Origin of the sequence: Magnetospirillum sulfuroxidans, from assembly GCF_018224925.1 — a bacterium.
Taxonomy (GTDB): domain Bacteria; phylum Pseudomonadota; class Alphaproteobacteria; order Rhodospirillales; family Magnetospirillaceae; genus Magnetospirillum; species Magnetospirillum sulfuroxidans.
Window position 1 is genome coordinate 1 of the sequence record NZ_JAGTUF010000012.1, and the last position, 55,326, is coordinate 55,326.

Sequence of the window (55,326 nt, forward strand, 5' to 3'; positions counted from 1 at the left end):
CCCTCGTCGACGCCGCTGAACGCTTCGGACCGACGGGGAAAGGGGGCGCGAACACGCCTTTTTCCGCACCCTGTTAACGCTCGGCGCTCTAGGAGCTGTGGACTCTTAGGGATTCCAGATTTCTGAGAAATGTGATTCAAGACTGCTTTTGGGGAGGCAGTCATGGGTGTGATGGATCGCTTGGTGCTCACCGATGCTCAGTGGGAGCGAATTTCCGGTCTGATCATCGGTCGGCCTGACCAGAAAGGTTCGACGGGGCGCGACAATCGAATGTTTCTCGAAGGCGTGCTTTGGATCGTGCGAACGGGGTCGCCTTGGCGGGACCTGCCCGAAGTCTTTGGCGATTGGAACAGCGTCTTCCGCCGTTTCAGCCGATGGAGCCAGAAGAAGGTCTGGTGGCGGATCTTCGAGGCAATGTCTGAGGACCCCGACTTCGAATACTTGATCGTCGATTCCACCGTCGTTCGCGCCCACCAGCACGCCAGTGGCGCAAAAGGGGGCCTCAAAATCAGGCCATTGGCCGGTCACGCGGCGGTCTGAGCACAAAAATCCATATGACGGTTCGCGGACTGGGATGCCCTGTGCGCTTCACGCTCACAGCGGGCCAAATGGGCGATGCGCCTCAGGCTGGGCCCTTGATTGAAGATCTTCCCGCCGAGATCGTCATGGCCGATACGGCCTATGACGCCGACCACTTCCGCCAAGTGATCGCTGACAAAGGCGCACTCGCGGTCATCCCAAACAATCCGTCGCGCGCCTGCAAACACCCACTCGATAAGCACCTTTACGCCCAGCGGCACCTCGTCGAATGCTGCTTCAGCAAGCTCAAACAGTTCCGGCGCGTCGCAACGCGATATGAAAAAACTGCCAGAAACTACCGTGCCGTTGTCACCATCGCCGCCACCATCCTATGGATGCGCTAAGTGTCCACAGCTCCTAATACCAAGTCCCCGCGAGTGACACTCATGGGGATTTGGTTCGGCCCAAGGGGCTGCGGAACAACCCGGCCGGCGAGTGAGGGTCTGGTGATCAAAACCGATCAGCGAGCGATGAAAACTGCCGGTGCTCCGCCCGCGCCGTGGGAAAATCCAGGCCGATGGGCAAAAGCGACGTCATATGCGGATCAGCTTCATCAGCCGGTCAGGGGCTTTCATCCGCCTTCAAGGCGACATCCAGCTCGTGCTGATTGATCGTGAAGATTTGTTGGTTGCCGTCTTCCATCCCCACCGCCGGGGTGATCAGCATGGTTGCCAGCCGCCGCCAGGCTGAAAATGACAATCCGTCGATTTCTTCTTCGTCGATGATCAGTCGATAGGTCCCCGCCGGCAGGCGCGTATCGATCGAGCGCAGGCTGAACGGCTTGCGGAACGTCACCAGCGTCTCGGTGGTTTTGACCATGGTCGAGATTCCCCTGCCGAAAAACAAATGCCCCGCGGCCTGGTTAGGCCGGCGGGGCATTCGTTCAAACTTGAAAGCTTAAGCGTCTTGCGACGCTATTAGCCAACCAGCTTGAGATTGTCGGCGGACAACTTGCCGCTGCGACGATCAGCGACGAGCTCGTAGCCCACCTTCTGACCTTCGCGCAGATCACCGATGCCCGAGCGTTCGACGGCGCTGATATGAACGAACGCGTCATTGCTGCCGTCGTCCGGAGCGATAAAACCAAAGCCCTTTTGGGCATTAAACCACTTAACGGTTCCCGTAGCCATGGGAAGACCCTTTACAAACAGGTGTAGGCTGCCAACCGAAGCCGGCATTCGAAGTTGTAATTTTGTGGAAGATTTTTTTAGAGTGATGCCGGCGAACCGACACAAGACCAAATAGTTCTGGCCATCAAATTACTGGAACACCATGCACCCGATCGTTCAATAAAGCAAGATTAAAGCGGGCTGGCTGCGAAAGACCCGACAGAATCAGTGAATCCCGCCCGCTTCGAACCCATTGGCTTGCTCGGAAATAATCGCATGAATCCTGGGCTACGCGTCGATAAATGGCTGTTTTTCACCCGCCTGTTCAAGACACGCGGCCAGGCCGTCGCTTTGATCGAGGCGGGCGCGGTCTGGCTGAACGGCCGTCCTGTCGCCAAGCCGGCGCAAGTGGTCAAAATCGGCGATGCACTGATCTTTCCCACCGGCAAGCGTCTGCGCCGGGTCACCGTGCTGGCCCTTGGCTTGCGGCGCGGACCGGCGCCGGAGGCTCAAGGACTTTACCGGGACGAACAACCGCCAAGGCCGGATTAATCAGCCGGCCTTGGTCACATGCAACGGCGCCACGGTGCCGGCATCGACGGTGCCGCGATTGGCTTCGGGCTCACTCAGCGGCGCACAAGCCTGCATGGTGGTCAGGCTGCGTGCGGCCAAGCGCTGGTATTCGGCGGTGCCAGCCGATTTCCAGGTGATTTCCTCGTCTTTCAAATCACGCATCACCTTGGCCGGGGTGCCGGCGATCAGCGAGCGCGCCGGCAAGATCGCCCCAGCCTTGACGAAGGATTGGGCGGCGACGATGGAGTTTTCACCCACCACCGCGCCATCCATCACCACGCTGTTCATGCCGACCAGGGCATTCTTGCCGATGACGCAGCCATGCAAGATGGCCCCGTGGCCGATATGGCCATCTTCCTCGATCACGGCGTCCTGGCCGGGAAAGGCATGCATGACGCAGCAATCTTGCACGTTGGCGCCATCGGCAATGCGGATCGCGCCGAAATCACCGCGCAAACTGGCCAGCGGCCCGATATAGCAGCGGGCGCCGACAATGACGTCGCCAATCAGCACGGCGGTGGGGTGAACGAAGGCGGTGGGGTGAACCACCGGAATAATTCCGTCGATGGCGTAAACGGTGGGCCGCATGGACCAATCCTTTCCGAGGACACGAAAGTGGAACGGGGATGAACACGGATTTTCATCGGTGTTCATCCCTGTCGGTGATCCTTACGCCGAATGGCGGCGCACCTGCACGACGCGGAAACGTTCGGCGACAAAGGCCGAATCGCACAGCGCCGCATTGGCGGCGGGGTTGGCGCCGGTGCCGTGATAATCCGAGAATGCCGCCGACTGGTTGACGAAAACGCCGCCATCCAGGTTTTCCGACAAGGCGACGCCCGCATCGATGCACAGATCCTCTGCCGCCGCCAGGAAAGCCGGATCGGTGGAATAGACGCCCGCGGTCAGCGCCCCATGTTCCTTGGCGCTGCGGGTGGCCTGCTCAATCGCCGACCGCCCCGATTCGGCGGCGATGACAAACGAGATGGGGCCAAACAATTCCTTGGTGAACACCGCCGCGTCCTTGGCCTCGACCGCCAGGATCAAGGGCGTGCGCACGCGGGCGTTGGCAAAGGCCGGGTGCGTGATCGACCGGCTTTCCAACAAGACCTTCCCCAAGGACCGAGCCTGCTCGAGACGATCACAGGTGGCTTGCGCCTGCACCGCGCCCAACACCTCGACGGCGCGTTCGGGATCGGCATTGAACTTGCCCACCGCTCCGGCGATGGCCGCGGCCACCTCGTCAAAGCTGAGATGGCCGTCGCCGGCCTTGATGCCGGCCTTGGGCACAAAGATATTTTGCGGCGTCGTGCACATCTGGCCGGAATACAGCGACAGCGAGAATGCCAGATTGCGGGTCACCGCCTTGATGTCGGCCACCGATTCGATGACGATGAAGTTGATTCCGGCCTTTTCCGCATAGGTGCGGGCTTGGCGGGCATTGGCTTCCAGCCAGGAACCAAAAGCCGAAGAACCGGTGAAATCGATGATCTTGACCTCGGGGCGCAGGGCCAGTTCCTTGGTCAGCGGCGCTTCGGCGCTATCCGTGGCCAACAGCACCACGTCTTCGGGCAGGCCGGCTTCGGCCAGCACGTCGCGGGCGATTTCCGCCGTGATGGCCAAGGGCAAAATGGCGCCGGGATGCGGCTTGAGCACGACAGCATTGCCGGTAACCAGGCTGGCGAACAGGCCGGGATAGCCGTTCCAGGTGGGGAAGGTCGAACAGCCGACCATCAACGCCACCCCTTGACCGACGATGTGATAATCCTTGTCCATGCGCAACGGATCGGCCTTGCCCTGGGGCTTTTGCCAATGGCTGTGCGCCGGCACCTCGGCCATGGCGCGATAGCCATAGGCCACGGCTTCCAGACCGCGATCCTGGGCATGGGGGCCACCGGCCTGAAAGGCCATGACGAAGGCTTGACCGGTGGTGTGCTGGACCGCGTGGGCGATCTCGAACGAGCGACGATTGAGACGATGCAGGATTTCCAGGCACACCCCGGCCCGCGCCTGGGGGCCGGCCTTGCGCCAAGCCGGCAAGGCGGCCTGGGCCGCCTGCATCAGCCCGTCGATATCCGGGCTGGGATAGGTGATGCCCAGGGCAAAGCCGAAAGGCGACATTTCCGCCCCGATCATCGCCTTGGTTGCCGGCTGATTAAGACCAAAGGGCTTGTCCAAGCGGGCCTTGAAGGCCGCTTCGCCATCGACGGCGGCGGTTTCGCCATAAAGGCGACCGCTGGGCGCTTCTGGGTAAGCCGACCAGAAACCACGGGTGGCGATGGCGTCCAACGCGCCTTTCAGCGTCGCTTCGTGTTTGGCAAAGAAATCCTGGCTCATGTTTTTCCGTCCCTGAATTCAATGTTTTTTTGCCTTGAAAGCCCGATGGCCTCCATGGCGCTTGATTTTTGATACCAGATTTGGAGAATGAAGTCCAATTTTGTATCTCTTCCAAATCTTGAAAGCCGGCCAAGCCCCTTTGGTACTTGGCGTATTTTTCAGGCAGGCGGCAAGGGCAAGGGGCCACAAAGGTCTCGGAATATAACTCAATAATACCTTTGCAATGGCGATATATCGTATCGCTTTTGCCCAGGCAGGGACAGGAAGGCGACCAGCCTATGAGCGAGTTTTCGGACATCCGGGCCGAAAGGGTAAGCGCGCATGTATTGCGAATCACCCTCAACCGCCCGCAATTGCGTAACGCTTTGCGGACCCAGACATTGGCGGAAATCGCCACTGCGCTGGAAACAGCCGAGGCGGATTCCACCTTGCGCGTCGTCGTGCTGACCGGCGGACCGACGGTTTTCGCCGCCGGGGCCGATATTGGCGAATTGGCCGCCCATGACGCCGTCAGCATTCAAACCGATTCCCGCCCCAAACACTGGGCGGTTCTCCGCCGCTTCGCCAAGCCGATCGTCGCCGCCGTCAATGGCTTTTGCCTGGGCGGCGGCTGTGAACTGGCCATGCATGCCGACATCATCGTCGCCGGCGAGGATGCCAAATTCGGCCAGCCGGAAATCAATCTGGGCATCATCCCCGGCGCCGGCGGCACCCAACGCCTGACCTGGGCGGTGGGCAAGGCGCTGGCCATGCGCATGGTGCTGACCGGCGAAATGATTGACGCCCGCACCGCCGTCGCCCATGGGCTGGCAACCGAAATCTGTCATCCCGAGTTGACGCTGGAGCGTGCCCAGGCCATCGCCGAAATTATCGCCGCCAAACCGCCGCTGGCGGTGCGGGCCGCCAAGGAAGCGGTGCTGAAAAGCTTCGAGGCCGGGCTTGAGGCGGGTCTTGCCCATGAACGCAAATGTTTCAGCGCCCTGTTCGCCACCGCTGACTTCCGCGAGGGCGTCGCCGCCTTTCGCGACAAGCGCCGCGCTCAATTCCAAGGATTATAACGCCATGAACGACACCATCTTGTTCGCCATCACCAACGGCGTCGCCACCTTGACGCTCAACCGTCCCGACCGGCTGAACAGCTTCAATACCGACATGCATGCCGAACTCAAGCAGGCTTTGAAGCAGGTGCAAGACCCGGCCCAGGGTGTGCGCTGCCTGCTGATCACCGGGGCCGGTCGCGGCTTTTGCGCCGGCCAGGACCTGTCCGACCGTGCCGTCGCCCCCGGCAGCGAAGCTCCCGATCTGGGCGAATCCATCGAGCAACGCTATAACCCGCTGATCCGCACCTTGCGCGCGCTGGACATGCCGGTGATCTGCGCGGTCAACGGCGTCGCCGCCGGCGCGGGCGCCAATCTGGCCTTTGCCTGCGACATTGTTTTGGCCGCCCGTTCGGCCAGTTTCATTCAGGCCTTTTGCAAAATCGGGCTGGTCCCTGATTCCGGCGGCACCTGGACCTTGCCGCGTCTGGTCGGCCAGGCCCGCGCCACCGCCTTGGCCATGCTGGGCGATAAGGTCAGCGCCGAACAGGCCGAAGCCTGGGGCATGATCTGGAAATGCGTCGATGACGACCAATTGGCGGCGGAAGCCGGCAAATTGGCCAGCCATCTGGCCAACCAGCCGACCAAGGGACTGGCGTTGATCAAGCGGGCCCTGGCCGCCAGCTCCACCAACACGCTGGACCAGCAATTGGATCTGGAACGCGATCTGCAACGTCTGGCCGGTCGCACCCGGGATTACCAGGAAGGTGTCGCCGCCTTCATGGCCAAGCGTCTTCCCGATTTTCAGGGGATGTGAGATGGCCGCTCTCTCCTCCTCCGCCATCATCGGCATCGTCGGCGCCGGGGCCATGGGCGCCGGTATCGCCCAAGTGGCGGCCCAGGCCGGCCACCCGGTGCTTTTGTTCGACGCTTTCGACGGCGCCGGCGCCAAGGGAAAGGCCGGCATTGTCGCCGCCTTGGCCAAACTGGCCGCCAAGGGCAAGCTGACAAGCGAAGCGGCCGAGACCATCGCCGGGCGCATCAGCGTCTGCGCCGATCTCAGCGACCTTGCCCCCGCCGCCCTGGTGATCGAAGCCATCGTCGAAAAGCTGGAGATCAAGCACGATCTGTTCCGCCGGCTGCAAACCATCGTCGGCCCCGATTGCATCTTGTCGTCCAACACCTCGTCTTTGTCGCTGACGGCGCTGGGCGCGGCGCTGGACAACCCTGGACGCATGGTCGGCATGCATTTCTTCAATCCGGCCCCGGTGATGGCCTTGGTCGAAGTGGTCAAGGGGCTGGCCACCCTCGACGCCGTGGCCCAGACCATCGTCGAGACCGCCCGCGCCTGGGGCAAGGCTCCGGTCTTGTGCAAATCCACCCCCGGCTTCATCGTCAACCGCGTCGCCCGCCCGTTTTATGCCGAGGGCATGCGGCTGGCCCAGGAAGGCGCCGCCGACATGGCCACCATCGACGCGGTTCTGCGCGATGCCGGTCAGTTCCGCATGGGACCGTTCGAGCTGACCGACATGATCGGCCATGACGTCAATTTCGCCGTCACCCGTTCCGTCCACGCCGCCACCTTCAACGATCCGCGCTTCCTGCCCAGCTTGTTGCAGCAAGACCTGATCGAAGCCGGCTGGCTGGGACGCAAATCCGGGCGCGGCTTTTACGATTACGCCGACACCGCCGCCAAGCCGGAACCGATCGAGGCCGCGCCCCGCCCCGCCCCCAAGGCGTTGGACGTGCTGGGCGATCTGGGGCCAGCCTCGGCCTTGGCCGATCTGGCCGCCAAGGCCGGAATGGTCCTGGCCCGCCTGGGCGGTCCCGGCATGATCGACCTGCACGGCGTCACCTTGGCCCTGACCGATGGACGTTCCGCCAGCGAAATGGCCTCGGCGTGCGGTATCGGCAATCTGGTGGTGTTCGATCTGGCGCTGGATTGGTGCGCCGCCAAGCGCATCGCCATCGCCGCCGCCGGCCAATGTTCGGCCGATGCCTTGGATCGCGCCATCGGCTTTTTCCAGGCCTTGGGCCTGGCGGTGTCGGTGTTCGCCGACGTTCCGGGTCTGGCGGTGATGCGGACGGTGGCCATGTTGGCCAACGAAGCCGCCGATACCGTCTATTTGGGCGTGGCCAGCGCGGCGGATGTGGATTTGGCCATGACCAAGGGGGTCAATTATCCGTTGGGGCCGCTGGCCTGGGCCGAACGGATCGGCCTTTGCCGGATTTTGACTGTTTTGGATAATTTGGCCCGCACCTATGGCGAGGATCGCTATCGCGCCTCGGCCCATCTGCGCCGCCTGGTTTTTGCGAAAGGACGTTTCCATGACTGATGCCGCCAAGCGCGCCAAGGTCGCCCAATTGGTGCTCGACACCATGTACCCCAAAGACAACAACGCCCATGCCATGGGCATCGTCATCGAAGCCATCCGCCCCGGCTATGCCCGCGCGATCATGACCGTGCGCACCGATATGCTGAATGGGCACGGGTCTTTGCACGGCGGCATTTCCTATGCCCTGGCCGATACCGCCTTTGCCTATGCCTGCAATTCCTACAACACCAACGCGGTGGCCGCCGGCTGCTCCATCGTCTATCCCGCCGCCGGCCGTGACGGCGACACCCTGACGGCGGAAGCGGTGGAAACCCATCTCGCCGGCCGCAACGGCGTCTATGACGTCACCGTCAGTAATCAAAATGGCGACGTCATCGCCCTGTTCCGCGGTCAGTCGCGGATGGTGTCGGGTACCGTCGTCCCGGAACAGGAGATCGCCAAGCATGTCTGAAGTCTTCATCTGCGACGCCATCCGCACCCCCATCGGTCGTTACGGCGGCGTACTGTCATCGGTGCGCGCCGACGATCTGGCCGCCATTCCGCTCAAGGCCCTGATGGATCGCAACCCCAAGGTCGATTGGCAAGCCATCGACGATTGCATCTTGGGCTGCGCCAATCAAGCGGGCGAAGACAACCGCGACGTCGCCCGCATGGCGGTCTTGCTGGCCGGGCTGCCCATCTCCATCGGCGGCACCACCATCAACCGTCTGTGCGGGTCGGGCATGGATGCGGTGCTGACCGCCGCCCGCGCCATCAAGGCCGGCGAATCCGATATCCTGATCGCCGGCGGCGTCGAAAGCATGAGCCGCGCCCCCTTCGTCATGCCGAAAGCGGTGTCGGCCTTTTCCCGCGATAATGCGGTCTACGACACCACGATCGGCTGGCGCTTCATCAATCCGCTGCTGCAAAAGGCTTTCGGCACCGATTCCATGCCGGAAACCGCCGAAAACGTCGCCGCCGATTTCGCCATCAGCCGCGCCGACCAAGACGCTTTTGCCGTCCGCAGCCAATTACGCGCCGTCGCCGCCCAACAATCAGGGCGTTTCGATACCGAAATAGTCCCGGTGCCGGTGGCCCAGAAAAAAGGCCCGCCGCTGCTGGTGACCCAAGATGAACACCCGCGCGGCGATACTTCGCTTGAGACCCTGGCCAAGCTGAAAGCGCCGTTCCGGGCGGGCGGATCGGTGACGGCGGGCAATTCGTCCGGCGTCAATGACGGCGCCTGCGCCCTGATCATCGCCAATGCCGATGCCGCCCGCCGCCATGGTCTGACCCCCATCGCCCGTATCGTCGGCGGTGCGGTGGCCGGGGTGCCGCCGCGCATCATGGGCATCGGCCCGGCCCCGGCCTCGAAGAAATTGCTGGCCCGGCTTGGCCTTAGCTTGGACGAAATCGGCATCATCGAGCTGAACGAAGCCTTTGCCGCCCAGGCTTTGGCGGTATTGCGCGATCTTGGCCTGCCCGACGATTCCGAACACGTCAATCCCAATGGCGGCGCCATCGCCCTGGGCCATCCGCTGGGCATGAGCGGGGCGCGATTGCTGACCACCGCCGCTTATGAATTGCAGCGCAACGGCCGCAACCGGGCGCTGTGCGCCATGTGCATCGGCGTCGGTCAAGGTATTGCCAGCGTCATCGAACGCGTCTGATAAAAACAAACGAACAAAATAAACGGGAGGAATTACGTCCATGAGCAACCGCCTGATCCCACCAACCCGCGACATGCTGGAACCCATCGAAATAGCCAGCCGCGACGAAATCACCGCCCTGCAACTGCAACGGCTGAAATGGTCGGTGCGTCACACCTATGACAATGTCGCTCATTACCGGGCCAAGTGCGACGCCAAGGGCATCCACCCCGACGATCTGAAATCCTTGGCCGATCTGGCCAAATTCCCCTTCACCACCAAGGAGGATTTGCGCCAGACCTATCCGTTTGGGCTGTTCGCCACGCCGATGGAAAAAATCGTCCGCATCCATGCCAGTTCCGGCACCACCGGCAAGCCCACCGTGGTCGGCTATACGCAAAACGACATCGACACCTGGGCCAATGTGGTGGCGCGCTCGATCCGCGCCTCGGGCGGACGGCCACAGCATAAGATTCAGATCGCCTATGGCTATGGCCTGTTCACCGGAGGTCTGGGCGCCCATTACGGGGCCGAGCGCCTGGGCTGCGCCGTGATCCCCATGTCGGGCGGACAAACGGAAAAGCAGGTGCAGCTGATCCGCGACTTCCAGCCCGAAATCATCATGGTCACCCCCAGCTACATGCTGGTGGTGCTTGATGAAATGGAACGCCAAGGCCTGAACCCGCGCGAAAGTTCGCTGAAAGTCGGCATTTTCGGGGCCGAGCCATGGACCGGCGCCATGCGCGAGGAAATCGAGAATCGCGCCGGCATCGACGCCGTCGACATCTATGGCCTGTCCGAGGTGATGGGGCCGGGCGTCGCCAATGAATGCCTTGAAACCAAGGACGGCCCGCACATCTGGGAAGACCATTTCTATCCCGAAATCATCAACCCGGAAACCGGCGAACCGGTTCCCGACGGCACGCCGGGCGAATTGGTGTTCACCACCCTGACCAAGGAAGGTTTGCCGGTCATCCGCTATCGCACTCGCGATTTGACTCGTCTGTTGCCGGGAACCGCACGGTCGTTCCGCCGCATGGACAAGATCACCGGCCGTTCCGACGACATGTTGATCATTCGCGGCGTCAACGTCTTCCCCACCCAGATCGAAGAACAGATGCTGAAAGACGCGCGACTCTCGCCGCATTACCAGATCGAAGTCTATCGCGACGGCCATATGGATGGGCTGATCGTCAATGTCGAGCCGCGGCCTGAACTGTTCTTGGACGACGCCGCCAGCGCCGATATCGCCAAGACCTTGTCTGGGCACATTAAAAGTCTGGTCGGGATCAGCACCAAGGTGCGGGTGCTCGACCCCAACACCATCCCCCGCTCCATGGGCAAGGCCAAGCGGGTCATCGATAATCGACCGAAACAATAGTCATGTCTTGACCGCCCCCGCCTCACGCGCGGGGGCGGCATTGATCAAAATCATTGCGCTGACAAGTTTAGCCTTGCCGCAACGCAGCAAAATCACCATGCTCCGGTTCATTCATGACAGCGGGGATTTCTGATGCGTTCGGCGGCGATTCTGGCGGCGTTAGCAATGGCGGCGGCTTTCCTATGCGACCTTTCCCCCGCCCAAGCCCTGCCGCCTTCCCCCGATAGCGGGGCTGAGTTGGCGGCACGCTGGTGCGCCGATTGCCACTTGGAACAAGGCCGCGATGCTCCCAGTTTCCACGCCATCGCGGCAAAACGCTCGGTCGCCGACATCCGCGCCGCCCTGGCCAAACCGCACGCTCGCCCCATGGGCGGAATTTCATTGAACCGCCGTGAAATCGACGACGTCACCGCTTATATCAAAGGCTTGGGGCGTTAGTTTTTCTTACTTAAGATGATTATCGTTTCTCGTTTGCTTACGGCAACGGCACTCTCGTAGAGTCACGCTGACAGATTCTCTCGCGTGAAAGTGTGCCCATGCGCCGCCCCGTCTGGCTGACCCCGGCCGTCCTCACCATTTTCCTGTCCGGCGCCGCCATGATGAGCGTATCCATGGGCTCGCGCCAATCCCAAGGCTTGTTGATCGGCCCGCTATCGCTGGATCGTGACTGGCCGCTGGCGACCTTTTCCCTGGCGGTTGCCGTCCACAATCTGATGTGGGGGTTCTTCCAGCCGTTCACCGGGGCCGCCGCCGATCGCTGGGGCTCGGCCCGCGTCGCCGCCTTGGGGGCGCTGGCCTTCGGCATCGGCATGATGATGACCGCCATCGGCGGGGCCACCATGACCACCATCGGCTTGGGCATCATCTCCGGCTTCGGCCTTGCCGCCACCAGTTTCTCCGTCGTCGTCGGCCCGATCAGCCGGGCGGTGGCGCCGCAACATCGCACTTCGGCCATGGGTGCCGGTCAGGCCTTGGGTTCGTTCGGCATGATGGCGATGATTCCGCTTTCGCAATGGATGATCGCCACTTTCGGCGCCACCCAGACCATCTGGGTTCTGGCCAGCTTTTCCATCGCCTCGATTCCGCTGGCCATTATCCTTAATCGCGGTGAAAAGGCGGCGCGGCCGCCCCTGACCGTGGTGGCCGATTTAACCATGAAGGAAGCCCTGCGCGAGGCTTGGCGCCATCCCGGCTATCGCCTGCTGGCCACCGGCTTTTTCGTCTGCGGTTTCCAGGTCACCTTTATCGGCGTGCATCTGCCCGGCTATCTGGCCCTGTGCGGCATGAACAAGGGGGCCGGGGCGACGGCGCTTTTGGTCATCGGCATTTTCAACGTTTTCGGCACCTGGCTGATGGGGCAATTGTCACAGAAATACCGGCCCAAGCATGTGCTGTCGGCCATCTATCTGGGGCGGGCCATCTGTACCGTCGCCTTTGTCTATGGCCCCAAGAACGAATGGACGCTGCTGGCCTTCGCCGCCTCCATGGGCTTGCTGTGGCTATCGACGGTGCCGCCAACCTCGGGCCTGATCGCCTGCGTGTTCGGCCCGCGTTATCTGGGCATGCTGTTTGGCTTGGTGTTCTTTACCCACCAATTGGGCAGCTTCCTGGGCGCGTGGCTGGGCGGGATCATCTATGACGCCACTTTGTCCTATGACGTCATGTGGATGGGCACCGCCATCTTGGGCATCGCGGCGTCCTTGCTGCATTTGCCGATCAATGATCGGTCCCTGCGGGCGCAGCCCGCTTAACGGTGTGAATGGGGCGCAGCCCGCTTAACGGTGTGAACGGGGCGCAGCCCGCTTAACGTTTCGAACGGGGCGCAGCCCGCTTAACGCTTGGTTGACGGTTCGGAATAGACCGGCGACATCAGCACCGGGGCCGGAGACATGACCGGAGCGGGGGCATAAGGCACGGTTGCGCTGCTATTGGTGCTGCTGGGGCCGGCGCGCTGGGCCACCGTCACCCGCACCGTCGCGCCCCACATGGAACCGCTTTCCACCTGGACGGTGGCGGCGCGGTCGGCGCGGACATAAGACATGACGCTGATGCCGGACGTGGCGGCCATGATCGGTTCCCAGCCAAAGGCGGGCATCTGCTGTTGGTAAAAGGCGGTGGCCTCGGGCGCTGATTTCCACAGCTTCATCACCACCCGTCCGGTCCAACGATCCTTGTCACCGAGAATGAGCGAGCGTTCGTTGTCCATGGTCGCACCCGAGGGAATCGGAATATCGGCCAACAGGGCGAAATCGGGCTGCTGTTGGGGATCCCCGGCCTGGGTCTGCGGCAACGAGGTGGAACTGCCGCACCCTGTCAACAGCAGGACGGCCAAGGCGGGAACAACAAGGCGATGAACGGCTTTCATGGTCGTCAAAATACAGAAAGCCTCCCGGTCCCACAAGGGGCAGGCCGTCTTTAAGCACAACCACACATCATTTTGAATCGAGTGGGTACTCGGTCAAGGCTTGGTATTCCGCCCCGCCAGCCCCCAACAGGCTGCGGTACACAGTGAAAGCGGCAACCGGCAACGCCGCCGCCCAGGGCGTATGGTGGGCGATGAAACCGGCGACGCGGTCGGCCGGCGCGCCCTTGAGCCAAGCAAGGGTGATGTGCGGAATGAATTTACGACCCTCGGGGGCCAAACCAATGGCTTGCGCCGCCTGTTCGACCTTGTGTTGTAAACGATCCAACGCCGGATCGGGCTTGATCGCCGCCCACAAGGCCCGCGGCTTGGCACCGCCGAAGCTGCCGAAATCCTTGATCGTCAAAGCCAGCGGCCGGGCTTGAAGCCGGCACAGATGATCGTGCAATTCCTCGGCCTGGGCTTCGTCCACCTCGCCGATAAACCGCAAGGTGACGTGCAGGTTCCGCGCCGCCACCCAGCGGGCGCCGGGAACGCCGCCCGCCAGGGCCTCCAGCCGGGTGGCCAGATCCGCCGGCAAGCCCAGGCCGACAAACAGACGAATCACGCCGCCGGTCCGACCAAGACGGTCAACACGCCGGTATAGGCGTACAGACGTTGGCCGCTGATTTCGCCATTGGCGAAAAAGCTGATCACCGGCACCGCCGGCCCCAGGGCATCGCGGACCATGGCCAATTCAGCCCCGCGTTCACCAAAGATGCGCTCGCCTCTGGCCACACAGGTCACATAAAGCGCGGCCACCGGCACCCGCCCCTCCAACCGCCGACACACATCGCTGAGCATCCGGGTCATGTCGGCCTGGGCCGCCGCCGGGTCGCGGCGGACGAACCGCAGATGTTGGCCAACGCTCATTTCATCGCCCACCGCCAACCAGCCTTGCTCCGAATCCAGCCCCATCAGGGTCCGGACGACGTAATCGCCGCGATCTGAACCCTCGATCGGCAAAGCCACATGGATATAGCCGGCGGCTCGGCGCGGATCGCGGGCGATCAGTTCCCCCACATCGGCGTTGAACACATCCAAGGCCCGCCGACCATCCAGACCCGCGACCACGTTGCCCCAGCCTTCGTTAACCGTATGAACCGGGCCGATGGGGGTGCAGCCTTGGGTCAAGCCGGTCACCACCTGCATCGATTCGCCCAGCAAGATCCCCGACAGCGCCCCCGGCAGAACACTGCCGGCCACTTGCGTCGGATGGTCGCCCGCCGCCACCAAGCCACCGACCAAAAAGCCGATGCCATCGGCCAGGGATTCGATCAGGGACGGCAAGCCGGCGTGACGGGGATCGCCATGGACCAAGGCCAAGGCCGGCCCGTTGGCATTGGCCCAGGTGCCCAGACGGGCGGAAAAATCAGCGGCATCGACGCTGGAAAACAGCTTGAAGGCGTTTTCAGGGACATGACCCAGCATCACCACCATGGCGCCGCCGTCGCGAATTTCCTGATTGCCGGCGCATAGGCCCGGCACCGCCGCCCCAACCCAGTTTTCCACCCCGGTGGTTTCTCGCAGAAATGTCAGGATCGACGGCAGATCGGCGGCAAAGGCCTCGGTGGTGTACATAAAACCCAAATTGGCGTGCCCCACCGCCGCCGATACCCGTTCCAGACAGGCCTTGGTCGCCAACCCCCAATGATCGGCGACCGCGTGGGCGGTGACGAAAAACGGTCTCATGGCCGCACCTGATCAAGCAGCTTTTCCACCTGTGGCAGGATACGGCCGACGATGATCGCCACCCCCGGCCCGGTGGGATGCATGCCGTCTTTTTGATTGAGCGCCGGATTGGCGGCGACGCCGTCGAGAAAAAACGGATAAAGCGCCACAATGCGGGCCTTGGCCACCTGGGCGAAGACGGCGCGATAGGCGGCGGCGTATTCAGGCCCCAGATTGGGCGGCGCCTCCATGCCGGCCAGCAGCACCTTGACCCCCGCCGCCTGAAGCTTGCCGACAATGGCATCCAGGTTGGCCCGCATATTGGCCGGGTCCAGGCCGCGCAAACCGTCATTGGCGCCCAAGGCGACGATGGCCGCGTGCGGTTTGTCGGCCAAGGCCCACTCCAGCCGCGCCAGCCCGCCGGCCGAGGTGTCGCCGGAAACCCCGGCATTGACGACGCGGACGTCGCGGCCCTTGGCTCGCAACGCCGCTTCCAGTTGCGCCGGAAAAGAATCCTGGGCCGACAAACCATAGCCGGCGGTCAGCGAATCGCCCAAAGCCAGCAGCGTGACCGGCGCCGCCGCCCAGGCCGTCGTGTTGACAAGCATCGTCAGCGCGCCATATGCGAGCAATGATCTCCAGCAGAAAGTCCTGCGCCGCATGTCCCAATCCCATTCCAAGCCGCTGATCCATTTACGCGGCGTTACCCTCAACTTGGCGAGCTTGGCCGGCGAGGTCAACGTTCTGCGTGGTATCGACTTGGATGTCGCCGCTGGCGAGACCATCGGCATCGTCGGTCCGTCGGGTTCGGGCAAGTCCTCGTTGTTGATGGTGCTGGGCGGATTGGAGCGGGCCAGTGGCGGCGTCGTCCAGGTTGCCGGTCAGGATTTCAACGCCCTGGGCGAAGATGCGCTGGCGCGGCTGCGCCGGCATTCCATCGGCATTGTTTTCCAGTCGTTTCAATTGATCCCAACCATGACGGCATTGGAAAACGTGGCGGTGCCGCTGGAATTGGCCGGCATCGCCGACGCCCAAGAACGGGCGGCGGCGGAATTGCACTCCGTCGGTCTGGGCCATCGCCTCGACCATTACCCCGGCCAGATGTCGGGCGGCGAGCAACAACGCGTCGCCCTGGCCCGTGCCGTCATCGCCCGCCCCCGTTTGCTGCTGGCCGACGAACCCACCGGGAATCTGGATGGGGCCACCGGCGCCGATATCAGCCAATTGCTGTTTGACATGCACCGCCGTCACGGCTCGACCCTGGTCCTGGTGACCCATGATCCGACGCTGGCCGCGCGCTGTGGCCGGGTGGTGCGGCTGGCCGATGGCCGGGTGGCGGCATGATCGTCGCCTCGATGCGCTTGGCTCGCCGCGAATTGCGCGGCGGGCTCAAGGGGTTTCGCATTCTGGTTGCCTGTCTGGCCCTGGGGGTGGCGGCCATCGCCGCCTCGGGATCCCTAAAGGCGGCGTTTCACCGCGCCTTGGCCGAAGACGGGCGGGCGCTGTTGGGCGGCGATGTGGAATTGCGCCAGTCCTATGTGCCGATAACCGCCGAACAAAAGGCTTTTCTTCAACATTACGGGACCGTATCGGAAACCGCCGACATGCGGGCCATGGCCAAGGTCGGGGAAGCGCGCCGGCTGGTTGAACTAAAAGGGGTGGATGACGGCTATCCCTTGGCTGGAATTTTGCTGACCCAGCCGCCGCTGCCGCTGGCCGAGATCTTGGATCAGCGCAATGGTTCATGGGGGGGCGCGGCGGACCCGCATTTGCTGGAATCCTTAGGTGTCGGACTGGGCGAACATATCCAGATCGGCGCCATCACGGTGGAAATCCGCGCCACCATCACCGCCGAACCTGATCGCGTCGCCAATGCCTTGGCCTTTGGCCCACGCCTGCTGGTCAGCACTCAAGCCGTCGCCGCCAGCGGCTTGGTTCAGCCCGGCAGCCTGATCCGCTGGGGCGCCCGCCTGGCTTTGGCCGCCGGCGCCGATACGGCCGAGGTTAAAAGCCAACTGGCCGCCGCTTTTCCCGATGCGCCGTGGAACTGGCGCGATTTGACCGATGCGGCACCGGGACTGGACCGCATTCTCGACAATCTGGCCGCCTTTTTGACCCTGGTCGGCTTGACCGCCTTGCTGGTCGGCGGCATCGGCATCGCCAATGCCGTCAAGGCCTATCTCGACGGCAAACTCAGCCATATCGCCATCCTGAAATCCCTGGGGGCGCCGGGACGGCAGATCGGCCTGATCTATGGTCTGCTGATCGGCAGCCTGTCCGCCCTGGGCATCGGCTTGGGCTTGCTCCTCGGGGCTGTCGCCCCGTGGGCGGTGGTCACCCTGGCCGGCGAATCGCTGCCGCTGGCGGCGCGCATCGCCCTTTATCCCCAGCCTTTGATGGCGGCGGCGGCCTTTGGCGTCCTCACCGCCCTCAGCTTCGCCCTGTGGCCGCTGGCCCAAGCCACCCGCGTGCCGCCCACCACTTTGTTTCGACAAGCCATCGAACCCTTGCCCGGCCATCCCGGTTGGCCGGTGCTGGTGACCTTGACAAGCAGCGCCTTGGCCCTGGCCGCCCTCGCCATCCTGACTGCCGATCGCCGCGAACTGGCCGCCATTTTCGTCGCCGCCGCCATCTTCTTGCTTGGCTTGTACCGACTGCTTGCCGCCGGCTTGTCGCGGCTGGCGGCCCTGGCGGCGCGGCGGCGGCGCGGTCTGATGGCCCGACCGGCGGCACGGGTGGCATTGGCCAATCTGCACCGTCCCGGCTCGGCCGTGGTGTCCATGGTGCTGTCGCTGGGATTGGGTTTGACCGTCTTGGTGACCATCGCCCTGATCGAAGGCAATTTGGCCCGCCAATTCGGCGAGACCTTGCCGGCACAAGCCCCCAGCTTCTATTTCATCGACCTGCAACCGGACCAAAGCGCGCAATTCGACCGCCTGGTCCATGCCGCCGCCGCCCAAGCCACGATCGAAAAAGCCCCCATGGTGCGCGGCCGCATCACCCATCTGCACGGCCAGCCCATCGACGCGGTCACCGTTTCGCCCGAGGCGCAATGGGCCGTGCGCGGCGATCGCGGTCTGACGGCCGCCGCCACCCCACCGCCCCATACCAAGCTGGAATCGGGAACATGGTGGCCGGCCGATTACGTCGGCCCGCCGCTGGTCTCCATTGATGCCGGTCTGGCCAAGGGCATGGGCCTGCGGGTGGGGGACAGCATGGCAATCAATATCCTGGGCCGCGAGATAACCCTGACCATCGCCAGCCTGCGGCAGGTGGAATGGACCAGCCTGAACATGAATTTCGCCCTGATCTTGTCGCCCAACGCCCTGGCTGGGGCGCCGTTCATCCACATCGCCACCGTGCACGCGCCGGAAGCGGACGAAACCAGGGTGGAACGGGCGGTGACCGATGCCTTACCCAATGTTTCGGCCATCCGGGTCAAGGAAGCCCTGCAACAGGTTCGGGCGATGATCGCCAATGCCGATCTGGCGGTGCGGCTGGCCGGACTGGTCACCGTGGCGGCCGGCGCCCTGGTTCTGGCCGGCGCGGTAATGGCCGGCCATCGCCGCCGCGTGCGCGAGGCGGTGATCCTTAAGGTTCTGGGGGCCACCCGCGCTGAATTGTGGCGGGCCTGGCTGCTGGAATTTTCCATCATCGGCGCCAGCACCGGCCTGTGTGCCGCCTTGTTCGGCTCGCTCGCCTCGTGGGCCATTTTGGTGCACGTCATGCGCGGCGACTGGGTTTTCCTGCCCGGCTTGACTTTGGCCATCTTGGGCATCTGCATCACCGCCGCCTTGACCGCCGGATTCGCCGGCGCTTTCGTCGCCTTGCGCCGACCGGTGGCCCCGGCATTACGGCAGGAGTAAATTTACCCAATCTTGACGGGATGGGATTATCATCCAACATATGAGGACAAGGCGGTGCCAATACCCGAAGGGGAGGACCGCCGAAACGGGCGCCGATACCGGGCCCTTTATGCCCCGCTCACTCGCTCACCCCGAGGAGGAGATTTCATGAGCCGCATGTCTGCCTTCAACAGTCCACTTTTATTGGGTTTCGACCATTTCGAGCGCGTCCTCGACCGCGTCGCCAAAAGCCAGGGCGAGGGCTATCCCCCCTATAATATCGAGCAGATCGGCGAAAACGGCCTGCGCATCACCTTGGCTGTGGCTGGTTTTTCCATGGATGATCTGGCCGTCGGTCTGGAAGATAATCAGTTGATCATTCGCGGCCGTCAGAGCGAAGACGACCCCGACCGCATTTTTCTGCATCGCGGCATCGCGGCCCGCCAATTCCAACGCGCCTTTGTCCTGGCCGAAGGCATCGAAGTGCAATCGGCCACCTTGGATAACGGCTTGCTGCATATCGACCTGTACCGCCCCCGCCCCGAACCGCGGGTCAAGACCATTCCCATCAGCGGCGCCAGCCCAAGCAGCGACCGCGCCGGTCCCCGCACCATCGACGTCGCGGACGAAGATGTCCGCAACGTGCGCTCCCGGCCCAGAACCGGCCAATAGGAGGTACGACCATGAACCGAGATTATTCAACCGCCCTGCACCCCATGAGCGCCGCTGACTTCGCCGCCTGGGGCATGCCCGTTCTCGCCTTCGTCAAACCCATCGTCGTCGACGAGCAGACCAGCTGGGCCATCTACGCCGCCGACGGCACCCAAATGGGCCTGGCCCCCAGCCGCGCCATCGCTTTCGCCGCCATCATCCAACACGAATTGGAACCGGTCAGCGTGCATTGAGGCCAGCGGGCGGGGATCACTTCCCCGCCCCTCCCTTGATCACTGCGGCGAACACATCCCGCATCTGGGCAAAGGCCGGCGGCGGCAGGGCACCCAATTGGGCCAATCGGTCGGCGTAACGGCGCACCATCCACACGGTGGCGCCGCCGCCAAAGCTTTGGCGGTATTCCTCTTCCCCCAGTTCGGCGTAAGCGACGTACAAGAAGGTCACGAACAGGCGGATATCCTCGCCCAGCACCGGCATCAAAGCGATGATCGCCTCGGTCGAGGTGCCGGCGATCTGGGCGAGAATGCGGCGCAGATGACCGGAATCCCGCCCCGGGAACAGCCGCGCCAGATCCATCTGGGTGCACACCTTCCACAAGATTTCACCGTCGATGGTATCGCCCGCCGGCTTGATCAGCCGCTTGGCGCTGTCGAGCAGCAATGGCTGGCCGCCGCCGGCCATGTTGGCGCGTTCCTCGCGGCTGGCCAGGGCGCGTAATTCCGCCGGTTCGCGGATATCCATGATCCGGGGCCCCAGCTTCACCACCATGGCCGGCTCCAAGGGGGTGTAATGCGGGATCAAATTCGCCTGCCAATCAAAGCGCAGATAATCGCGGATCACCGAATACAAGGCGTCGCCGCCGCCAGAGATGGTGCGCACCTGAACCGGCGGCGCCTCCATCAGGCCGACTGAGATCAACAAACGCTTCCAACCGGGCAATTTATGGATTTGCGATTCATGCACCCGCTTGCTGATGCCAAGCTTGCGGCGAAAATGCCGCCGGGCGGCGGCGCGCACGATCAAGGCGATGGCCTCGCCCAAGGATCGGCCGCATGACAGCAGGCCGGTATCCTCGATCACCGGTTGTTTGTCACGGCCGGCAATGGCGGTCACGAACAATTCGGGGCGAGCGCGAAACAAGGAAAAGCACGATGACAGCACCTCGACGTCATTCATCGCCGTCTCGTAGACGCTGACAGAGGCATCCAATTTTGCCAAGGCGGGGATCTCGCGCCGAAAAATAGCGGCGATTTCGCCCTTCAGCGCCTCGACAATCAGGTCAGTCGGCCGGGTGTGAGCCTGTGAATCGGCAAAAGCAGCGACCATGCGCCACTCCCTCCAAACTTATGCACACCCATCCCCGCTATGGTATTAACACTAGGATAAATAAAAAGGCAGTGTCGAATTGTGATTTTTGTGCGCGGCACCCAAATTAGACCGCCAAAAAAAACCAGGGTGGAAAGGCCCCACCCTGGTCACAACCTAAAGCAGTTTACACCGGCCGCCCTTTGACAACGATCAGGTCATTGGCCGGGCGGTATTACAGGCCGTATTTTTCCGCCATCACCGGATCCTTGGCGGCAACCACGCGGGCCAGATCGACCATGACCTTGGCCTGTTTCCAGGTGGCATCGTCTTGCATCTTGCCGTCGATCATCACCGCGCCGGTGCCGTCGGGCATGGCGTCCAGGATTTTTTTGGCGAACAGCACTTCGTCGGCATCGGGACTGAACACTTTCTTGGCGATGTCGATCTGGCTGGGGTGCAAGCTCCAGGCGCCGGCACAGCCAAGCAGGAAAGCATTGCGGAACTGCGCCTCGCACGCCGCCCCATCGGAGAAATCGCCGAACGGGCCATAGAACGCCTTGATGCCGGCCGACTGGCAGGCATCGACCATCTTGGCCACGGTATAGTGCCACAAATCCTGCTGGAACAAGGTGCGCGGCGCATCATTCTTGGCGTCTTCAAGAACGCCATAAAACGGATGGCCGCCGCCGACACGGGTGGTCTTCATGCCGCGCGACGCCGCCAGATCGGCCGGCCCCAGGCTCATGCCATGCATGCGCGGGGACGCTTGGGCGATGGCGGCGACGTTTTCGACACCCAGCGCCGTCTCCAAGATGGCGTGGATCATGATCGGCTTGGTCACCCCATGCTTGGCTTCCAACTGAGCCAACAGCTGATCCAGGTAATGGATGTCCCACGGACCTTCCACCTTGGGCAGCATGATGACGTCCAGATTATTGCCGGCTTCCGCCACCAAGGTGGTGACGTCGTCCAAAAACCAGGGCGAATTCAGGCAATTGACGCGGGTCCACAAACCGGTGCCGCAGCGCGGATCCCAGGCCTTGGCCACCTCGACAAAGCCGGCCCGCGCCGCTTCCTTGGCGTCGGCGGGAATGGCGTCTTCCAGATTGCCCAGCAAGACATCGACATTCTTGGCCATGTCGGCGGCCTTGGCCCGCATCTTTTCCACATGCGGCGGGAAGAAATGGATCATCCGCTCCAGCTTCACCGGCAATTCGCGATAGGGCGCGGGGGCGCCGATGGCCAGCGGCTCGAAGAACTTCCGGGGCGGCTTGATGCTCATGATGCGCAATCCTCTTGCGGGGAATCAGGTCAGGGGCGCAATAATGATGCGTGATACTGCGCCGCACAAGAGGTTTGTTGCGATTACCAGCCCTGTTTCAGCCCATGGGCGATTTCGGCGTAATCGGGTTCGCTGTCCGGGCACAGCACGCCGTGGCGGATCAGGAAGTCCAGCACCACCAGATTGACGTTGTACTTGAAGTCCTGGGTATCGCGGATGCGGGTCTTGACCTCGTCCACATCCATCAGGGTAAAGCTGGCCACTTCACCGTCGGTATTGCGCGGGGTGAAGTCAGCGGGCAGTTCCAGGTCATAGCAGAACATGACGTCGGGTTTCAGCCCCCACGAATCTTCCAGGCAATACGAAATTACCCCGGCCGGACGGGCGGTGCGGGCCAGATCTTCCGGCATGCCGGCTTCCTCGGCCGCTTCCTTGATCAGGTTGTCTTGCAGCGACAGATGCGCCGGTTGGCCGCCGGCGATCAGATTATCCAGCTTGCCCGGCGCCACCGCCCGATCGGTCGCCCGCGTCGCCACCCACAATTTAAGCCGGTCGCCGTCGCGGACAAAGCCGTTGACGTGAACACCAAAGGCACGCACGCCAAACAGACTGACCACGCCGCGATCCATGGTCATCAGCGGCGTGTCTGACCAACGTTGCGCGACGCGATAGCGTTCGCCGCGCAAGGCCGGCGTCTGCCATTTGACATGCAAGGCCCGGCAGACCTCGTCGACCGCCGCCGAGCGGGCGTCATGGCCGATGAGATGAGGATGCAGGCTGACAGCGTCGGCGGTGACGGTGAAAACCCGTGGGTAATCTTCCAGATGCCAGGCGACATCGGCCCGCACCCAACCCACATGGCGCTCTTCCACCAAGAAGGGACGAAAGCGATCAAGCTCATGTTGATTGCAAAGGGCGATATGATCGAGGAAAGCCATGATGCTGCTCGCATTTTGTCCATGGCCAAGGTGCCTGTGCGTCCCCCCCCGAGTCAAGGCCGGGCGGACTGGTAACACCACTGTTTGACGCATGGCGGCATGCGCAACGTTATTTCGCCGAGAATGGACGAAACCCTGGGGTAAGCGTATACTCCCGCCGCCCCGGGGGTAAAAATAAGGTTTGCGGAGGAATAAAATGACCGAGTTTGCCAAGAAGTCTCTTGCCGATTGGGAAGCGCTGGCTTCCAAGGATCTCAAGGGCGCGTCGCCAGATACGCTGACCTGGGAGACGCCGGAGGGCATCAAGGTCAAGCCGCTTTACACCGCCGCCGATCTGGAAGGCCTGGAAGGCCTGGACACCCTGCCCGGTTTCCCGCCGTTCCTGCGCGGACCGCGCGCCACCATGTACGCGGCCCGGCCGTGGACGGTGCGTCAGTACGCCGGTTTCTCCACCGCCGAGGATTCCAACAAATTCTACCGCGCCAATCTGGCCGCCGGTCAAAAGGGCCTGTCGGTGGCCTTCGATCTGGCCACCCATCGCGGCTATGATTCGGATCACCCCCGCGTCGTCGGCGATGTCGGCAAGGCCGGCGTCGCCATCGATTCGGTCGAGGACATGAAGATCTTGTTCGACGGCATCCCGCTGGACGAAATGAGCGTGTCGATGACCATGAACGGCGCCGTGTTGCCGGTTCTGGCCGGCTATATCGTCGCCGCCGAGGAACAGGGCGTTTCCCAAGACAAGCTGTCGGGCACCATCCAGAACGACATCTTGAAGGAGTTCATGGTCCGCAACACCTATATCTATCCGCCGGCGCCGAGCATGCGGATCATCGCCGACATCATCGACTACACGTCGAAGAACATGCCCAAGTTCAATTCCATCTCCATTTCCGGCTATCACATGCAAGAAGCCGGCGCCACCGCCGTGCAGGAATTGGCCTTCACCCTGGCCGATGGCTTGGAATACGTGCGCGCCGCCCTCGGTCGCGGCCTCAAGATCGACGAATTCGCCGGCCGGCTGTCGTTCTTTTGGGCCATCGGCATGAATTTCTTCATGGAAATCGCCAAGATGCGCGCCGGTCGCCTGTTGTGGGCGCGCATGATCAAGCAATTCGATCCGCAAAAGCCGTCATCCATGGCCCTGCGCACCCATTGCCAGACCTCGGGCGTGTCGCTGACCGAAAAGGACGCTTACAACAACGTCGTCCGCACCACCATCGAAGCCATGGCCGCCGTCCTGGGCGGCACCCAATCGTTGCACACCAACGCGCTGGACGAAGCCATCGCCCTGCCGACGCCGTTCTCGGCCCGTATCGCCCGCAACACCCAGCTGATCATTCAAGAAGAGACCGGCATCCCCAACGTCGTCGATCCGCTGGCCGGTTCGTACTATGTGGAAAGCCTGACCAACGCCCTGGCCGAAGAAGCCTGGAAGTTGATCGAGGAAGTCGAAGCGCTGGGCGGCATGACCAAGGCGGTCGAATCCGGCATGCCGAAGATGAAGATCGAAGAAGCCGCCGCCCGCCGTCAGGCCCGCATTGATCGCGGGGACGAGGTCGTGGTCGGCGTCAACAAGTACCAGCCCAAGGAAGAGACCGCGATCGAGATTCTCGACGTGGACAACGCCATGGTGCGCGAATCGCAAATCGCCCGCCTCAAGCAAATCCGTGCCAGCCGCGATCAGGCCAAGGTCGATGCCGCCCTGGCGGCACTGACCACAGCGGCCGAAACCGGCGAGGGCAATCTGCTGGAACTGGCGGTGATCGCCACTCGGGCGCGGGCCACCGTCGGCGAAATTTCCGATGCCATGGAAAAGGCCTTCACCCGCCACCGTGCCGTCAACCGCACCATTTCCGGCGTCTATGGCGGCGTCTACAAGGATGATGACGGCTTTGCCCGGCTCAAGGCCGATATCGACGCTTTCGCCAAGGAAGAAGGCCGCCGTCCGCGCATGCTGGTGGTCAAGATGGGCCAGGACGGCCATGATCGCGGGGCCAAGGTGATCGCCACCGCTTTCGCCGATATCGGCTTTGACGTCGATGTCGGGCCGTTGTTCCAGACCCCGGATGAAGCCGCCCGCCAAGCGGTGGAGAACGACGTCCACATCGTCGCCGCCTCGTCGCTGGCCGCTGGCCATAAGACCTTGGTGCCGCAACTGATCGCCGAACTCAAGGCACAGGGCGCCGGCGACATCATGGTCGTCACCGGCGGCGTCATCCCGCCCCAGGATTACGACTTCTTGTACCAGGCCGGCGTCGCCGCCGTTTATGGTCCGGGCACCAACATTCCCAAGGCCGCCGGCGAAATTCTGGAACTGCTGAAGAAAAAGCGAACCGCCGCCTGATCCGACGGTCATCTGTCACGCAAAGGGCCATCCGGGCGATCCCGGATGGCCTTTTTGCCGCCCAAGGCCCATGATGACGGCGGGATGGCGTGTTGACAGGGGACAATAGGATGAAACGAATCCTTTTTGCCGTCATGCTGTTGGCCGCTCCGGCGGCGTTGGCCGCCGAAACCGCTCCGTTGGCCAAGGCGCCGGCACCCGTGGCGGGTCCGGTCATCGTTCAGGTGGGGGATTCCGCCTTGACCCTTGCCGCCATCGAACAATTGCCGCTGCGCCAATCGCGCATGGCCAATCCGTGGTCCCCCGATGGGGCGCTTTGGCTGGGCGTGCGGCTGGCGGACCTCCTGGCCGCCCATGGACTTGCCGGTCGTGACGTCGCCCTGCGGGCAAAGGACAATTACACCATCCGTCTAAAGCCGACCGACATCACCGGCGACGAGCCGTTGCTGGCCACCCGCGTGGACGGCAAACCGCTGGACCCGACCACCACCGGTCCCTTGATGCTGCTATGGCCGGCCCAGGCGGAAAAAGTGATGGCCAAGACGGCGCCCGATTCCAACTGGATCTGGGGCATCGTCGAGATCAAGGCGGCGCCTTAGAACAACGGGCCCCCCCGTTGCCTGAGCAAGCGTTGAGCGCCCCACGCTCGGGTGAATCCTGGCGGGGCCACGAAAAAACCCCCGCCGGAGCATCCGGCGGGGGCTTGATCGCATCGAAAAGAAAAGAAGCTTACTTCTTCTTCTTTTCCGCCTTCTTGATACCGACCTCGATGATGGCGGCCGCGTCTTCCGGGCCCTTCCAGCCCAAGCACTTGACCCACTTCCCCTTTTCAAGGTCCTTGTAGTGGGTGAAGAAGTGCTCGATCTGCTCGATCAGGGTGTTGGGCAGATCGGTGTAGCTGGCCACGTCATCGTAATAGGGGTGCAGCTTGGGATGCGGAACCGCCAGGATCTTTTCGTCCTGACCGCTTTCGTCTTCCATCAGCAGCACGCCGATGGGACGGCAGCGCATCACCGAACCGACGGCCACACCGTGCTTGCCGACCACCATCACGTCCACCGGATCACCATCTTCCGACAGGGTATGCGGAATGAAACCGTAATTGGTCGGATAGAACATGGCGGTGTGCAGGAAACGGTCCACGAACATGGCGCCGGATTCTTTGTCGATCTCGTACTTCACCGGATCGCCGCGCAGCGGAATCTCGATGATGACGTTGATGTCGTGGGGCGGGTTCTTGCCGATCGGGATCTTCTTGATGTCCATTTTATTGTCCTTGTTGCCTTGTCAAAGCGACCTCGGGGTCCAAATACCCCAAACCGAGGGCGCGCGCCACAGCCTCGTGCGTGACATTTCCACTGTGGATGTTCAATCCCGCTTTTAAATGCGGGTCTTCGGCCAATGCCCTGGCCCATCCCTTGTCGGCCAAGGCCAGAACAAAGGGAAGCGTGGCATGCCCCAACGCGAATGCCGAAGTGCGGGCAACGGCGCCGGGCATATTGGTGACACAGTAATGAACCACCCCGGATTCCACATATGTGGGCTGGGCGTGGCTGGTTGGACGCGAGGTGGCGATGCAGCCGCCCTGGTCGATGGCGACATCGACGATGACCGAGCCGGGCCGCATCGACGCCACCCCAGCGGCCGAGACCAGACGCGGCGCGGCGGCGCCAGGGATCAACACGGCGCCGATCAGCAGATCGGCCTGCGGCAACAGATGTTCGATCGCATCCGCCGTGGCGTAAGCGGTCATAAGGCGATTGCCAAAGATTTCATCCAAATGGCGCAGCCGCGACAGCGATTTGTCCAAAATGGTCACCCGCGCGCCCAGCCCCAGGGCCATGCGCGCGGCATTGGCGCCGACCACGCCGCCGCCCAGCACCACCACATGCCCCGCCATCACCCCAGGCACACCGCCCAGCAACACACCGGCGCCGCCTTGTTCCTTTTCCAGACAATGGGCGCCGACTTGCACCGCCATGCGGCCGGCAACCTCGCTCATCGGCGCCAACAGCGGCAGACCGCCCTGAGCATCGGTCACCGTCTCATAGGCGATGGCGGTGCAGCCCGAATGCAGCAACGCCTGGGTTTGCTTGGGATCGGGAGCCAGATGCAAATAGGTGAACAGCACCTGTCCGGGACGCAGCAATCCATATTCGGCCGGCTGCGGCTCCTTGACCTTAAGGATCATGTCGGCCGTGGCGAAAACGCCAGCGGCATCGGCGGCGATTTCCGCCCCGGCCAACCGATAGCTTTGATCGTCGCAGCCGATGCCCAGGCCGGCGCCGCTTTGCACCGTTACCTGGTGGCCGTGATTAACCAATTCCCGCACCGCCGCCGGCACTAAGCCGACGCGGTATTCATGGGTCTTGATTTCCGTGGGAACGCCAACACGCATGCGACCCCCCTTTCCTTATATAAAAAGGATGAACCCAATGTGGTTTTGGTTCAACCCGTCGCTTTCGCCACCACCGGATCACGCCGCATCATCCACACCAACAGCAGCAAGCCGGGCAAGGCGACGGCGGTGGAGACCAGGAAGAAATCCACCCATCCCAGCCGTTCCGCCAGCACCCCCGCGCTGGAAGCGATCAGCGTGCGCCCCACCGCCGCCAGGGACGACAGCAGCGCGTATTGGGTTCCGGTGTAACTGAGACTGCACAGACCCGACATATAGGCGACGAAGGCGGCCGAGCCCAAGCCGCCGGAAAAATTCTCGACGGCGATGGTCAGGGTCAGGGCCATGATGTTGTGCCCCATCACCGCCTGCCAAGCGAACATCAGATTCGAGACCATCTGCAACACGCCGCACACCAGCAGGCTTTTGAACAGGCCATAGCGGGCGACCAAGATGCCGCCCAGCACGGTGCCGGCGATGGTGGCGCCGAAGCCGAACACCTTGGAGACAGCGGCGATTTCCGCCTTGGAAAAGCCCATGCGCACGTAAAATGGATTGGCCATCACCCCGGCGAAGGCATCGCCCAGCTTGTACAGCAAGACAAAGGCAAGCACGGCGACGATCATCCAGCCCTGGCGTCGGGCCATGTCCATGAACGGATCGGCGACGGCATGACGCAGCCAGCCGCTCAGGCCCGGAGGCGGCGGCACGACGACGCCCTGGGGTTCCGGATTGGCCAACACCGTGGCCATGCCGATCCCGACCAAGGCGGCCATGATCCAATAGGTCCAAGCCCACGAGCCGGAATATTGCGCCAGCAACAGCGCCCCGGCCCCGGAAATCAGCATGGCGACGCGATAGCCCAATTGCACCGCCGCCGCCCCGGCACCGTATTGTTCTTCATCCAAAATCTCGACGCGATAGGCGTCGATGACGATATCCTGGCTGGCCGAACAAAACGCCACCACCACCGCCAGCAGCGCGGTCAGTTCCGGCCAAAGCGCCGGATCATTGGCGCCCAACGCCGCCAAGGCGGCGATCAGCAAGACCTGCGTCGACAGCATCCACGCCCGGCGACGACCGAAACGACGGCTGAGAAACGGCAACCGCACCTGATCGATCAACGGCGCCCAGGCAAATTTAAAGGTATAGGGCACGCCGACCAGGGCGAAAAAACCGATGGTTTGCAGCGATACCTGCGCCTCGGTCAGCCACACCGCCAAGGTCGCCCCGGTCAGCGCCAAGGGCAAGCCGCTGGAAAACCCCAGCAACAGAACCGTCAGGATGCGACGATCCCCATAAACCGCCAGCGCCGCGCCTATCTTGCTCATGATTCATCCCGGCAGCCGAAAACAAAGGCTAGCTTTGAGCCGTCAAGGGTTAAGACACCGCTAAAACTGTTCGAGTTCCGCATCCCAATACAGAAAATCGCTCCACGACTGATGCAGGAAATTGGGCGGGAAAGAACGGCCGTTTTCCTGAAGGCGGAAATTGCTGGGCTCAAGCGGCCAGTTCAACAGCCGCATGCCGGCCTGGGCCAGCAGCTTATGACCCTTGCGCAGATTGCACGGGGAACACGCGGCAACGACATTCGACCAATTGGTGCGCCCGCCCAAGGCCCGCGGCACCACATGGTCGAAGGTCAAATCGTGGGTGGGAAAGGGCTGGCCGCAATATTGGCAGGTGAAATGGTCACGCAGGAACACGTTAAAGCGGGTAAAGGCCGGACGGCGGGCCGCCGGGATATATTCCTTGAGCGAAATGACGCTGGGAAGCCGCATGCGCCACGATGGCGAGCGGATTTCCCGATCATATTCCGACACCACGTTGACCCGATCACAGACAACGGCCTTCACGGCCTCCTGCCAAGACCACAGGGACAGCGGAAAATAGCTGAGCGGCCTGAAATCGGCGTTCAGCACCAAGACGGGATAGCCTGAGTCTACACTCAATAGCCCCTCCTTCGGCAGTCGCCACAAGATAGAGGTTTTAAAGGCGCAAATCCATACCCCCGGTGATGACGATTTGGCGAAATCAGCCGGGAACGGGCAAACCAAAAGCCTGACGCAGGAAAGCCGCGGCCAAGGCCAGGCCGGGACCATCGATGGAATGGTCGAGATCGGGCCGCAATTCGGTCAGCACCGGGAGACCCACCGCCGCCAAGGCCTGTTCCGCCGCCGGCAAACAGGCGGGGTTGACCACCGGGTCGGCATCGCCATGGATCAGCAGCACACGCGGACGCGACACCACTTCGGCGGCCAATGTCTCGGCCGCGACCACCGCCCCGGAAAAACCGACGATGGCGGCGCAGGGCTTGGCCCGCCGCGGCCCCACATGCAGCGACATCATGGTGCCCTGGCTGAAACCGATCAGCGCCAGCGCCGAATCGTCCAGGCCGTATTCGGCCAGCTTGGCGTCAATAAAGGCATCGACGACGGGAGCGGTGGCGCGAATCCCGGCCGCCAAGGCCTCGCCCGAGCGATCTTGCAACGAAAACCACTGCCGGCCAAAGGGGGCCATGTCATAGGCGAACGGCGCATCGGGGGCGATGAACACCGCATCCGGCAACATGGGCGCCACATAAGGCACCAAGCCAAACAGATCGGCGCCGTCGGCGCCGACGCCATGCAGCAAGATCACCACTTGGCGGGCGGCCCCACCCGAGACCGGGGTGGCCACATGGGCGGACAAGGCGGGCTGGGTCATCACGTTTCCTTGAGCGACGGGGGCTTGGATCGTGGAGTATGGTATGGTTGACGCCATGATCACAACCACCCGTTTCGCCCCCAGTCCCACCGGGCTGTTACATCTTGGTCATGCCTATGGCGCCCTGTTCGCCCAAGATCAGGCACGGCGGCGCAAGGGGCGCTTTTTGCTGCGGCTGGAAGACATTGATCCTGGCCGCTGCCGGGCCGAATTCGCTGCCGCCATTATCGACGATCTGCGTTGGCTGGGGCTGGATTGGGACGCTCCGATCCGCCGTCAATCCGAACACCTGGAAGAATACCGCCGACTCCTCGCCCGGCTGGCGGCGCGGGGCTTATTGTATCCCTGCTTTTGCACCCGTAAGGATATCGAGGCGGAAATCGCCCGTTCGGGCCACGCCCCCCATGGCCCCGACGGCGCGTTGTATCCCGGCCTGTGCCGAAGCCTAAGCGCCGATCAGCGGGCCGAAAAGCAGGCCGCCGGCCAGACATGCGCCCTGCGTCTGGACATGGCCGCCGCCATCGCTCAAACCGGGACATTGTGGTGGCACGATCACCACGCCGGCCGCATCGCCGCCCAGCCCGAATTGTTCGGCGACGTGGTGTTGGCGCGCAAGGACACGCCGACCAGCTATCATCTGGCGGTGACCTGGGATGACGCCCTGCAACAGGTCACTTTGGTGACCCGCGGGCAGGATCTGTTCGCCGCCACCCATGTCCATCGCCTGTTGCAAGCCCTGCTGGAGCTGCCGACGCCCCAATACCATCACCATCCGCTGCGTACCGATTCTCAGGGGCGACGTTACGCCAAACGCGACAAAGCCTTGACCATTGCCGCCTTGCGCGCCGCCGGCCGCTCTCCCGCCGAAATTCAGGCCTTGGCCGGTTTCATTCCGCTTTCGAAGTGAAATGTAGGGTGGTAATCAGCCCCAACCAGGTGCCGCCGGCAAGAACCGCCCCCAGGACGACGATCCAATATTCGGCGCTGGGGACCTTGGCGATCGCCCCCAAGGTAGCCATCCCGGCCACCCCGACAATGACGGTGACGATGGACGACAAAAACAGCAGGCTCTTGGCATTCATTCTCGGCCTCCCCTTATATGCGATTATCCTACAATAAAAGTCTCGGCCTTGCATCACCCCAACGGCTTGGTCCAGCATGGCCGATCGTCCCGCCAAAGGAAATTTCATGACCGACGAAGACCCGACGCAGCGCCACAAGGAAAAGATGGCCAAGAAAAAAGCCAGCCGCGACAAGCTGATGGCGAAAAAGCAAGGCGAAAAGGGGCTGTTGATCGTCCATACCGGGCCGGGCAAGGGCAAATCCAGCGCTGCTTTCGGCATGGCCATCCGCTGTGTCGGTCACGGTTTCAAGGTCGGCATCGTCCAGTTCATCAAGGGAGCTTGGGATACCGCCGAACGGCGGGTGCTGGAAGGATTCCCCGATCTGGTCACCTTCAAGGCCATGGGCGAAGGCTTCACCTGGGAAACCCAGGACCGCGAGCGCGACATCGCCGCCGCCGCCCGCGCCTGGGAAGTGGCCCAAGCCATGCTGGAAGACGACGCTATCCGCATGGTCATTTTGGACGAAATCAACATCGCGCTGCGCTATGATTACCTGTCGACCGAGCTTGTCCTGGCCGCCATCGCCGCCCGCCCCCCTGGCCAGCATGTGGTGCTGACCGGCCGCAACGCCTTGGCCCCGGTGATCGAAGCCGCCGATCTGGTGACCGAGATGACCTTGGTCAAGCATCCCTTCCGTTCCGGGATCAAGGCGCAGCCGGGGGTGGAGTTTTAACCACTTGCTAACCGGCTTCGTGCTTCGCCTATAAGCCGGATGGGTCTGGACCGGAGGAATTGCCATGCTGTCGCGCCTTTTCGCCGTCTTGGTGACGCTGTGCGTCGCCCTTCCTGCCTGGGCCGATGCGGTCACCGACCAGACCTTGCTGGTTGCCAAGGCGGCCAACACGGTGGAACGCCTGCGCCGCGAAAGCGGCTTGCAACGGGATCTCGAAGCCAGGCTGGCCCACGCCCGCGCGGTCTTGATCATTCCCGATCTGGTCAAAGGCGGCTTCATTTTGGGCGCGGAATGGGGGACTGGCGTGCTGCTGACCCGCGATGGGGCGGGCCAATGGTCGGGGCCGGCGTTTTATTCGGTCGCCTCGGGCTCGGTCGGCTTACAGATCGGGGTTCAAGACGCCGAGACCATTTTCGTCATCATGAGCGACGCCGGATTGCGGGCGATAATGGAAAACCGCTTCAAGGCCGGCGCCGATGCCGGCATCGCCATCGCCCATATCGGCGCCGGGGCCGAAGCCGCCACCACCACCAATGCCGGCGCCGATATCTATGCCTTCAACAAGGCCATGGGCGCTTATGGCGGCGCCAGCCTGGAAGGGTCGGGCATTTTGCCCCGTCATTCGTGGAACGCCGCCTATTACGGCGGCAATCCCAGCCCCGCCGACATCGTCATCGCCCGCCAGTTGGACAACAACCAGGCGAACCGGCTGAAAGATCTCCTTGCCCGCTGATCCTCGCCCCCCCGCCTTGATGTTTCAAGGCACCGGCTCCGATGTCGGCAAGTCGTTGCTGGTCGCTGGCATCGCCCGTGCCTGTGTGCGGCGCAATCTCAACGTTCGGCCGTTCAAGCCGCAAAACATGTCCAACAATGCCGCCGTCACCAGCGACGGCGGCGAAATTGGCCGCGCCCAGGCCTTGCAGGCCCGCGCCTGCGGCGTCGCCCCCACCCGTCACATGAATCCGGTCTTGCTGAAGCCGCAATCGGATGTCGGGGCCCAGGTGGTGGTGCAAGGCCGTGTCGTCGCCAATGCCGGAGCCAGGGATTATTACAAGCTCAAGCCCAGCCTGTTGCCCACGGTGCTGGAAAGCTTCCGCTTGGTCGGCGCCGGCGCCGATCTGGTGCTGGTGGAAGGCGCCGGCAGCGCCGCCGAGGTTAATCTGCGCGCCGCCGACATCGCCAATATGGGTTTTGCCGAAGCCGCCGACGTTCCGGTCATCCTGATCGCCGACATTGATCGCGGCGGCGTCATCGCCAGCATCGTCGGCACCTGGGAAATTCTGCCCGCCGCCGAACGGGCGCGGCTGAAAGGCTATGTCATCAACAAGTTCCGCGGCGATCCCACTTTGTTCGCCCCGGCCATCGCCATCATTGGCGACCGCACCGGCCTGCCTTGTCTGGGGGTCATTCCCTGGTTCGCCGACGCCACCCGATTGCCGCCCGAAGATTCGGCATCGTTGCGAAATAACAATGATAACGGAAGCGTGCGCATCGCCATCCCGCAATTGCCGCGTATCGCCAATTTCGACGATTTCGACCCCCTGGCGGCGGAAGAGGACGTCTCGGTCCGCTTCATCCCCCCCGGCCAAGCCTTGCCCGGCGATGCCGATCTGATCATCCTGCCCGGATCGAAATCCACCATCGGCGACCTGGATTTCCTGCGGGCCCAGGGGTGGGATATTGATCTTGCCGCCCATTTGCGCCGGGGCGGCAAGGTCTTGGGCATTTGCGCCGGCTATCAGATGCTTGGCCGCTCGGTGGCCGACCCCTTGGGGGTGGAGGGTCCGGCCGGAGCGGTGCGCCCCGGCCTGGGCTGGCTGGATATCGAAACCAGCATGGCCGACGACAAAGTCTTAAGCCTCAGCCAGGGCGTCGACCGCGACGGCCATCCGGTGCGCGGCTATGAAATGCATATGGGCCGCACCCAGGGCCGCGATTGCGCCCGCCCGTTCCTGACGTTGGACGGCCGCCCCGATGGCGCCGTCTCCACCGATGGCCGGGTCATGGGCTGTTATCTGCACGGCTTGTTCGCCTCGGATTGTTTCCGCGCCGCGTTGCTGGCCGATCTGCGTCCCGGCCGCGCCGGCGGATTGGCCTATGAAACCCTGGTCGACGACGTGCTGGACATGCTGGCCCGTCACCTGGAAGAACATCTCGACATCGACGCCTTGCTTAGACTTGCAGCCACCACACCAGAATAACCAATCCGGCATTCATCAGGCAGGCGGCGGAAAACAGATGCAACGCCCGGTCGATATCGGCGAAAGTCGCCCGCGCCCGCCCCCGGCCGATCCATTTTTCATCGACCACCAGACCCGGATATTTACGCGGCCCGCCCAAGGCCAAGCCCAAAGCGCCGGCCATCGCCGCCTCGGGCCAGCCGGAATTGGGGGATTTATGGTGGCGGGCATCGCGGATCATGGTGACAAAGGCCCGAACCGGATTGCCGCGCGCCGCCACCAGGGCGGCCAGGGCGATGATCAGTCCGGCCAGCCGGGCCGGGATCAGGTTCAACCCATCATCCAGCCGAGCCGAAGCCCAGCCGAAATCCCGATATTTATCATTACGATAGCCGACCATGCTGTCCAAGGTGTTGACGGTTTTATAAACCAGCAGGCCGGGCAGGCCGAACAGGGCGTACCAGAACACCGGCGCCACCACCGCATCGGAAAAATTCTCGGCCAGGGATTCGATGGCGGCACGACAGACCCCGTGCTCGTCCAGGCTTTGCGGGTCCCGGCCGACGATGCGCGACACCGCATAGCGCCCGGCTTCAAGACCCTTGTGTTGCAGCGCGCGGGCGACGTCGTCCACATGCTCGAACAGACCGCGCTGGGCCAACAGCGTCGCGGCGACGAAAACCTCGAAGGGCCAGAGATGGGGCAGCACCCGCGCCACCACGGCAATCCCTGCGCCGATCAGCAGCGCCACGCTCACCATCAGCGCCACCAGCAACACGCCCCGGCGCTTACGCTGCGCCGGGCTGCGCACGGGCTTGTTCAACCGGCGGTCCAACACCGCAATCGCCCGGCCGATCAAGATCACCGGATGGGGAATCAGGCGGAACAGCCACGACATCTCGCCCAGCACGGCGTCAAGACCGATGGCCAGGAACAGCAGGAACAGGCCATCGGGGGCGTGACCGAAATGGGTGAGGAACGGCAACATGGACGCACCATACCCAAGTCACGAAACTCTTACAAATCTCGAAGCTTGTCCCTATAGTCCGGCTCGCCCGGCCGGAGGCAAGGACCCGCCGGACCACAGGCGAACGCTCGAAGGCAAGGACCAAGCGCATGAGTGATAAGATCGGTGTGATGATTTGCGGCCACGGCAGCCGCGACGTGGAAGCAACCCAGGAATTCGATTCCTTGGCCCGGCATCTGCGCCAGCGTCTGCCGCAATACCCGGTGGAATCCGGCTATCTGGAATTCGCCCGCCCGATCATCAAGGAAGGACTTGAGGCGCTGAAGACCCAGGGGGTCAACCACGTGCTGGCGGTCCCCGGCATGCTGTTCGCCGCCGGTCATGTGAAAAATGATCTGCCGTGGGAAATCAATTCCTTCGCCGCCGACAATCCTGGGCTGACGGTGGAATTCGGCCGTGAACTGGCCATTGATCCCAAGATGCTGGCCGCCGCCGCCGCCCGCATCGAGGAAGCGCTGAACGGCGCCAGCGGCACCATCGACCGCAAGGACACCTTGTTGCTGGTGGTCGGACGCGGCACCAATGACCCCGACGCCAATTCCAACGTCGCCAAGGTGGCCCGCATGTTGTGGGAAGGCATGGGCTTTGGTTGGGCCGAAGTGGCCTTTTCCGGCGTCGCTTATCCGCTGGTCAACCAAGCGTTGGAAAGGCTGGTCAAGCTGGGCTATGCCCGCATCGTCGTTTTCCCCTATTTCCTGTTCACCGGGATTTTGGTCAAGCGCATCTATCAGTGGGCCGACGAAGCCGCCGCCGCCAATCCGGCGGTGCAAATCGTCAACGCCCCCTATCTCAATGACCATCCGCTGGTCATCGACAGCTTTGTCGAACGGGTCGAGGAAATCCTTAAGGGCCAGACCCACATGAACTGCACGCTGTGTAAATACCGCGAGCAGGTGGTCGGTTACGAGGCGCAGGTCGGCGCCGTCCAGGCCGGCCATCACCACCATGTGCGCGGCATCGGCACCGACGGGGATCACGGCCATGATCACGGACACCACCATGATCATGATCACGATCATAATCATGGGCACCATCACGGGGATCACCATCACGACCACCACGATCACTGAGAGCCGTCATGCTGGCCGAAAGCGCGGTGTTCGATGCCTATGTGATGGTGGATTGGAGCGCCGAATCGCGCCCCAAGACCGGTGCCGACAGCATCTGGCTGGCAATCGTTGAACGCGACGGCGGCGAGCGGGTGGAAAACCCGCCGACCCGTGCCGCCGCTGTCGCCCGACTGGCCGATATATTGTCCGATCTGTCGGCGCGCGGTCTGCACGTCCTCGTCGGCTTCGACTTCGCCCTTGGTCTGCCGCGAGGGACGCTGGCCCGGCTGGGGTGCAAGGATTGGGCGGGCCTGTGGCGACGGCTGCGGGCACAGATCGCCGATGGCGACGACAACGCCAACAGCCGCTTTGCCGCCGCCGCCCGCATGAATGAAACCCTAAGCGGCGGCGCCGGGCCGTTCTGGGGCTGTCCGCCGGCCGCCGCCGGCCCCTATCTGAGCGCGACCAAGGGCGATTTCGCCGGTCTGCCGCAACGCCGCTTGGCCGAAGAAAGGCTGCCCGCGACCAAATCAGTGTGGCAATTGTTCTATGCCGGCAGCGTCGGCGGCCAGTCGCTGACCGGCATGGCCCGCGCCGATGAGTTGCGCCATCACCCCTGGCTGGCCGCTGTGACCCGCGTCTGGCCGTTTGAAACCGGGTTGAAGCCGTTGGGCAAGGATTCGGATTGGCGCATCCTGATCGCCGAGATTTACCCGTCCATGCTGGCCGTGACCGTGCCGGCGGGTGAAATCAAGGACCGGGTCCAGGTGCTGGGCTTGGCCCGCCATTTCGCCAAGCTGGACGACGACGGCCGGTTAAGCGCCCAATTCGGCGGCGATGCCAGCCTCAGCGAAACTGAACGTTATGATGTCGAAACGGAAGAGGGGTGGATCTTGGGGGCCGCTAACCCGGAAAAGATCGATATTCACGACTGGATCAAGGATCCCGACGAAATTTATCGGCAGTCTTTCGCCGCCATCGGCGCTAAAATCAATCTGGCCGGCCTGCCCGCCGATTTGCGCGATCTGGTGGTTCGGGTCATCCATGCCTGCGGCATGACCGACATCGTCGCCGATCTGGCTTTTTCCCCCGGCGCCGGCGCCGCCGGCGCCGCCGCCCTGGCCGCTGGCGCGCCGATCCTGGTCGATGCCGAAATGGTCTCTCACGGCATCATCCGCCGACGTCTGCCCAAGGCCAATCCGGTGCTGTGCAGCTTGAACGATCCGGCGGTGCCGGCCACCGCCAAGGCCTTGGGCACCACCCGTTCGGCCATGGCGGTGGATTTGTGGCTGCCGCAGCTGGAAGGCGCGGTGATCGCCATCGGCAACGCCCCGACCGCCTTGTTCCGCCTGCTGCAACTGATTGAACAAGGCGCCCCCCGGCCAGCCCTGGTGCTGGGCTTTCCCGTCGGCTTCGTCGGCGCCGCCGAAAGCAAGGAAGCGCTGCGCCAATCCGGTTTGCCCTTCATCACCTTGCGCGGCCGCCGTGGCGGCTCGGCCATGGCGGCCGCCGCCGTCAACGCCTTGGCTGGCGGGCTGACATGACCGCCCCGTGGCTGACCGTCATCGGCATCGGCGAGGAGGGGCTGGATGGCCTGGGCAGCGCCAGCCGCGCCCTGATCAAGGGTGCCGACATCATCGTGGGCGGGGAACGTCATCTGGCCATGGTCGATGCCGTCAACACGCGCTGCTGGCCCTCGCCCTTCGCCGAAGCCAAGGCGCTGCTGGAAACGTTGCGAGGGCGTAATGTCGTCATCCTGGCCTCGGGCGATCCCATGCATTTCGGCATCGGCGCCACCGTGTCGCGCTGGTTCCCCGACGATTCGATCGTGATTGTGCCCCATCCGGGGGCGTTTTCCCTGGCTGCCGCCGCGCTGGGCTGGGCGGTGCAGGATTGTCTGTGCCTGACCGTCCATGGCCGGCCGCTGGAGGCCTTGCACCTGCATCTGACGCCGAACCGCAAGCTGCTGGTGCTGTCGGAAGACGGCCAAACCCCGGCCGCCACCGCCCGATTGCTGGAAAAGGCCGGCTTTGGTCCGTCTGAGCTGGTGGTGCTGGAACATCTGGGGGGGCCGCGCCAAGCCATCCGCCGGGCCAGCGCCGATGCCTGGGTCGGGGAAACCGCCGATCTCAACATCATGGCCATCACCTGCCGGGCCGCGCCCGGAGCCAAGATGCTGTCCTTGGGTGCCGGTCTGCCCGACGACGCCTTTGACCATGACGGTCAATTGACCAAGCGGGAGATCCGCGCCCTGACCCTGTCCACCCTGGCGCCGTTGCCGGGCGAGCTGCTGTGGGATGTGGGCGCCGGCTGCGGCTCGGTCGCCATTGAATGGATGCGGGCCGGCGGCATTGCCGTCGCCATCGAATCCCACGCCAAACGGGCCGAAATGATCGGCCGCAACGCCGCCCGCCTGGGGGTTCCCGGCTTGACCCTGATCCAGGGCCACGCCCCCGATTCGCTGCCTTATTCCGATCCCGACGCCATTTTCGTCGGTGGCGGCGTCTCGGCTCCGGGGATGCTGGACGCCTGCTGGGCGGCGCTGAAACCCGGTGGCCGGTTGGTGGTCAATGCCGTCACCGCCGAGGGTGAAGCGGCGCTGCTGGCCTGTCACCGCCGCCACGGCGGCCAGATGACCCGGTTGTCATTGTCGCGACTGGCCCCGGTCGGCGGCTTCCACACCTGGCATCCGGCCATGGCGGTGACCCAGTACAAGGCGATCAAGCCATGACCGGCACCTTATGGGGGATCGGCATCGGCCCCGGCGACCCGGAATTGCTGACGGCCAAGGCTATCCGTCTGCTCGGCGCTTTGCCGGTGCTGGCATGGCCGGCGCCGTTGGATGGCGACGGCATGGCCCGCACCATCGCCGCCGCTTACATCCCCACGGACAAAATCGAAATTCCCATCCGGCTGTCGTTCCGCCCCGACCGCGACGATACCGACGCGGCCTATGGCCGTGCCGCCGAAACCATTGCCGCCCATCTGACCGCCGGTCGTGACGTCGGCATCTTGTGCGAGGGCGATCCGCTGTTCTTTGGCTCGTTCATCTATGTGCTGAACCGTTTGCGCGACCGTTTTCCGGTTCAGGTGGTGCCCGGCATTTCCTCGCCCATGGCCGCCGCCGCCGTGGCGGTCAAGCCGCTGTCGCTGTTGGAAGACGCCGTCGCCATCATTCCCGCCACCCGCTCCGACGATCAGATCCTGGCATTGCTGGCGCCCGCCGATTCCATCGTTATCATGAAGGTCGGCCGCCATCTGCCCCGCGTCAAAGCCCTGCTCGACCGTTTGGGCCTGCTGGCCGGCGCGGTGGCGGTGGAACGGGCCACCTGGCCCGAACAGCGTCTCCTGCCCTTGGCCGAAGCCACCGAATTGTCCTATTTCTCCTTGATCCTGGTGCATAAATGATCGCTGTTCTTTGCGTCACTCCCGCCGCCCTGGCCGTCGCCCGACGCCTCGTCGCCGCCTTGCCCCAAGCCCAATTGCATGGATTGGCGGGCCGAATCGATGACGCGGACATCGTCTTTTCCGACACCAAGGGCCATATCGGCGAATTGTTTCGAAATGGCAACGCCATCATCGGCGTCTGCGCCGCCGGCATCCTGATCCGCGCCGTCGCCCCCTATCTGGTCGACAAACAGGCCGAGCCGGCGGTCGTCGCCGTCGCCCCCGATGGCTCTTGCGCCGTGCCCTTGCTGGGCGGCCATCACGGCGCCAACGATCTGGCCCGCCACGTGGCCACCGTGCTGGGCGGCCATGCCGCCATTACCACCGCGGGCGACTTGAAATTAGGGGTGGCGCTGGATTCGCCGCCGCCGGGCTGGCATGTGGCCAACCCCGCCGCCGCCAAGCCGGTGGCCGCCGCCTTGCTGGCGGGCCAGCCGGTCCGGCTGGAAGTGGAAGCCGGTGACGCCGATTGGCTGTCGCACCTGTCCTTCGCCGCCGATGCCGAACCGGCGGTGCGGGTCACCGATCACGCGGTGATGGCCGAAGACCAGGAATTGTTGCTTAACCCGCCGGTCCTGGCCCTGGGGGTGGGCTGTGAACGCGGCTGCGATCCGGCGGAACTGATCGGTCTGGTCAAGGATACGCTGGAAGCCGAAGCCCTGGCCCCCGGCGCCATCGCCTGCGTTGTCTCGGTCGATCTCAAGAGTGACGAAAAGGCGGTTTTGCAGCTGGCCCGATCCCTGGGCGTGCCGGCGCGCTTTTTCACCGCTGCCCGTCTGAACCAGGAAACGCCGCGCCTGCAAAATCCTTCCGACATCGTCTTGGCGGAAATCGGCTGTCCCGGCGTCGCCGAAGGGGCCGCCTTGGCCGCTGTCGGGGCCGAGGGGGTCTTGGTGGTGCCGAAAACCAAAAGCAAGCGCGCCACCTTGGCCGTTGCCCGCGCCCCCCATGCCATCGACCCGGCCAAATTGGGCCAGGGTCCGGGGCGTTTGTTTGTTGTCGGCATCGGGCCGGGGGCCGCGCAGTGGCGGATTCCGCAAGCCAGCGCCGCCATCGCCGCCGCCACCGATCTGGTCGGATACGGCTTGTATCTTGATTTGCTGGGCGACGCCGCCAACGGCAAGACCCGCCACCAAAGCGATCTGGGGGCCGAAGCCGACCGCGCCCGCATGGCTTTGGATCTGGCCGGCCAAGGCAAAAGCGTCGCCCTGGTCTGTTCCGGCGATGCCGGCATCTATGCCCTGGCCACCTTGGTGTTCGAACTGATCGAACGCGAAGCCAACCCAGCCTGGCGCGGCGCCGAGATCATGGTCATCCCCGGCGTTTCCGCCCTGCAAGCCGCCGCCGCCCGCGCCGGCGCCCCGGTCAACCACGATTTTTGCACCATCTCGCTGTCTGATCTGCTGACGCCATGGGAAACCATCGAAAAGCGTCTGCACGCGGCGGCCGAAGCTGATTTCGTCGTCTGTTTTTACAATCCGGTATCGAAACGACGCCGCGACCAACTGACGCGGGCCCGCGATATCTTGCTTGCCGGCCGCCCGGCTGAAACCCCGGTGATCCTGGCGCGCCAGTTAGGCCGGCCGGAAGAAACCATCCGCATTATCGGCCTGGGGGATTTGACCGCCGACGACGCCGATATGTTGACCATGGTGGTGGTTGGCTCCAGCGAAAGCCGGCGCATTGCCTTCGGCGGCCGCGAATGGGTCTATACCCCGCGCGGCTATGCCAAGAAGTTGAGGTAGATCATGACTGTTCATTTCATCGGCGCCGGCCCCGGCGCCCCCGACCTGATCACCGTGCGCGGGCTTAACCTGATCCGCAAATGCCCGGTTTGCCTGTACGCCGGCTCGTTGGTTCCGGCCGAAGTGGTGGCCGAAGCCCCCGCCGGCGCCCGCGTGCTGGACAGTGCGGCGATGAATTTGGACGAGATCATCGCCGAAATCGAAGATGCCTGCGACAAGGGGCTGGACGTCGCCCGCGTCCATTCCGGCGATCCCAGCATCTATGGCGCCATCGCCGAGCAGATGCGCCGGCTCGACGCCTTGGGCATCGCCTATGACGTCACCCCCGGCGTGCCGGCCTTCGCCGCCGCCGCCGCCGCCTTGGCCAGCGAACTGACCCTGCCCGATGTCAGCCAAACCATCATCTTGACCCGCACCGCCGTGCGTTCCAGCTCGATGCCGGCGGGCGAGGATCTGGCCAGCTTGGGCAAAAGCGGCGCCACCTTGGCCATTCATCTGTCCATCGCCAATCTGGCCCATGTGGTCAAGGAACTGACCCCGCTTTACGGCGCTGATTGCCCGGTGGCCATCGCCTATCGGGTCAGCTGGCCGGATCAGGCTTTCCTCAAGGGCACGCTGGGCGACATCCGCGCCAAGGTCAAGGATGCCGGACTGACGCGGACAGCGCTGATCTTGGTCGGCCGCGTCCTGAAGGGGGCGCAATTCACCGATTCGCGCCTTTATGCCCCCGACCACACCCACGTGCTGCGGCCGGCCAAATCCGATGCCGATTGACAAAAGACAGAGGCAGCCCTGGCAACCCGCGATATAGTCAGCGCCATGATCGCAGATCTTCCCCCTTTCCAGCCCGGCAGCGTCTGGCTGGTCGGCGCCGGCCCCGGCGACCCTGGCCTGTTGACCGTGCTGGCGCTGCATGCCCTCGGCCAAGCCGAATACGTGGTGCATGACGCCCTGGTCGATGACCGTATCCTTGCCCTGGCCAACCCGCATGCGGTGGTCGAAGCCATGGGCAAGCGCGGCGGCGCCGTCAGCCCACGCCAGGACGCCATCACCCATCGGCTGATCGCCCTGGCCACCGCCGGCAAAAAGGTGCTGCGTCTCAAGGGCGGCGATCCCTTTGTCTTTGGTCGCGGGGCCGAGGAAGCGCTGGCCCTGGCCGAGGCCGGCATCGTCTTTCGCGTCGTCCCCGGCATCAGCGCCGGCATTGGCGGATTGGCCTATGCCGGCATTCCCGCCACCGCCAAGCACTGCAATTCGACGCTGGCTTTCGTCACCGGCCACGACCAGGGCGGCGATATCCCCAGCGGCTTCGACTGGGACGGACTGGCCCGGGGGGCCGAAGTCATCGTCTTTTACATGGGTCTGCGCAAGGTTGACGTCCTGGTCGAGCGTCTGCGCAATGCCGGCCGTAAGGCCGACGAACTGGTGGCGGTGGTGTCGCGTGCCGCCACGCCGAAACAGCAGGTGCTGGAAACCACCTTGTCCGGCTTGGTCGCGGCCCTTGCCGCCCAACCGATGGAGGCCCCGGCCTTGCTGGTCATCGGCGGCGTCGTCGGTCTGCGGGCGAAACTGAATTGGTGGCAGCCATGAGCGACGCTTTGATTGGCCTGGAATCGGGCTTGGCGGTGTGCCGGGTGGCGGTGGAAACCCATGGCGGATTGCTGACCGGCCTGTTTCTCACCGGCTTGATCGGCAGCGCCAGCCATTGCGCCGGCATGTGCGGGCCGTTCGTGCTGTCGCAGGTGGCGGCCAAGCTGGAAGCTCTGCCCGCCGCCCGCATGAGCGAATTCCATCGCCTGACCGGGGCGGCGCTGATTCCCTATCACCTTGGCCGCGCCACCACCTATGGCCTGCTGGGCGCCGTTGCCGGCTGGGCCGCCGGCGCCCTGGCGGGGTGGAGCGGCTTTCGCTTCCTGGCCGGAGGCTTGCTGGTTCTGGCCGCCCTGCTGCTGCTGTCAATGGCGGTGCCGCGGCTGAAAGCGCTGCTGGGATCGTCGGCCGGCGAATCGTGGTGGAGCCGTCATGTCGCCGGTCTGGCCCGCCCGCTATTCGACGCCCCCACCGGCTGGCGCGGCTGGCTGCTGGGCGTGGCCTTGGGCTTCATCCCCTGCGGTCTGTTATACGCCGCCCTGGCGGCAGCGGCGGCCAGCGGCGATCCTTTGGGGGCGGCGCTGGCCATGCTGGCTTTCGCCGCCGGCACCATCCCGGCCTTGCTGACGGTGGGGATACTTGGTCACTTCGCCATCGGTCACTGGCGCGCCGCCGTGTTGAAATGGGCGCCGCTGCTGCTGGTGGCCAATGCCGGCATGCTGGGATACATGGCCTGGGCCTTGATGGCCTGAGCAAAGGGAGAGCGCGATGAAGAACAAGTCCTCGCTGTTGGCGCTGGTCGCCGTCTTGGTGGTTATCGGCATCGCCATCGGCAGCCGGCTGCTGGTGTGGACCAGCGATGGCCATGCCACCATTGGCGGCCCCTTTTCCATGACCGACGAAAACGGCCAGCCGGTGACGGAAAAGACCTATGCCGGACGCTGGATGTTGATTTATTTCGGCTATACCTATTGCCCCGACGTTTGCCCCACCGCCCTGGGCGTCGTCGCCGGCGCCTTGGACGGCTTAAGCCCAAGCGAACGGGCCAAGCTGGTGCCGATCTTCATCACCGTCGATCCCGAACGCGACACGCCCGAGCTGATGAAGAATTACACCGCCGCCTTTGCCCCCGACATGGTCGGACTGGTCGGCACCGCCGAACAGACCAATGCCGCCAAAAAAGCCTTCAAGGTCTATGCGGAAAAGGCCAAGGGCGGTGATGCCGAATCCTATACCGTCGATCATTCCTCGATCCTGTATCTGATGGGACCCGACGGCAAATTCGTCCAGCATTTCCCCCACGGCGTCACCAGCGGCGAGTTGCTGGCGGGGCTGCAAAAACATCTGCATTGATATGAGCGTTCCTGGGCTGATCCTGGCCGCGCCGTCTTCGGGCAGCGGCAAGACCCTGACCACCTTGGGCCTCTTGGCCCATCTCAACGCCGCCGGCTTGCGGGTTGGCTCGGCCAAGGTCGGGCCGGATTACATCGATCCGGCCTTTCATGCCGCCGCCACCGGCCGGCCTTGCGTCAACCTGGATTCGTGGGCCATGCGCGGCGAAACCTTGGCCGGGCTGGTGCAGGTGGCCGGCGACCATGCCGACCTGGTGGTCTGCGAGGGGGTCATGGGCCTGTTCGACGGCGCCGATGTCGCGCCGGGCCAGCCCGATGGCTGCACCGCGGAAATCGCCGCCCTGACCGGTTGGCCGGTGGTTCTGGTCATCGACGCCCGCCGCATGGCCGGTTCGGCCGCCGCCGTTCTGGCCGGCTTCGCCCGTCTGCGCCCTGACGTCACCGTCGCCGGCGTCATCTTCAACCAAGTCTCCAGCGACAAACACCGCCGGATGATCAGCGCCGCCTGCGCCCGCCACTGTCCCGAGGTGGCGTTATTGGGCTTCATGCCCTGCATCGACAATCTGGTGGTGCCAAGCCGGCATTTGGGCTTGGTTCAGGCCTGTGAACATCCTGATTTGCCCGCTTTTTTCGCCGCCGCCGCCCAAGCCGTCGCCGATTACGTCCAGGTCGACGCCTTGCGCGCCCTGGCCCGCCCCACCCGCCTGGCCGGCGCCGTGCCCTGTCCGCTGCCGCCCTTGGGAAAGCGTATCGCCGTCGCCCGCGACCAGGCCTTTGCCTTCACCTATGCCGCCGTGCTGGAAGGATGGCGGCGGGCCGGGGCCGAGGTGACCTTTTTTTCCCCCCTGGCCAATCAGCCCGCCGATGGCGATGCCGTTTATCTGCCTGGCGGCTATCCTGAATTGCATGCTGGCGTTCTGGCTGGCAATTCCGTCTTTCTCGACAGTCTGCGCCGTGTCGCCGGCCAAGGCGGGACGGTGTTCGGCGAATGCGGCGGCTATATGTGTTTGGGCGAAAGCTTGCAGGATGCCGATGGGGTGGTTCACCCCATGGCCGGATTATTGCCGCTCCAAACCAGCTTTGCCAAACGCAAGCTGCATCTGGGCTATCGCCGCGCCCGTCTGCTGGCGGACGGGCCGTTGGGTCGCGCCGACACCGTCTTCGGCGGCCACGAATTCCATTTCGCCGCCACTGTGCGCGCAGAGCCCAATCACGCCCTGTTCGCCATCACCGATGCCGGCGGCCACGACCTGGGCCGCTGCGGCCTTCGCGTCGGCACGGTCTGCGCCTCGTTCATCCATCTGATTGACGGTCAATAATCACGCCATCCTTGACTCCGGCCCCCCGCGCCCCCTCATATTGCAGTGCACAATGACAGAAGCTAAATAGTCGCAATTAAAATAATTTAATTGCCTGTCATGTCATTTTTGAGTAACAAAACTATCCTTCGGTATTGTGGGCAGGGGCAAAACTTATGCTTTATCACATCCATGAGTTGCAGCACGTCGCGTTGGCTCCGGTCCGTCTGTTCGCCGAGGCGATCCAGACCATGTACACCCACCCGTGGATGCCCGTGTCCTATACCAGCATCGGCCGCGCCATGGCCGCCGGGGCGGAATTGCTGGAACGCACCACCCGCCGTTATCCCAAGCCGCCGTTCAACCTGCCGACCACCGTGATCGACGGCGTCGAGGTGACGGTGCGCGAAATGGTGGTTTACCAAAAGCCGTTCTGTGAATTGCTGCATTTCCAGCGCGACACCGATCGCCGCGACCCGCGCGTGTTGGTGGTGGCCCCCATGTCCGGCCATTACGCCACCTTGCTGCGCGGCACCGTGGAAACCCTGCTGCCGGAACACGACGTCTACATCACCGACTGGATTGACGCCCGCGACGTGTCGCAAGACGCCGGTCCGTTCGCCTTGGACGATTACATCGACTATATCCGCGAGCTGCTGCACTTCCTCGGCGCCGACACCCATGTGCTGGCGGTCTGTCAGCCGTCGGTGCCGGTCTTGGCGGCGGTGTCGATGATGGCCGAGGACCAGGACCCGCGCCAGCCCAGCTCCATGGTGCTGATGGGCGGCCCCATCGATACCCGCATCAGCCCGACCAAGGTCAACAAGCTGGCCACCGACAAGCCGCTGTCGTGGTTCGAAACCCACGTCATCAACACCGTTCCCTATGTTCATACCGGCCGTGGCCGTCGGGTCTATCCCGGCTTTCTGCAATTGCAGGGCTTCATGAGCCTGAACCCGGAACGCCATGTGGGCGAACACATCAACCTGTTCCAGAACATGGTGCGCGGCGACGGCGATTCGGCGGAAAAGCACCGCGACTTCTATGACGAATATCTGGCGGTGATGGATCTGCCGGCGGAATATTATCTGGACACCATCAAGAGCGTGTTCATCGAACATCAACTTCCTGAAGGCAAGATGTACAGCCGTGGCCGTCATATCCAGCCCAGCAAGATTCAGCACACCGCGCTGATGACCATCGAGGGCGAGAAGGACGACATCACCGGCATCGGCCAGACCGAAGCCGCCCATAAGCTGTGTTCCAGCCTGCCTGACGACATGCGTATCCACCATGTGGCGCCCAAGGTCGGTCATTACGGCGTATTCAACGGGCGCCGTTGGCGCGAGGAGATTTATCCCCATGTCCGCGAGTTCATCCGGACCCACGACAAGCTTACCGTTCTGGCGGACAAAGCCCTTGAACTTGATGAGCCCGTCCGAGTGGGAAAGTCTGTGTGACGGCTGCGGCAAATGCTGCCTGCATAAGCTTGAAGACGAAGATACCGGCAAAATCCACTACACCAATGTGGCCTGCCAGATGCTGAATCTGGGAACTTGCGGCTGCAAGGACTATCCCAACCGCCAGAAGCACATCCCCGATTGCGTGCAATTGGACGCCAGCAAGGTCGAGGCGCTGAAATGGCTGCCCTCGACCTGCGCCTATCGGCTGGTGGCGGAAAACAAACCGCTGCCGTGGTGGCATCCGCTGATAACCGGCGACCGCAACAGCGTGCACGAAGCCGGCGCTTCGGTGCGCGGCCGCGCCATCGCCGAAAGCCGCGCCGGCCCGCTTGACCGTCACATCGTCACATGGCCGGCCTAGACGATTTAACCCTCGATTTTGGCCAAACCCAGGTGGCAATCACCGTCCGCCGCTCGCCCTTGGCCAAAGCCATGTCGTTGCGCGTCGATCCGGTGCGCGGCGTCGTGTTGGTCTTGCCCAGCCGGGCCAGACTGAGCGACGCCCGGATTTTTCTGCGAACCCATCGCGACTGGCTGATCGAGCGCCTGCACCGGTTGCCGCAAAGCATCGCCCTTACGCCCGGCGCCACCGTCCCCTTGCTGGGCCAAGACCATTTGATCCGCCATCACCCCGAAGCCCGCCGCGGGGTCTGGCGGCAAGACGGCGAAATCCACGTTTCCGGCCATATTGACCATGTTCCGCGCCGCGTGGTTGACTTTCTCAAAGCCGAGGCGCGGCGGCTGATGGTGGCCAAGGCCCACGAACTTGCCGCCCGGATCGACCGCAAGCCCAGTCGCATCAGCGTCAAGGATACGGTGTCGCGCTGGGGTTCTTGTTCCGCCCAAGGGGCCATCGCCTTGTCTTGGCGGCTGGTGATGGCCCCCGACTGGGTGGCGACCTATGTGGTCGGGCATGAAGTCGCCCATCTGGTCGAACTCAACCATTCCCCAGCCTTTTGGGCCGTTGTCACCTCGCTGGGAGTCGATCACCATGGTGCGCGAACCTGGCTGAAGACCAATGGCGCCCATCTGCACCGCTATCAGGCGGAATAATCGCTTTTTATTCCCTATTTCAGAATTTATTTACTATCGTGTAATCAGCGTAGCGCCAGGAGCATGTCCCCCATGACCACCACCACCGCCCATCCCACCCCCACCAGCCTGAAAGTAACCGTGCTGTTGACCGGGTTGGTGGCGTTCGGCCCGGTGTCAACCGATCTGTATCTGGCGTCGCTGCCCGACATGGGCCGTTATTTTTCCGCCAGCGTCGAAATGGTGCAGATGACCCTGTCGGTGTTTCTGCTGGGCTTTGCCGTCTCCATGCTGATTTATGGCCCGTTATCCGACCGCTTCGGCCGCCGCCGGGTGATTTTGGCCGGCGTGATCATTTACGTGATCGGCTCGGTCGCCTGTCTGCTGGCGCCGACCATCGAGATGCTGATCGCCAGCCGCTTCCTGCAAGCCCTGGGGGCCTGTTGCGGTCCGGTGGTCGCCCGCGCCGTGGTCCGTGACATCTATCCGCGCGAACAGGCGGCCAAGGTGATGTCCTACATGGCCTCGGCCATGGCCTTGGCCCCGTTCGTCGCCCCCATCCTCGGCGGTTGGTTTCATACCCTGTTCGGCTGGCGCTCGAATTTCATCTTGTTGGGGATTTTCGGTTTGATCTTGCTGCTGGGCACCTGGCGTTGGCTGGCTGAAACCAATCACCACCAAGACCCGCACGCGTTGTCGCCGTTAAGCATGATCGCCAATTACCGCACCCTTTTGACCGATCGTCAGGTCTTGGGCTATGTGGTGGTGGTTTCCGCCACCTTCGCCGGCATGTTCAGCTTCATTTCCGCCTCGTCCTTCGTCCTGATCGACGTTTTGGCGCTGCCGCCGGCGCTGTTCGGCTTTGGCTTCGCCGTGGTGGTCGCCGGGTATATCGCCGGCGGTTTCATCGCCGGCAAATGGACCAGCCGCATCGGTCTTGACCGCATGATCGGCATCGGCGTCACCGGCGCCGCCATCACCGGCTTGACCGCCGCCGCTCTGGCATGGAGCGGGGTACAATCGCTGCCGGCGATCTTGCTGCCGTTGATGCTGTTCTTTCTGTCCGGCGCCCTGGTCATTCCCAATGGCAGCGCCGGAGCCATCGCCCCGCATCCGCGCATGGCCGGAACGGCATCGGCCTGCCTGGGCTTTGTCCAAATGGTTTGCGGCGCCAGCGCCGGCTGGCTGCATTCCGCCACCTTCAACCATTCCACCCGCCCCCTGACCAGTCTGGTCGCCGGGCTGGGAATCGCCGCCTTGGTCGGTTATCTACTGTTGGTGCGCAAAAGGACCTAACCCAAGAACCGTTCCCGCGGGGCCGGCATCACCAGGGCCGGCCGGCCGACGTCTTTCATCAGGCCAGGACCGTTAACCATCTGGAATCCACCGCAAACCACACCGCCAACCACCCGGCGACGGCGGGCGCTCCACACATAGCATCCCAGACCGGCATCGTCGGTCGATCCCTGCAACATCTCTAAAATCGACATCAGCCGATCGTCATTCATGCGTTCGCACGAACGCAATTCCGACAGATCCAAGCCGATCTTGGCTTCGCCCAATTCATCGACCCGGCACAATAACGGCGACGACAGGCGCAGACGCAGCAACACCCCGCCGCACAAGCCGCGCAAGGCCGTGACCACCCGGTTGACCGATTCGACATCGGCGCTATCGGGAATGCGGCAAATTTCCACCTGGACCCGGCGTTGCCGAATATCGGCGGCGACATCGGCGAACGGCGCCACCACCTCGGCCCGATGGTCGCCGGCCAAACTTTCCCAGGTCAGCGGCACGATGACGACGCTGCCCCGGCTGTTGGCGCGCAACAAGTCGCGCAGGGCGGCGGCGGCGACAAAACGGTCAAGGATGAACGCGGTGGCTTCATCCTTGACCGGATAGGCCATTGACCCTTCCAGGGGCGGATCACCGGGATGATCGGTTCGGGCGACACGGGCACAATAGGCGGCGATGGCTTCACGCTCGGCCACCCAGGTCGGCCGCCACAACAACGACAAATGCGCGTCGGCGGGCATCGGCCCCACCGCCTGCCAGGGCTCTTCCGGCTCGGCCTCGGCATGTTCCATCACAATCGGGGTCCAGTGGACGGAAACGACCCGGTGGCGCTGTCTCACCCCCTCGACACTCACTCCCGGCGCCGGCAACGCCGCCGGCGCGCATGGGCTGAGGTGGTCAAACAGGGCGCGGGATTGTTCCGCCGCCTGCCGCACCGCCAGCGCCAGGACCCGGCCCGATTCGTCCACCGCGTCGGCCACCGCCAGATGCGCCGCCACCGCCAGCGGCCGTTCGCCGCCGACACAGCGTTCGCCCAGCAAATGCCGGCTGATTTCCTGGGCGATGGCCACGGCGATATGACGGGCTTGGTCGGGGGAAACCTGGGGAAACAGCAGCAGCCACGTTTCCTCGTCGATGCGGCGGAACAAATTGCCGCCGCCGATCTGGCGCCGGATCAGCTGTTCGGCGATCATCGTCACCTTGTCGGTCAAGCGCGGCCATTTGTCGCCCACCGCATGACGGAAATCGGCCAGTGAAATCACCCGCAAGCGACCGGCCCCGCCATCGGGGCGGTGGCGCAAGATCGCCAGCACGACGTCGAATTCGCTCTGGGCCACCGATTGGGCCATCGGCCGCGCCGCACGGACCAGGCCAATGCGGGCCGGCTCCGCCGGTTTGTGCCACAGATCACGGAACCAACGGCCAAGCCCCAGCATGGCGTTTGTCCTTATTCCCAACACTCCCCGACAGGATTGATAGTGGGAAGCCGGAGCGGCGCCAACAAGATCAGCGGCCGAAGATGCTCCCCAAAAGATCGTCGATGGCGTTGCCGATGGCGCGGACCGGATCGCCGCCGCCACCGCCGCCAATAATCACGCCGCCCGCCGTCCCCTCGGTATCCGCCATGGTCGCCGGCGACAGATCGGGTGTCGGCAAGGGGTGCGCCGGAATGCCTTGATGGGCGGCAAGCATCACGCTTTTCCACAATTGGGCCGGCAACCCGCCGCCCGTCACCTTTTTCATTTCGTGCCGCTGATCGTCATTACCCAGCCAAACGCCGGCGACGTAATCGGCGGTGAAGCCCATGAACCAGGCATCGCGATAATCCTGGGTGGTGCCGGTCTTGCCGGCGGCGGGACGGTCCAGCCGCGCCGCCTTGCCGGTTCCCTCGGTCAACACCGCGCTCATCATGTCATGCATGCTGGCCAGGGCCTGATCGGACATCACCTTGCCAACTCCAGAGCCTTGGCGCGACCACAACACCCGGCCATCGGGGGTGGTGACCGATTCGATGCCATAGGCGGTGATGCCGTAACCGCCATTGGCGAAGGGCGCGTAAGCCTGGGTCAGTTCCAGCAGACTGGTTTCGCTGGTGCCCAAGGCTAGCGAGGCATCCTTGCCCAAAGGCGAGGTGATCCCCAGCTTGTGAGCGGTGGCCACCACCCGCGCCGGCCCCAGATCCTCGATCAGCCGCACCGCCACGGTATTGGTGGAATGGGCAAAGGCATGGCGCAGAGTGACCTGTCCCTCGAAGCGGCCGTTATAATTGCCCGGCGACCACTTGCCCAATTTGATCGGTGCGTCGTCATAGACGTCTTGAGGGGCAAGCCCCTGTTCCATGGCGGCCAGATAGACGAACGGTTTGAATGCCGATCCCGGTTGGCGCAAGCCTTGCGTCGCCCGGTTGAACTGGCTGTCGTCATAATCCTTGCCGCCGGTCAGCGCCCGAATGGCGCCATCGGGCTGCATCACCACCACCGCGCCTTGACCGGCATTGGCCTTGGCGCCGGGGCCGTTCAGCATGGTCTGGAGCTGGGACTCGACCTTGCGCTGCAAGGTCAAATCCAAGGTAGTCCGCACCACCACGTCACGGCCCGCCAGTTCGGAAATGTCATCCAGGCGGGAAAGCGCCCAATCGGCGAAATAGCGCCCCGTCGGAGCCGATCGTTTCACCGCCTGGGCCGCCCCGCTCAGCGCCGCCATGTCTGCGGTCCTTTGCTCGATATAGCCGGCCTCGACCATGTTGCCCAACACCTCGACCGCTCGCTTGTGGCTGGCTTCGGGATTGTTCAGCGGCGAATAGCGGCTGGGGGCTTTCAGCAGACCGGCGATGACCGCCGATTGGTACAAGCCGGCATTGCGGGCGGAAACGTCAAAATAGCGCTTGGCCGCCGCATCGACGCCAAAGGCGCCGGAACCCAGGTAAACCCGGTTCAGGTAAAGCGTCAGCAATTGCTGTTTGCTGAATCGGCGTTCCAGCCACAGCGCCATCAGCAATTCCTGCACCTTGCGCTTCAAGGTGCGGTCGGGCTTCAAGAACAGGTTCTTGGCCAATTGCTGGGTGATGGTCGACCCGCCTTGCACCAGATGGCCGGCCCGCACATTGGTGACGATGGCGCGGGCGATGCCGAACAAATCGACACCGAAATGACTAAAGAAACGGCGATCCTCGGTGGCCAGAACCGCTTGCGGAATGGTCGGCGAGATCTCGGCCAAATCCAGCGATTCGCCGTATAGATCGCCAAAAGCGGCGAAAACCTGACCATCTTGAGCGACGAACTGGATGCTGGGCCGCCGGGTCGGGGCGGTGACCTGATCGATATCAGGCAGATCATGGGCGTAATACGCCATCACGCCGGCAATGGCGATGACCGCCCACACCGCCAAGGTGGCCCCCCACATCAGGACTTTCTTGCCCCAGCCGCCTTTCTTGCCGGCACCGCTTTTTTTGCGCGGCGGGCGCGGGTTCTTGGTCGGCCCCGCCGGTTTCGGCCGTGGCGGCGGCGGAGCGGCGTCACTGCTGGAGCGCAGGCGGTCGGCGGGGTCGGCGATCAGGCCAGGGGGGCGTTTAGAGGTCATGGCGATTTCTACCATGCGGGACATCGGTCTCGAAACTGGCATGTCGATGTGGTTGCTTGTATGCTGCCGCCATCTGGGCGATGGCGCTGCAACCAAAGGAAATCTTCATGGAAACCCTGTCCGTCACCTTGTCCGCCGGGCTGAAGCAGCGGCTGGAAGCACTGGCGGCCGAGACCGGCAAAAGCCTGGACGAATGCCTGACCCTGGCGGTCAGCGAATTCGTCGATAATTGGGAAATCCACATGAACGACCTGCACCAGATCGACGAAAACGAAGCCCGCACCGTGCTCAACGCCGGCGAGGAATAATCCTTATCGCCGCCGATTGTGGCAATTTAGGGGAGAGCCGAGGCTTCCCAGGGAAACACCAACCACACATGCTGGGCCAGTTGGGCGACGCTGGTATCGACCAGCCCCCGCCCTTCCGGCTTGGCGTACAAGGTGGCGTAATGACAGCCCGGCAACATGGCGCGAACCACCTTGGCGGTGGCCCCCGAATCGACCAGATCGTCGATCACCAGCCAGTGCTTGCCCTCTTCGGCCAGGGTTTTCATGATCCGCATGTCGCCTTGGGTCTGGGAATCGTAACTGGAGATGCACACCGTCTCCACCAGCTTGATGTCCAATTCCTGCGCCACGATGGCCGCCGGCACCAGCCCGCCCCGGGCAATGGCGACGATCCCGTCGAACGGCCCCTTGCCCCGCAACAATTCCGCCAGGGAACAGGCGTCGCGGTGCATGTCCTGCCAGCTTAGGCTCAGGGTTTCGGCCTGACGGTAATCATGGGTCATGACAAACGGCTCCGGCAAAAGAGAGTACATTACATACCGGCGCGGCCTTGATTGCAAAGCCGGCTTCCACCAACACTGGACGGGACAGCAAGGTTGACGCAAAATCGGATGACATATTCGCGGATGGATGGGAAATGCTGAATACGCCCATGGCCCGACGGGGAATGATCACTTCTCCGCATCACCTTGCCTCGCAGGCCGGTCTGGCGGTGCTGCGCGACGGCGGCAACGCCATCGAGGCGGCCATCGCCGCGGCCGCCACCCTGGGCGTGGTCTATCCGCACATGAATGGTCTGGGCGGTGACGGCTTTTGGTTGATCGCCGAGCCGGGCAAGCCGCCGGTTTCCATCGACGGCTCCGGCGCCGCCGGGGCCAAGGTCGATATCGATTTGTTTCGCGCGGCCAAGCTTAAGGCCATGCCGGCCAAGGGGGCGATGGCCGCCAATACCGTGGCCGGGGTTGTTTCCGGCTGGCAGGCGGCGCTGGACGTCTCGGCCCATTGGGGCGGCGGCATGCCGCTGGAACGATTGTTCGAGGATTCCATCCATTACGCCCGCCAAGGTTTCGCCGTCACCGCCCATCAAGCCGCCGCCACCGCCCGCAATTTGGCCAGCTTGCGCAAGGCCCCCGGCTTTTCGGCGACATTTCTGAACCGCAACAAAGTTCCGGCGGTGGGATCGCTGCAAACCCTGCCGGCGCTGGCCGATACGCTGGAACGTCTGGCCGCCGCCGGCTTGGACGATTTTTATCGCGGCGAGGTGGCGCGCGCCATCACCGACGACCTCAAAGCCGCCGGCGCGCCGCTCCAAGCCGAAGATCTGGCCCGCCATCGCGGCATGCGGCGGCGGCCGCTGTCGTTGGCCCTGCCCGCCGGCACCTTGTTCAACACCGCGCCGCCGACCCAAGGCTTGGCCTCGTTGATCTTGCTGGGCGTTTTCCAGCGCCTGGGCGTCGAGATTCCCGATAATTTCGCCTGGATCCACGGTTTGGTCGAAGCGACCAAAAAAGCCTATCGGGTGCGGGACGCCCACGTCACCGACCCGCACCGCATGTCGGTGCACGCCACCACCTATCTGACCGACCCCATGCTTGACGCCCTGGCCGCGGAAATCGACCCGAGCCAGGCGGCGCCG

56 protein-coding genes and 1 pseudogene (1 of these 57 only partly in view) are annotated in these 55,326 nt (G+C 63.6%); 36 read left to right on the forward strand and 21 right to left on the reverse strand.

Annotated features, from left to right (window positions below; all coding sequences use genetic code 11):
* The first annotated feature begins 171 nt into the window (after window positions 1-171).
* Window positions 172-923: pseudogene (locus tag KEC16_RS12570) on the forward strand (IS5 family transposase).
* A gap of 217 nt (window positions 924-1,140) precedes the next feature.
* On the opposite strand, the gene KEC16_RS12575 reads toward KEC16_RS12570, so the two are convergent.
* Both KEC16_RS12575 and KEC16_RS12580 read right to left on the reverse strand, forming a co-directional pair.
* Window positions 1,141-1,398, reverse strand: coding sequence for a hypothetical protein (locus KEC16_RS12575; protein WP_211549413.1), 258 nt, complete (start codon window positions 1,396-1,398; stop codon window positions 1,141-1,143).
* Window positions 1,399-1,496: 98 nt separating this feature from the next.
* Entirely contained in the window at window positions 1,497-1,709 is a 213-nt protein-coding gene (locus KEC16_RS12580; protein ID WP_211549415.1) for a cold-shock protein, read from the reverse strand.
* 255 nt (window positions 1,710-1,964) lie between these two features.
* On the opposite strand from KEC16_RS12580, the gene KEC16_RS12585 reads away from it, so the two are divergent.
* Entirely contained in the window at window positions 1,965-2,240 is a 276-nt protein-coding gene (locus KEC16_RS12585; RefSeq protein ID WP_211549417.1) for an RNA-binding S4 domain-containing protein, read from the forward strand.
* Here KEC16_RS12585 and KEC16_RS12590 read toward each other — a convergent pair whose 3' ends face one another.
* Window positions 2,241-2,849, reverse strand: coding sequence for a DapH/DapD/GlmU-related protein (locus KEC16_RS12590; RefSeq protein WP_211549419.1), 609 nt, complete (start codon window positions 2,847-2,849; stop codon window positions 2,241-2,243).
* 81 nt (window positions 2,850-2,930) lie between these two features.
* A complete protein-coding gene (gene paaN / locus KEC16_RS12595; RefSeq protein WP_211549421.1) occupies window positions 2,931-4,598 on the reverse strand; it encodes a phenylacetic acid degradation protein PaaN in 1,668 nt (555 codons plus the stop codon).
* Window positions 4,599-4,876: 278 nt separating this feature from the next.
* Here paaN and KEC16_RS12600 point away from each other — a divergent pair, with 278 nt between their 5' ends.
* From KEC16_RS12600 to KEC16_RS12635, 8 genes are all read left to right on the forward strand, one after another.
* Window positions 4,877-5,656 carry an enoyl-CoA hydratase-related protein gene (locus KEC16_RS12600; protein ID WP_211549423.1) on the forward strand — a complete coding sequence of 260 codons (780 nt, stop codon included), beginning with the start codon at window positions 4,877-4,879 and terminating at the stop codon, window positions 5,654-5,656.
* Window positions 5,657-5,660: 4 nt separating this feature from the next.
* Window positions 5,661-6,452, forward strand: a complete 792-nt coding sequence (gene paaG, locus KEC16_RS12605) for a 2-(1,2-epoxy-1,2-dihydrophenyl)acetyl-CoA isomerase PaaG (protein WP_211549425.1) — start codon at window positions 5,661-5,663, stop codon at window positions 6,450-6,452.
* A gap of 1 nt (window position 6,453) precedes the next feature.
* On the forward strand, window positions 6,454-7,971 hold the full coding sequence (gene paaH / locus KEC16_RS12610; protein WP_211549427.1) for a 3-hydroxyacyl-CoA dehydrogenase PaaH: 1,518 nt from the start codon (window positions 6,454-6,456) through the stop codon (window positions 7,969-7,971).
* A complete protein-coding gene (gene paaI / locus KEC16_RS12615; protein ID WP_211549429.1) occupies window positions 7,964-8,422 on the forward strand; it encodes a hydroxyphenylacetyl-CoA thioesterase PaaI in 459 nt (152 codons plus the stop codon). The genes paaH and paaI overlap by 8 nt, the downstream gene beginning before the upstream one ends.
* A complete protein-coding gene (pcaF, locus tag KEC16_RS12620) occupies window positions 8,415-9,620 on the forward strand; it encodes a 3-oxoadipyl-CoA thiolase (protein WP_211549431.1) in 1,206 nt (401 codons plus the stop codon). Before paaI ends, pcaF begins: the two co-directional genes overlap by 8 nt.
* A 40-nt stretch (window positions 9,621-9,660) precedes the next feature.
* Window positions 9,661-10,980: a phenylacetate--CoA ligase PaaK gene (gene paaK / locus KEC16_RS12625; RefSeq protein WP_249209159.1), complete on the forward strand. Its 1,320-nt coding sequence runs from the start codon at window positions 9,661-9,663 to the stop codon at window positions 10,978-10,980.
* A 132-nt stretch (window positions 10,981-11,112) separates the two neighbouring features.
* The gene (locus KEC16_RS12630; RefSeq protein WP_211549433.1) at window positions 11,113-11,418 is read left to right on the forward strand and encodes a c-type cytochrome; all 306 of its coding nucleotides are present in this window, start codon (window positions 11,113-11,115) and stop codon (window positions 11,416-11,418) included.
* Between the two features lie 98 nt (window positions 11,419-11,516).
* Entirely contained in the window at window positions 11,517-12,731 is a 1,215-nt protein-coding gene (locus KEC16_RS12635) for an MFS transporter (RefSeq protein ID WP_211549434.1), read from the forward strand.
* An 80-nt stretch (window positions 12,732-12,811) separates the two neighbouring features.
* Here KEC16_RS12635 and KEC16_RS12640 read toward each other — a convergent pair whose 3' ends face one another.
* The 4 genes from KEC16_RS12640 to KEC16_RS12655 form a co-directional block, all read right to left on the reverse strand.
* The gene (locus KEC16_RS12640; RefSeq protein WP_211549436.1) at window positions 12,812-13,345 is read right to left on the reverse strand and encodes a hypothetical protein; all 534 of its coding nucleotides are present in this window, start codon (window positions 13,343-13,345) and stop codon (window positions 12,812-12,814) included.
* Window positions 13,346-13,412: 67 nt separating this feature from the next.
* Entirely contained in the window at window positions 13,413-13,949 is a 537-nt protein-coding gene (gene thpR, locus KEC16_RS12645) for an RNA 2',3'-cyclic phosphodiesterase (protein WP_211549438.1), read from the reverse strand.
* On the reverse strand, window positions 13,946-15,073 hold the full coding sequence (locus KEC16_RS12650; protein ID WP_211549440.1) for an FIST signal transduction protein: 1,128 nt from the start codon (window positions 15,071-15,073) through the stop codon (window positions 13,946-13,948). The genes thpR and KEC16_RS12650 overlap by 4 nt, the downstream gene beginning before the upstream one ends.
* The gene (locus KEC16_RS12655; protein WP_249209160.1) at window positions 15,070-15,660 is read right to left on the reverse strand and encodes an arylesterase; all 591 of its coding nucleotides are present in this window, start codon (window positions 15,658-15,660) and stop codon (window positions 15,070-15,072) included. The genes KEC16_RS12650 and KEC16_RS12655 overlap by 4 nt, the downstream gene beginning before the upstream one ends.
* Window positions 15,661-15,712: 52 nt before the next feature.
* Here KEC16_RS12655 and KEC16_RS12660 point away from each other — a divergent pair, with 52 nt between their 5' ends.
* The 4 genes from KEC16_RS12660 (at window position 15,713) to KEC16_RS12675 (ending at window position 19,802) form a co-directional block, all read left to right on the forward strand.
* A complete protein-coding gene (locus KEC16_RS12660) occupies window positions 15,713-16,396 on the forward strand; it encodes an ABC transporter ATP-binding protein (protein ID WP_211549443.1) in 684 nt (227 codons plus the stop codon).
* Window positions 16,393-18,918 (forward strand): ABC transporter permease, encoded by a 2,526-nt coding sequence (locus KEC16_RS12665; RefSeq protein ID WP_211549445.1) that lies wholly within the window; start codon window positions 16,393-16,395, stop codon window positions 18,916-18,918. The genes KEC16_RS12660 and KEC16_RS12665 overlap by 4 nt, the downstream gene beginning before the upstream one ends.
* A gap of 147 nt (window positions 18,919-19,065) precedes the next feature.
* A complete protein-coding gene (locus tag KEC16_RS12670; RefSeq protein WP_211549447.1) occupies window positions 19,066-19,569 on the forward strand; it encodes an Hsp20 family protein in 504 nt (167 codons plus the stop codon).
* A gap of 11 nt (window positions 19,570-19,580) precedes the next feature.
* The gene (locus KEC16_RS12675) at window positions 19,581-19,802 is read left to right on the forward strand and encodes a DUF1150 family protein (RefSeq protein ID WP_211549450.1); all 222 of its coding nucleotides are present in this window, start codon (window positions 19,581-19,583) and stop codon (window positions 19,800-19,802) included.
* Between the two features lie 16 nt (window positions 19,803-19,818).
* On the opposite strand, the gene KEC16_RS12680 is transcribed toward KEC16_RS12675, so the two are convergent.
* The 3 genes from KEC16_RS12680 to KEC16_RS12690 form a co-directional block, all read right to left on the reverse strand.
* The gene (locus KEC16_RS12680) at window positions 19,819-20,895 is read right to left on the reverse strand and encodes a hypothetical protein (protein ID WP_211549452.1); all 1,077 of its coding nucleotides are present in this window, start codon (window positions 20,893-20,895) and stop codon (window positions 19,819-19,821) included.
* Between the two features lie 214 nt (window positions 20,896-21,109).
* Window positions 21,110-22,159, reverse strand: a complete 1,050-nt coding sequence (locus tag KEC16_RS12685) for an HpcH/HpaI aldolase/citrate lyase family protein (RefSeq protein WP_211549454.1) — start codon at window positions 22,157-22,159, stop codon at window positions 21,110-21,112.
* A gap of 83 nt (window positions 22,160-22,242) precedes the next feature.
* Window positions 22,243-23,097 carry an NUDIX hydrolase gene (locus KEC16_RS12690; protein WP_211549456.1) on the reverse strand — a complete coding sequence of 285 codons (855 nt, stop codon included), beginning with the start codon at window positions 23,095-23,097 and terminating at the stop codon, window positions 22,243-22,245.
* 196 nt (window positions 23,098-23,293) lie between these two features.
* Between KEC16_RS12690 and scpA the strand changes: the two genes are divergently transcribed.
* Both scpA and KEC16_RS12700 read left to right on the forward strand, forming a co-directional pair.
* A complete protein-coding gene (gene scpA, locus KEC16_RS12695) occupies window positions 23,294-25,444 on the forward strand; it encodes a methylmalonyl-CoA mutase (protein WP_211549458.1) in 2,151 nt (716 codons plus the stop codon).
* A gap of 110 nt (window positions 25,445-25,554) precedes the next feature.
* Window positions 25,555-26,043, forward strand: a complete 489-nt coding sequence (locus KEC16_RS12700; RefSeq protein WP_211549460.1) for a molybdopterin-dependent oxidoreductase — start codon at window positions 25,555-25,557, stop codon at window positions 26,041-26,043.
* Window positions 26,044-26,173: 130 nt separating this feature from the next.
* Here KEC16_RS12700 and ppa read toward each other — a convergent pair whose 3' ends face one another.
* The 5 genes from ppa to KEC16_RS12725 all read right to left on the reverse strand — a co-directional run bounded on the left by ppa (window position 26,174) and on the right by KEC16_RS12725 (window position 30,548).
* On the reverse strand, window positions 26,174-26,710 hold the full coding sequence (ppa, locus tag KEC16_RS12705) for an inorganic diphosphatase (protein WP_211549462.1): 537 nt from the start codon (window positions 26,708-26,710) through the stop codon (window positions 26,174-26,176).
* A gap of 1 nt (window position 26,711) precedes the next feature.
* The gene (gene ald / locus KEC16_RS12710) at window positions 26,712-27,842 is read right to left on the reverse strand and encodes an alanine dehydrogenase (RefSeq protein ID WP_211549464.1); all 1,131 of its coding nucleotides are present in this window, start codon (window positions 27,840-27,842) and stop codon (window positions 26,712-26,714) included.
* A gap of 50 nt (window positions 27,843-27,892) precedes the next feature.
* Entirely contained in the window at window positions 27,893-29,173 is a 1,281-nt protein-coding gene (locus tag KEC16_RS12715) for an AmpG family muropeptide MFS transporter (RefSeq protein WP_211549466.1), read from the reverse strand.
* Between the two features lie 60 nt (window positions 29,174-29,233).
* Window positions 29,234-29,794: an HNH endonuclease gene (locus tag KEC16_RS12720; RefSeq protein ID WP_249209161.1), complete on the reverse strand. Its 561-nt coding sequence runs from the start codon at window positions 29,792-29,794 to the stop codon at window positions 29,234-29,236.
* A gap of 82 nt (window positions 29,795-29,876) precedes the next feature.
* Complete coding sequence (locus KEC16_RS12725) at window positions 29,877-30,548, reverse strand: alpha/beta hydrolase (RefSeq protein ID WP_211549469.1); 672 nt, start codon at window positions 30,546-30,548, stop codon at window positions 29,877-29,879.
* Between the two features lie 55 nt (window positions 30,549-30,603).
* Between KEC16_RS12725 and gluQRS the strand changes: the two genes are divergently transcribed.
* A complete protein-coding gene (gene gluQRS / locus KEC16_RS12730) occupies window positions 30,604-31,455 on the forward strand; it encodes a tRNA glutamyl-Q(34) synthetase GluQRS (protein ID WP_249209162.1) in 852 nt (283 codons plus the stop codon).
* Here the strand turns inward: gluQRS and KEC16_RS12735 are convergent.
* Entirely contained in the window at window positions 31,436-31,630 is a 195-nt protein-coding gene (locus tag KEC16_RS12735) for a hypothetical protein (RefSeq protein ID WP_211549473.1), read from the reverse strand. The genes gluQRS and KEC16_RS12735 overlap by 20 nt on opposite strands.
* A 106-nt stretch (window positions 31,631-31,736) precedes the next feature.
* On the opposite strand from KEC16_RS12735, the gene cobO reads away from it, so the two are divergent.
* The 3 genes from cobO to KEC16_RS12750 all read left to right on the forward strand — a co-directional run bounded on the left by cobO (window position 31,737) and on the right by KEC16_RS12750 (window position 34,546).
* Window positions 31,737-32,345, forward strand: a complete 609-nt coding sequence (cobO, locus tag KEC16_RS12740) for a cob(I)yrinic acid a,c-diamide adenosyltransferase (protein ID WP_211549475.1) — start codon at window positions 31,737-31,739, stop codon at window positions 32,343-32,345.
* 64 nt (window positions 32,346-32,409) lie between these two features.
* On the forward strand, window positions 32,410-33,078 hold the full coding sequence (locus KEC16_RS12745) for a lipid-binding SYLF domain-containing protein (RefSeq protein WP_211549476.1): 669 nt from the start codon (window positions 32,410-32,412) through the stop codon (window positions 33,076-33,078).
* Between the two features lie 19 nt (window positions 33,079-33,097).
* Window positions 33,098-34,546, forward strand: coding sequence for a cobyric acid synthase (locus KEC16_RS12750; protein ID WP_211549671.1), 1,449 nt, complete (start codon window positions 33,098-33,100; stop codon window positions 34,544-34,546).
* Here the strand turns inward: KEC16_RS12750 and cbiB are convergent.
* On the reverse strand, window positions 34,518-35,513 hold the full coding sequence (gene cbiB / locus KEC16_RS12755; protein ID WP_211549478.1) for an adenosylcobinamide-phosphate synthase CbiB: 996 nt from the start codon (window positions 35,511-35,513) through the stop codon (window positions 34,518-34,520). The two genes, KEC16_RS12750 and cbiB, sit on opposite strands and share 29 nt — an antisense overlap.
* A gap of 128 nt (window positions 35,514-35,641) precedes the next feature.
* On the opposite strand from cbiB, the gene KEC16_RS12760 reads away from it, so the two are divergent.
* The 14 genes from KEC16_RS12760 to KEC16_RS12825 all read left to right on the forward strand — a co-directional run bounded on the left by KEC16_RS12760 (window position 35,642) and on the right by KEC16_RS12825 (window position 49,824).
* Window positions 35,642-36,622: a sirohydrochlorin chelatase gene (locus tag KEC16_RS12760; RefSeq protein ID WP_211549480.1), complete on the forward strand. Its 981-nt coding sequence runs from the start codon at window positions 35,642-35,644 to the stop codon at window positions 36,620-36,622.
* Between the two features lie 902 nt (window positions 36,623-37,524).
* The gene (locus tag KEC16_RS12765; protein WP_211549672.1) at window positions 37,525-38,145 is read left to right on the forward strand and encodes a precorrin-8X methylmutase; all 621 of its coding nucleotides are present in this window, start codon (window positions 37,525-37,527) and stop codon (window positions 38,143-38,145) included.
* The gene (gene cbiE, locus KEC16_RS12770) at window positions 38,142-39,332 is read left to right on the forward strand and encodes a precorrin-6y C5,15-methyltransferase (decarboxylating) subunit CbiE (protein WP_211549482.1); all 1,191 of its coding nucleotides are present in this window, start codon (window positions 38,142-38,144) and stop codon (window positions 39,330-39,332) included. Before KEC16_RS12765 ends, cbiE begins: the two co-directional genes overlap by 4 nt.
* Window positions 39,329-40,009 (forward strand): precorrin-2 C(20)-methyltransferase, encoded by a 681-nt coding sequence (gene cobI / locus KEC16_RS12775; RefSeq protein WP_211549484.1) that lies wholly within the window; start codon window positions 39,329-39,331, stop codon window positions 40,007-40,009. Before cbiE ends, cobI begins: the two co-directional genes overlap by 4 nt.
* A complete protein-coding gene (gene cobJ, locus KEC16_RS12780) occupies window positions 40,006-41,793 on the forward strand; it encodes a precorrin-3B C(17)-methyltransferase (RefSeq protein WP_211549486.1) in 1,788 nt (595 codons plus the stop codon). The genes cobI and cobJ overlap by 4 nt, the downstream gene beginning before the upstream one ends.
* 3 nt (window positions 41,794-41,796) lie before the next feature.
* Window positions 41,797-42,567, forward strand: a complete 771-nt coding sequence (gene cobM / locus KEC16_RS12785) for a precorrin-4 C(11)-methyltransferase (protein WP_211549488.1) — start codon at window positions 41,797-41,799, stop codon at window positions 42,565-42,567.
* Between the two features lie 45 nt (window positions 42,568-42,612).
* A complete protein-coding gene (gene cobA / locus KEC16_RS12790; protein WP_211549490.1) occupies window positions 42,613-43,383 on the forward strand; it encodes a uroporphyrinogen-III C-methyltransferase in 771 nt (256 codons plus the stop codon).
* Window positions 43,380-44,135 carry a sulfite exporter TauE/SafE family protein gene (locus KEC16_RS12795; protein WP_211549492.1) on the forward strand — a complete coding sequence of 252 codons (756 nt, stop codon included), beginning with the start codon at window positions 43,380-43,382 and terminating at the stop codon, window positions 44,133-44,135. Before cobA ends, KEC16_RS12795 begins: the two co-directional genes overlap by 4 nt.
* A 16-nt stretch (window positions 44,136-44,151) precedes the next feature.
* On the forward strand, window positions 44,152-44,736 hold the full coding sequence (locus KEC16_RS12800; RefSeq protein WP_211549494.1) for an SCO family protein: 585 nt from the start codon (window positions 44,152-44,154) through the stop codon (window positions 44,734-44,736).
* Between the two features lies 1 nt (window position 44,737).
* Entirely contained in the window at window positions 44,738-46,054 is a 1,317-nt protein-coding gene (locus KEC16_RS12805; protein WP_211549496.1) for a cobyrinic acid a,c-diamide synthase CobB, read from the forward strand.
* 155 nt (window positions 46,055-46,209) lie between these two features.
* Window positions 46,210-47,493, forward strand: coding sequence for a polyhydroxyalkanoate depolymerase (locus tag KEC16_RS12810; RefSeq protein WP_211549498.1), 1,284 nt, complete (start codon window positions 46,210-46,212; stop codon window positions 47,491-47,493).
* Complete coding sequence (locus KEC16_RS12815) at window positions 47,462-47,857, forward strand: YcgN family cysteine cluster protein (RefSeq protein ID WP_283091918.1); 396 nt, start codon at window positions 47,462-47,464, stop codon at window positions 47,855-47,857. The genes KEC16_RS12810 and KEC16_RS12815 overlap by 32 nt, the downstream gene beginning before the upstream one ends.
* Before the next feature lie 32 nt (window positions 47,858-47,889).
* Window positions 47,890-48,549 carry a M48 family metallopeptidase gene (locus KEC16_RS12820; RefSeq protein ID WP_346344079.1) on the forward strand — a complete coding sequence of 220 codons (660 nt, stop codon included), beginning with the start codon at window positions 47,890-47,892 and terminating at the stop codon, window positions 48,547-48,549.
* Window positions 48,550-48,621: 72 nt separating this feature from the next.
* Window positions 48,622-49,824: a multidrug effflux MFS transporter gene (locus KEC16_RS12825; protein WP_211549502.1), complete on the forward strand. Its 1,203-nt coding sequence runs from the start codon at window positions 48,622-48,624 to the stop codon at window positions 49,822-49,824.
* On the opposite strand, the gene KEC16_RS12830 is transcribed toward KEC16_RS12825, so the two are convergent.
* Window positions 49,821-51,260, reverse strand: a complete 1,440-nt coding sequence (locus tag KEC16_RS12830; RefSeq protein ID WP_211549504.1) for a hypothetical protein — start codon at window positions 51,258-51,260, stop codon at window positions 49,821-49,823. The two genes, KEC16_RS12825 and KEC16_RS12830, sit on opposite strands and share 4 nt — an antisense overlap.
* Before the next feature lie 70 nt (window positions 51,261-51,330).
* Window positions 51,331-53,403 carry a transglycosylase domain-containing protein gene (locus KEC16_RS12835; protein ID WP_249209163.1) on the reverse strand — a complete coding sequence of 691 codons (2,073 nt, stop codon included), beginning with the start codon at window positions 53,401-53,403 and terminating at the stop codon, window positions 51,331-51,333.
* A gap of 107 nt (window positions 53,404-53,510) precedes the next feature.
* Here KEC16_RS12835 and KEC16_RS12840 point away from each other — a divergent pair, with 107 nt between their 5' ends.
* Window positions 53,511-53,711 (forward strand): hypothetical protein, encoded by a 201-nt coding sequence (locus tag KEC16_RS12840; protein WP_211549508.1) that lies wholly within the window; start codon window positions 53,511-53,513, stop codon window positions 53,709-53,711.
* A 26-nt stretch (window positions 53,712-53,737) separates the two neighbouring features.
* On the opposite strand, the gene gpt is transcribed toward KEC16_RS12840, so the two are convergent.
* Complete coding sequence (gene gpt, locus KEC16_RS12845; protein WP_211549510.1) at window positions 53,738-54,193, reverse strand: xanthine phosphoribosyltransferase; 456 nt, start codon at window positions 54,191-54,193, stop codon at window positions 53,738-53,740.
* A 164-nt stretch (window positions 54,194-54,357) separates the two neighbouring features.
* On the opposite strand from gpt, the gene KEC16_RS12850 reads away from it, so the two are divergent.
* Window positions 54,358-55,326: the 5' portion of a gamma-glutamyltransferase family protein gene (locus tag KEC16_RS12850; protein ID WP_428846060.1), read on the forward strand. Its footprint extends 594 nt past the window's final position; the window shows 969 of its 1,563 coding nt (coding positions 1-969); the start codon lies at window positions 54,358-54,360; its stop codon lies beyond the right edge, outside the window.

What these genes read in the sequence shown, in the direction of transcription:
- cbiB (WP_211549478.1), bottom strand. Translation starts at nt 35,513, where the DNA reads ATGTTGCCGTTCCTCACCCATTTCGGTCACGCCCCCGATGGCCTGTTC.
- KEC16_RS12745 (WP_211549476.1), top strand. Translation starts at nt 32,410, where the DNA reads ATGCTGTCGCGCCTTTTCGCCGTCTTGGTGACGCTGTGCGTCGCCCTT.
- KEC16_RS12795 (WP_211549492.1), top strand. Translation starts at nt 43,380, where the DNA reads ATGAGCGACGCTTTGATTGGCCTGGAATCGGGCTTGGCGGTGTGCCGG.
- KEC16_RS12640 (WP_211549436.1), bottom strand. Translation starts at nt 13,345, where the DNA reads ATGAAAGCCGTTCATCGCCTTGTTGTTCCCGCCTTGGCCGTCCTGCTG.
- paaH (WP_211549427.1), top strand. Translation starts at nt 6,454, where the DNA reads ATGGCCGCTCTCTCCTCCTCCGCCATCATCGGCATCGTCGGCGCCGGG.
- KEC16_RS12805 (WP_211549496.1), top strand. Translation starts at nt 44,738, where the DNA reads ATGAGCGTTCCTGGGCTGATCCTGGCCGCGCCGTCTTCGGGCAGCGGC.
- KEC16_RS12690 (WP_211549456.1), bottom strand. Translation starts at nt 23,097, where the DNA reads ATGGCTTTCCTCGATCATATCGCCCTTTGCAATCAACATGAGCTTGAT.
- scpA (WP_211549458.1), top strand. Translation starts at nt 23,294, where the DNA reads ATGACCGAGTTTGCCAAGAAGTCTCTTGCCGATTGGGAAGCGCTGGCT.
- KEC16_RS12675 (WP_211549450.1), top strand. Translation starts at nt 19,581, where the DNA reads ATGAACCGAGATTATTCAACCGCCCTGCACCCCATGAGCGCCGCTGAC.
- KEC16_RS12665 (WP_211549445.1), top strand. Translation starts at nt 16,393, where the DNA reads ATGATCGTCGCCTCGATGCGCTTGGCTCGCCGCGAATTGCGCGGCGGG.
- KEC16_RS12715 (WP_211549466.1), bottom strand. Translation starts at nt 29,173, where the DNA reads ATGAGCAAGATAGGCGCGGCGCTGGCGGTTTATGGGGATCGTCGCATC.
- KEC16_RS12700 (WP_211549460.1), top strand. Translation starts at nt 25,555, where the DNA reads ATGAAACGAATCCTTTTTGCCGTCATGCTGTTGGCCGCTCCGGCGGCG.
- KEC16_RS12815 (WP_283091918.1), top strand. Translation starts at nt 47,462, where the DNA reads ATGAGCCCGTCCGAGTGGGAAAGTCTGTGTGACGGCTGCGGCAAATGC.
- KEC16_RS12680 (WP_211549452.1), bottom strand. Translation starts at nt 20,895, where the DNA reads ATGGTCGCTGCTTTTGCCGATTCACAGGCTCACACCCGGCCGACTGAC.
- KEC16_RS12685 (WP_211549454.1), bottom strand. Translation starts at nt 22,159, where the DNA reads ATGAGCATCAAGCCGCCCCGGAAGTTCTTCGAGCCGCTGGCCATCGGC.
- KEC16_RS12585 (WP_211549417.1), top strand. Translation starts at nt 1,965, where the DNA reads ATGAATCCTGGGCTACGCGTCGATAAATGGCTGTTTTTCACCCGCCTG.
- ppa (WP_211549462.1), bottom strand. Translation starts at nt 26,710, where the DNA reads ATGGACATCAAGAAGATCCCGATCGGCAAGAACCCGCCCCACGACATC.
- cobO (WP_211549475.1), top strand. Translation starts at nt 31,737, where the DNA reads ATGACCGACGAAGACCCGACGCAGCGCCACAAGGAAAAGATGGCCAAG.
- KEC16_RS12600 (WP_211549423.1), top strand. Translation starts at nt 4,877, where the DNA reads ATGAGCGAGTTTTCGGACATCCGGGCCGAAAGGGTAAGCGCGCATGTA.
- cobI (WP_211549484.1), top strand. Translation starts at nt 39,329, where the DNA reads ATGACCGGCACCTTATGGGGGATCGGCATCGGCCCCGGCGACCCGGAA.
- paaI (WP_211549429.1), top strand. Translation starts at nt 7,964, where the DNA reads ATGACTGATGCCGCCAAGCGCGCCAAGGTCGCCCAATTGGTGCTCGAC.
- KEC16_RS12835 (WP_249209163.1), bottom strand. Translation starts at nt 53,403, where the DNA reads ATGACCTCTAAACGCCCCCCTGGCCTGATCGCCGACCCCGCCGACCGC.
- cbiE (WP_211549482.1), top strand. Translation starts at nt 38,142, where the DNA reads ATGACCGCCCCGTGGCTGACCGTCATCGGCATCGGCGAGGAGGGGCTG.
- KEC16_RS12660 (WP_211549443.1), top strand. Translation starts at nt 15,713, where the DNA reads ATGTCCCAATCCCATTCCAAGCCGCTGATCCATTTACGCGGCGTTACC.
- cobJ (WP_211549486.1), top strand. Translation starts at nt 40,006, where the DNA reads ATGATCGCTGTTCTTTGCGTCACTCCCGCCGCCCTGGCCGTCGCCCGA.
- KEC16_RS12840 (WP_211549508.1), top strand. Translation starts at nt 53,511, where the DNA reads ATGGAAACCCTGTCCGTCACCTTGTCCGCCGGGCTGAAGCAGCGGCTG.
- KEC16_RS12575 (WP_211549413.1), bottom strand. Translation starts at nt 1,398, where the DNA reads ATGGTCAAAACCACCGAGACGCTGGTGACGTTCCGCAAGCCGTTCAGC.
- KEC16_RS12800 (WP_211549494.1), top strand. Translation starts at nt 44,152, where the DNA reads ATGAAGAACAAGTCCTCGCTGTTGGCGCTGGTCGCCGTCTTGGTGGTT.
- KEC16_RS12810 (WP_211549498.1), top strand. Translation starts at nt 46,210, where the DNA reads ATGCTTTATCACATCCATGAGTTGCAGCACGTCGCGTTGGCTCCGGTC.
- KEC16_RS12670 (WP_211549447.1), top strand. Translation starts at nt 19,066, where the DNA reads ATGAGCCGCATGTCTGCCTTCAACAGTCCACTTTTATTGGGTTTCGAC.
- gpt (WP_211549510.1), bottom strand. Translation starts at nt 54,193, where the DNA reads ATGACCCATGATTACCGTCAGGCCGAAACCCTGAGCCTAAGCTGGCAG.
- KEC16_RS12635 (WP_211549434.1), top strand. Translation starts at nt 11,517, where the DNA reads ATGCGCCGCCCCGTCTGGCTGACCCCGGCCGTCCTCACCATTTTCCTG.
- KEC16_RS12655 (WP_249209160.1), bottom strand. Translation starts at nt 15,660, where the DNA reads ATGCTTGTCAACACGACGGCCTGGGCGGCGGCGCCGGTCACGCTGCTG.
- KEC16_RS12760 (WP_211549480.1), top strand. Translation starts at nt 35,642, where the DNA reads ATGAGTGATAAGATCGGTGTGATGATTTGCGGCCACGGCAGCCGCGAC.
- gluQRS (WP_249209162.1), top strand. Translation starts at nt 30,604, where the DNA reads ATGATCACAACCACCCGTTTCGCCCCCAGTCCCACCGGGCTGTTACAT.
- paaG (WP_211549425.1), top strand. Translation starts at nt 5,661, where the DNA reads ATGAACGACACCATCTTGTTCGCCATCACCAACGGCGTCGCCACCTTG.
- KEC16_RS12725 (WP_211549469.1), bottom strand. Translation starts at nt 30,548, where the DNA reads ATGACCCAGCCCGCCTTGTCCGCCCATGTGGCCACCCCGGTCTCGGGT.
- KEC16_RS12750 (WP_211549671.1), top strand. Translation starts at nt 33,098, where the DNA reads ATGTTTCAAGGCACCGGCTCCGATGTCGGCAAGTCGTTGCTGGTCGCT.
- cobM (WP_211549488.1), top strand. Translation starts at nt 41,797, where the DNA reads ATGACTGTTCATTTCATCGGCGCCGGCCCCGGCGCCCCCGACCTGATC.
- paaN (WP_211549421.1), bottom strand. Translation starts at nt 4,598, where the DNA reads ATGAGCCAGGATTTCTTTGCCAAACACGAAGCGACGCTGAAAGGCGCG.
- KEC16_RS12825 (WP_211549502.1), top strand. Translation starts at nt 48,622, where the DNA reads ATGACCACCACCACCGCCCATCCCACCCCCACCAGCCTGAAAGTAACC.
- ald (WP_211549464.1), bottom strand. Translation starts at nt 27,842, where the DNA reads ATGCGTGTTGGCGTTCCCACGGAAATCAAGACCCATGAATACCGCGTC.
- KEC16_RS12630 (WP_211549433.1), top strand. Translation starts at nt 11,113, where the DNA reads ATGCGTTCGGCGGCGATTCTGGCGGCGTTAGCAATGGCGGCGGCTTTC.
- KEC16_RS12830 (WP_211549504.1), bottom strand. Translation starts at nt 51,260, where the DNA reads ATGCTGGGGCTTGGCCGTTGGTTCCGTGATCTGTGGCACAAACCGGCG.
- cobA (WP_211549490.1), top strand. Translation starts at nt 42,613, where the DNA reads ATGATCGCAGATCTTCCCCCTTTCCAGCCCGGCAGCGTCTGGCTGGTC.
- KEC16_RS12650 (WP_211549440.1), bottom strand. Translation starts at nt 15,073, where the DNA reads ATGAGACCGTTTTTCGTCACCGCCCACGCGGTCGCCGATCATTGGGGG.
- KEC16_RS12735 (WP_211549473.1), bottom strand. Translation starts at nt 31,630, where the DNA reads ATGAATGCCAAGAGCCTGCTGTTTTTGTCGTCCATCGTCACCGTCATT.
- KEC16_RS12590 (WP_211549419.1), bottom strand. Translation starts at nt 2,849, where the DNA reads ATGCGGCCCACCGTTTACGCCATCGACGGAATTATTCCGGTGGTTCAC.
- KEC16_RS12580 (WP_211549415.1), bottom strand. Translation starts at nt 1,709, where the DNA reads ATGGCTACGGGAACCGTTAAGTGGTTTAATGCCCAAAAGGGCTTTGGT.
- pcaF (WP_211549431.1), top strand. Translation starts at nt 8,415, where the DNA reads ATGTCTGAAGTCTTCATCTGCGACGCCATCCGCACCCCCATCGGTCGT.
- paaK (WP_249209159.1), top strand. Translation starts at nt 9,661, where the DNA reads ATGAGCAACCGCCTGATCCCACCAACCCGCGACATGCTGGAACCCATC.